This is a genomic window from Autumnicola tepida, assembly GCF_031846485.1.
Classification (GTDB): domain Bacteria; phylum Bacteroidota; class Bacteroidia; order Flavobacteriales; family Flavobacteriaceae; genus Autumnicola; species Autumnicola tepida.
In genome coordinates this window covers 57,672-115,342 of the sequence record NZ_JAVRHQ010000013.1, presented here as the reverse complement: position 1 = coordinate 115,342, position 57,671 = coordinate 57,672, and the positions used below count along the sequence as shown (strand labels likewise).

The following is a 57,671-nucleotide window of genomic DNA, read 5'->3' as shown; positions in this document are numbered from 1 at the left end:
AGAAATCCCCAACTCCTTCGCCTCTTCCACCGCCATTAAAACTCCGCTGTAAAAATCAAGGGAAATGCGCAGCACCCTGTCATTTAAAATCGCGTTTTTATAGGTATTCGTAGAATCTGTTTCTATTCTGTTTAAATTATACGGCAACATGAGCACCAGTTCCTTTGTTTCAAAATTGGAAATGTTACTTTTAAGGTCTACACTTTTTTCTGAAGCCTCTGCAAAATCATCTATATTTAAATCGCTGGTATTGGTATCTGGGTCTGCAGGAATTTTCAAGACCATACCCGATTTTACACCATCTTCAAGGGCAGGATTTAAGGCGATGAGGGAATCTTTATCTATACCAAATTTTTGTGTAAGCCTGAAAAAATTTTCCTTTGGCTTTACCTCGTAAAATTCAAAAGTCTTATCGGTAATAATTACCGAATCATCAAGAACATTTGTTCCCACTTTAAGCATGATACCAGGCTGAAGCACGCCCACTTTCGGGTTCATTTCTTCCAGTTCCTGTACCGTAAGGCCATATTTACGGGCTATTCCATATTTGGTCTCCTTGGGAAGCACCACATGTTCCCTGGTGTTGCGGGTATCTTGCGGATTTATTCCGCTTGTACCTGATGATGACGCGTTAGTACTTTTGGTGGTGCTGCTGACCACTGCTGAATTTTTTCCAGCAGCTGGCGTGGCTTTTACCGGAATACGAATTTCTTCCCCGGTTTGAAGCTCTTCAGAATATAGGTGCTTGTTGTAGCGCTTTATCTCATCAATTTCCACATTGTACTGCTGGGAAAGGCCAAAAAGAGTTTCTTTCCTCGCCACTTTATGCGTCACAAAAGTTACAGGTTCTTCTTCTGATGCGGTCTCGCCCGAAGATGTAAGAGGAATAACGAGTTTTGCCGAAGCATCTATCCCGCTTTTAGCATCGGGGTTATATTTATAAATATCTTCTTTGGTAATGTTATAGGTACGGGCAATACTGCTAACCGTTTCACCCGGTGCCACGGTATGATATTTAAATTGCTGGGCCACAGCTTCAGAAGTAAAAATCTGAAACATTAAACACAACGCCAAAAGGTATTTCATCTTCAATATTTTTTAGAGTTCAAACAACAGCATCTATTCCCATTCTATGGTGGCAGGCGGTTTTGAACTTATATCATAAACTACTCTGTTAACGCCTTTCACCCGGTTAATTATTGTGTTGGAAGTTTTTTGCAGAAATTCATAAGGCAAATTAACCCAATCTGCCGTCATACCATCGGTAGATTCTACTGCCCTTAAAGCCACTACCTGCTCGTAGGTGCGCTCATCTCCCATTACTCCCACAGACTGCACGGGAAGGAGGATTGCTCCTGCCTGCCAAACCTTATCGTACAACATCCAGTCCCTGAGTCCCTGAACAAAGATATGGTCTACTTCCTGCAAAATTCTCACCTTTTCTGCAGTAATATCTCCCAGGATTCTAATCGCAAGCCCCGGTCCGGGAAAGGGATGCCTGCCAAGCAACTCCGGGTCTATACCCAATTCTTTTCCCACACGCCTCACCTCATCTTTAAAAAGCATCCTTAGCGGCTCCACCACCTTAAGCTTCATGAAATCCGGCAATCCCCCAACATTGTGATGGGATTTAATAGTTACCGAAGGGCCATTTACCGAAACAGATTCAATCACATCAGGATAAATAGTACCCTGGGCGAGATAAGTAACCTCAGTAATTTCATGCGCTTCATCATCAAAAACCTCAATGAAGGTATTTCCTATCGCTTTCCGCTTTAATTCCGGATCGCTTATTCCTGCAAGGGCATCCAGAAAGCGTACCGAAGCATCTACTCCCTTTACATTTAGCCCCATGTCTTTGTACTGATGAAGAACACTTTCGAATTCACCCTTACGCAGCAAGCCATTATTTACAAATATGCAATAAAGATTTTTCCCAATCGCCTGATTTAACAAAACGGCAGCAACTGTAGAATCCACTCCTCCGCTCAAGCCTAACACCACTTTGGCATCGCCTATTTTTTCCTGTAGTTCTGAAACTGTTAAATCTACAAAAGCTCCGGGCGTCCAGCTTTGCTCCACCCCGCTTATCCTAACGAGAAAATTCTCCAGAAGTTGCTTCCCGTCTGTAGAATGATAAACTTCAGGGTGAAACTGGATGGCAAAAGTTTGCTCTCCTTCAATTCTATAGGCTGCATTTAAAATATCTGTGGTACTTGCCAGGCGTACGGCATTTTCAGGCAAATCTCTAATCGTATCGCTATGGCTCATCCAAACCTGGGAATTCTCCAGGATATTTTCAAAAAGCGGCTCTTTATCTTTTATTACTGAAAGGTTGGCCCGGCCATATTCCCGGGTTTCAGAAGGCTCTACTTTTCCGCCGTGAAAATGGGCAAAATACTGTGCCCCGTAACACACTGCAAGAATTGGCAGTTTTCCCCTGATTTTGGAAAGATCGGGATGTGGTGCATCTTCTGCCCTTACTGAAAAAGGGCTACCAGAAAGAATAACCGCTTTAAAGCCGGAAAGATCATCAGGAACCTTATGGAAAGGATGAATTTCACAATAAATATTTAATTCTCTAACACGTCTCGCGATGAGTTGGGTATACTGCGAGCCGAAATCCAGGATAAGTACGTTATTTTGCATGCGCAAAAGTAAGAAATTGAGGTAAAAATAAAACAGCAATCCTATTATTTTATACCTTTAAAGCAGTCTGTTATCCCCATTATAATGAAATACATTAGCGCGATTATTTTCTCCATAGCCATTGTAGTGGCTGCGGTATTTTTAGGGAATTCCTATGTAAGCCGGGCAAATCCCGATGGCACCATTTCGGTAACCGGGTCTGGAAGTGAAAATTTCACTTCAGACCTTATTGTCTGGGAAGGGCAATTCAGCCGTATGAGCCCCAATCTCGAACAGGCTTATAAAGAGCTAAACAATGACAAAGAAACAGTAAGACAATATTTAATCAACAAAGGAATTAAGCCGGAAAATATTGTTTTTAATTCGGTCCAAACCAATGAGCAAAGGGAGAACCAGTATCAAAATGGCAATTATGTTGGCAGCATTTTTAAAGGCTATGAACTTATTCAAACCGTTAAAATTGAATCGACTGATGTGGAACTTATCGAAAATGTTTCCCGGGAAATTACCGAACTGCTAAACAAAGGGGTACAGTTTAACTCCACTCCGCCGCGGTATTACTACACCAAAATAGCCGATTTAAAGATTGAAATGATTTCCAAAGCTACTGAAGATGCGCGGCTGCGTGCCGAGAAAATAGCCGAAAACAGCGGTGGCAATCTTGGGGAACTGAAACGTGCCGACATGGGTGTTTTCCAGATCACCGGCCAAAACAGCGGGGAAGATTACAGCTGGAGCGGGGCTTATAACACTGCCGATAAGCGAAAAACCGCTTCTATTACCATGCGTCTGGAATATGAAATAGATTAACCACCCCACAAAAACAGCTCCGTCCCATTTCAGGGAAGGTGGATTTATCTTCAGCAGAAGATAAAGACGAAAGAGTAAAAAATACTCCTTCAAATTTCAAAGCCACTTACCTGTAAAAGTGCATTTCAGTTTGGCCACCCCGCCCTGCGCCATTTTGCCCAACTTTGTCATTCAGGCGTCCCCTCCCTGAAAAAAGGAGGGGAACACAAAAATATTATTCTTGCATTCGTGGTAATAAGTTGTAAAATTACAAACAATCAAAAAGCTCCTTCCCTTTTAAGGGAAGGTGGAGTTATCTTCGGGAGAAGATAAAGACGGAAGGGTACTTTAAAACCTTACACTTTTTTTACTCCATCGTATCAAGGATCAGGTCTATATCCTCTTCAGTAGTATCAGGATTAATAAAGCAAAAACGAGAGACGGTTTCCTTTTTCCATTTTGTGGGAGTCACCAGGGCAAAGCCGCCCCTGTGATTTTTATAGGTCCATTCCCGGTAATGTTCCGCAGCCCAGCCCTTTCTTCGAAATAAGACTACAGAAAGGCTTGGAGGCCTCACCAGTTCCAGGTTTCCCCTTTCTTCTATTTTTCTGGCAGCAATCTGAGCCAGCTCAATTCCCCTTTCAATGGCCTGCCGGTATTTGTTAGTTCCGTGCATAGCCAGTGAAAACCATAAGGGCATACCTCGTACCCTGCGCGTAAGCTGAATTTGATAATCTGCGGGATTAAAACCCTGTGCACCTTCATCCCTGAAAATCTCCAGATAAGAACCTTCCTGCGCATGGGCATTTTTAGCCAATTCCAGGTTTTTATAAATTACGGCGCCACAATCGTAAGGTGAAAAAAGCCATTTATGAGGGTCTATAGTTATACTGTCTGCCCTTTCTATTCCTTTAAAAAGGTGCCTAACAGAGGTGGCAGCCAATGCGCCTCCACCGTAAGCGCAGTCTACATGAAACCAGATATTTTCTTTTTCACATACCTCTGCTATGCTATGTAGCTCATCGATTATACCCGCATTTGTGGTGCCACCGGTAGCCACCACTGCAAAAAGCCTTTTCCGGTCTTTCTCTTCCAGTTCATCCATGGCATTTTGAAGTTCACGGCCGGTCAGGTATTCTTCCTCACAATCTATCATTACCACATCGGCATCTATAACCTTGGCCATTGCCTGGATAGAACTATGCGCACCATGGGAAGTGAGTAGTAGTGCCTTTACCCCCACATTTGCTGAATTTCTTGCCCGCCATTCTTCCCTTGCAGCCACCATTGCAGAAAGATTGGCTGCTGTACCGCCACTGGTAAAAACACCAAAAGCACCATCTGGCAATCCCGTAAGGGAAACCAGCCATCTCATAGCCTGATTCTCGCAAAAGATCCCGCCGGCACCTTCCATCCAGTAAGCCCCGTGAATACTTGAGGCCGAAGTAACCAAATCAAACATTATTGCCGCCCTTGTTGGAGCCGCCGGCACAAAAGCTAAATGCCGCGGATGATCTATTGGCACGGTGGCTTTTACCAGCACATCCCGGAAAAGCTTAAAAGCATTTTCACCACCAATACCTTCGGGAGTGATGGTTTGTCCCACAATTTTTAGTAAATCATCTTCTTTTTTAGGTGCCCCCATTTCGGGAGTCACATTGGAGATACGGTCTATGGTGTATTTCATGACATCCAGGGTCATTTCCACCAGGTCCATATCTATGGTGTGCATCTTATTTTTATTCTTGTCCAAAAGTCAAAATTTTAAAGTTTTCGTCTAGCGGATTTAAATTTTCAATTAAAGTATGGATGAACTTCTCCCCGAATTCAGCATAAAATTCTGAAAAATTTGCCTGGCGTTCCTGCAGGCTGCCATTTGGAAAGAGTTCATTTTGAAGTTTTGCAATCCTGGTTACCTCATCTTTCAGCTTGCGCTTCTGCGCCTTTAAAAGACGTTTTTCCAGATGCTCCAAACCTTTTATTTGCTTCACTTCCTGGGCTTTTACAGCACCAAGAAAAGATTTATCGGTCTTTTCAGCCAATTCATACATTTGCTGAAACTGCTGCTTCAAATGTTCTTTCTGCGGACTGAAATCAATATCTATATCTGATATTTTCCTCACTTTTCTATTGATAAGCTCATGCTGCTTCAGAAAAAGCTCTTTATTTGAAATATTGAGGTTCTCCCTTTTTTTTCTTTGCTTACCCGACTGGACCAAAGCAGAATTCCGCAGAAGTAAAATTGGAAAAGGCACCTTTTCAGCTTCAAAATAACTTTTCAGCTCAAACCAGTATGCAAGTTCCCCGCCTCCACCTATATAGCAAAGGTTTGGAAGAACAATTTCCTGGTATAACGGCCGCATCACTACATTTGGACTAAAGCGTTCGGGAAATTCTTCCAGTTCTGCAAAAAGTTCTTCCCTGCTCCACTGGATATCTTCCCTTTCATGAACATAGAAAATATTTTCCCGCTCTATAATTCTTTCCCTGAATTCTTCGGTTAGATAAAACAAGTTTATCTCCCGGGGGTTTACCTGTACGTTATATCCAAGGCCTGCCAAAGCTTCGGCTGTTTTTGAGGTTTTTTCATGGGAAATTTGCTTAAAAAGCTCATTTTCAGCATATGGAATAAACAACTTTTTTAGCTTTTTTTCCTGGGCATCCAGAATCACCAGTCCGTGCTCTTTAAATAACTCATTCGCTAAAAAACGGGTGGCATCGGTAAGATTATCATGTTGCAGGTAAGCTTTTTCAAATAAATTCTTCAGAAAATCTGCATCTTTTCCCACTCCTATTTCCGCGGAAAAAAGCTTGAAAACTTCCTGCAGGCCTTCCGTAGAAAGATAACCCACCGCAGTTTTCCCTGCTTTTTCCTGAGTACTGTTCCATTTAAATTTCTTGCCTTTTAAGTTGAAAAAATTGATTTCCTCAAAATCATGATCTTCCGTGGCCATCCAGTAAACTGGCACAAAATGATTTTCTGGATACTTTTCTTTGAGCAACCGTGTAAGATTTATGGTAGAAATAATTTTGTAAACGAAGTACAGCGGACCGCTAAAAAGATTGAGCTGGTGACCCGTGGTCACCGTAAAGGTATTTTCATCGCCGAGCGATTTAATATTCGCTGCCGTTGCCGCGGAAATTTCAAGATTTTGATACTGCTCTTCCAATACCTCAACCAGCGCCTGCCGATTCTCTATTGGAAATGAATTTTTCTTTTCCTTAATCTGATCTCCAAAATTATCAATTTCAGGATAGCGGTTGTAGAAATTCTTTAATTCTTCTTTCCGGTCCAGGTAATCAAGAATTAATCTGGAAAAATAATTAGTTTCGGAATAAGGAATACATTCTGAGGGCATGCGCTTTAAACAATTTTCGGGTAAAGATAAGGCCTTTTGAACAGTATTATAAAATCTCTTTGGATTTAAGATTTATTAACAGAAAGAAAAAAATTAAAAATTCATTTAAAAAAAACAGGCAGAATTCCGCTATCTGTAATTTTAATCCATTTCTCAAAATATAGGAGTCCATTTAACGCACGCTGCATTATATTTACGGCAGTCAATAATCATTTTTACTTTACATGAAGAAATTTTTACCTGTTTTCGCATTACTTTTTATTTTTCAAATTTTACAAGCACAACAATCTCCTGAAGAATTTTTAGGCTATGAACTGGGTACAAATTTTACCCGTCATGCCGATGTGGTAAACTATTTTGAACATGTTGCAACATCTTCGCCCCTGGTACAATATCAGCAATATGGAAAAACCAACGAAGGAAGGCCGCTCACTTATGCCGTTATTTCTTCGGAAGAAAACCTGGGAAATCTTGAAAATATCAGGAAAAACCACCTGCAAAGCGCCGGCCTGGCCGAAAATTCTTCTTCCGCAGAGCCAGATAAAGCCATTGTTTGGCTGAGTTACAACGTTCACGGGAACGAAGCTTCCAGTACAGAAGCTGCCATGGCCACTCTTTATAATTTAATAACAGAACACAGGGATTGGCTGCAAAATACGGTGGTAATTATAGACCCGTGCGTGAATCCCGATGGGCGCGACAGGTATGTAAACTGGTACAACCAGGTTAAAGCCGACCCATATAATCCGGCCCAATCTGCCACCGAACATCATGAGCCATGGCCCGGGGGCAGGCCAAACCATTATTTATTCGACTTAAACCGCGACTGGGCCTGGGCCACACAGGTGGAAACCCGTGAACGGCTGAAAGTTTACAACCAATGGATGCCGCACATACATGTGGATTTTCATGAGCAGGGCATTAACGAACCTTATTATTTTGCGCCTGCGGCAGAACCTTTTCACGAAATTATAACTCCTTTTCAGAAAGAATTTCAGACGAAAATCGGGAAAAACAATGCCCGGTATTTTGATGAAGAAGGCTGGCTGTTTTTTACAAAAGAACGTTTTGATTTACTGTATCCCAGCTACGGCGACACCTATCCTACTTACATGGGCGCAATAGGAATGACCTTTGAACAAGCCGGACATGGGCGTGCGGGATTGGGAATAATTACTGATGAAGGATATGTGCTTACCTTAAAAGACAGGCTTGCCCACCATTTTACTACCGGAATTTCCACAGTGGAAGTTGCTTCGCAAAACGTAAAGGAACTAAGCGACAACTTTGGCGAATATTTTGCAAATACTGGTAACAATACATTTAGATATAAAAGCTATGTCCTTAGCGGAAGTGAGGACCAACTTGCCGCTGTAAAAGAACTGCTGGACCGTCATGATATAAGATATGGCTACACCGGGCAGCAACGCATAAAAGGCTACAGTTATGATACCGGTAAAAATGGAAGCATGGATGCTTCAGAAAATGCGCTGGTGGTGAGCACCAGCCAGCCAAAAGGAAAAATGGCGAAGGTTCTGCTGGAACCGGCAACCAAATTAAATGACTCCCTTACTTATGATATCACCGCGTGGAGCCTGCCGTATGCTTATGGAATGGATGCCATTGCCAGTAACCGCAGCGTTTCCACAACTTCGAAAACAGTTTCAAATCCCGTCAGCAATACCGCTAATCCTTCAGGAGCGGGTTATATTTCAAAATGGGGCAGTATGCAGGATGCACGTTTTCTGGCAGATTTAATTAAGGCGGAAGTTAAAGTGCGTTTTTCCGAAGTGCCCTTCAGCAGTGAAGGAAAAGAATTTGAGCGTGGAAGTTTGATCATCACGAAAAGCGATAACCGCAGCCTCGAAAATTTTGACCGGAAAGTGGTGGAAATTGCCAACAAACATAGCCGCCAGCTCATTACCGCCAGCACAAGTTTTGCCGGCAGCGGACCAGATTTTGGTTCTCCCGAAGTAAAGCTCATAAATAAACAAAGAATTGCCGTTTTAAAAGGTGAAGGTACCTCCTCCCTTAATGTTGGCGAAGTATGGCATTTTTTTGAACAGGACTTAAATTATCCTGTTACCCGCATAGATACAGATTATTTTGAAAATGTGGATCTTTCTCCATTCGATGTGCTCGTTGTGCCTGAAGGTTACTATGGCCGCATTTTTGATGATCCTGTCCTGGATAAAATTACAGGCTGGGTAAGAAATGGCGGAAAACTGATCGCCATAGGAAGTGCAACGGGATATTTTAGCGACAGGGATGGATTTTCCCTTAAAAGCAAAAAAACCCGGCCTGTTGAGGATACGGCAACTACAGGAAACCTGGTTCCTTACAGCCAGCGCGAAAGAGAACGTATAAAAAAAACCATTACAGGTAGTATCATAAAAACCAAGGTAGATAATACACATCCTATGGCTTTTGGCTATAAAGACGTATATTTTAGTCTGAAGCTGGACAGCGACAGCTATCAATTGCTTAATGATGGCTACAATGTGGCTTATATCCAGGAGCTGGATGTGGTAGCTGGCTTTACCGGAAGTGAAGCCACAAAAAACCTGGAAAATTCGGTAATTTTTGGAGAAGAGAGATTAGGAAGCGGTAGTGTTATTTACCTTGTGGATAATCCGCTTTTCAGGAATTTCTGGGAAAACGGCAAACTGTTTTTTGTAAATTCTATCTTCTTTGTAAACAACAATAAGTTCAGACTTTAATTCTTATAATCCTTATTTAATCAATGACTATATCAAGATTTTTATACCTTTTTGTTTTCATCTCTGGCATTACGCTATCCGCTCAGGAAAACCCGGAAAAATTTAATGTGGATTTTGAATCATTCACCCTAAAGAACGGTTTGAATGTTATTCTTCATGTAGATAAATCTGACCCCGTGGTTGCCGTGGCCCTGACCGCCCATGTAGGTTCTGCCCGTGAAAAAGAAGGACGCACCGGGTTTGCGCATTTATTTGAACATTTGCTGTTCCTGGAATCTGAAAACCTGGGGAAAGGCGGGCTGGACAAAATGAGTGCAAGGATTGGTGGCTCTGGCGCCAATGGTTCTACCAGCAGAGACCGCACCAATTATTTCCAGACGGTGCCCAACGATGCCCTGGAAAAGATGATCTGGGCAGAAGCTGACAAACTGGGATACTTTATAAATACCGTAACCGAACCTGTGCTTGCCAAGGAAAAAGAGGTGGTAAAGAACGAAAAAAGGCAACGGGTAGATAATGCCCCATACGGGCATACCATGTATGTGATAGACAAAAACCTTTATCCCGAAGGCCATCCCTACAACTGGGAAGTGATAGGCTCCCTGGAAGACCTTCAAAATGCCACTTTACAGGATGTAAAAGATTTTTACAATAGATGGTATGTGCCAAATAATGTCACGCTAACTATCGCAGGAGATTTTGACAAAGCCCAGGCAAAGGAATGGGTTCATAAGTATTTTGACGAAATCCCTTCCGGAGAGGAGATAAAGCGCCAGGAGAAGCAACCTGTGAGCCTGGAGGAAACAAAGAAACTTTATTACGAAGACAATTTTGCCAATTTAGCAGAGCTTACCATGGCATGGCCTACGGTTTATTCTTATGCTGAAGATTCCTATGCGCTCGATTTGTTGACCACATATCTTTCAGAAGGAAAAAATGCGCCGCTTTATCAAAGCCTTGTTGAAGACAAACAACTTACCGGCAGGGTGAGTATGTACAATTACACCTCTGAACTTGCCGGGCAGCTAATGCTTCAGGTTACTGCCTATGATGGTAAAGATTTAGATTCAGTTAAAGCAGCCATTGAAGAAACCTTCGCGGAATTTGAAAAGGAAGGCATTCCGCAGAAGGATTTAAAAAGAATTAAAGCCGGCCAGGAAACCAACTTCTACAACAGTATTTCCAGTGTACTGGGAAAAGGTTTTCAGCTTGCACAATATAAGATTTTTGCCAATGACCCTAATTATATCAATAAAGAAGTAGACAAAATACTTGCCGTTACCGCGGAAGATGTGATGCGGGTATATGAAAAATACATAAAGGACAAGCCTTTTGTAGCGACCAGTTTTGTGCCAAAAGGCCAGGTGGAACTGGCTTTGGAAAATTCAGAAGAAGCCGAAGTTGTTGAAGAAAAAATTGTGGAAGGCGCTGAAGGAAACTTCGACCTTAATGCCGATGTGGCTTATGAGAAAACCCCTTCTTCGTTTGACCGGAGCGTAGAACCGCCATACGGGGAAAAACCGGAGCTAATTGAACCCGAAATCTGGAAAACCAACCTTCCTTCAGGCTTAAAAATCCTGGGAATAAGCAATACTGAGGTGCCTCTTGTAAAATTTTCACTGGAAATGCCGGGCGGACTTCTTCTGGAAAATGAAAATAAAGTCGGGGTTTCCAACCTGCTCGCAGAGATCATGACTAAAGGAACGGCGAATAAAACGCCCCGGGAACTTGAGGAAGCCATAGAACTTTTAGGCTCTGATATCCGGGTGAATGCCGGGGATGAAAAAATTACTTTAAGCGGGAGTACCCTGGCAAAAAACTACGACCAAACCATAGCCCTGGTAAAAGAAATCCTGCTGGAGCCAAGATGGGACGAAGAAGAATTTAAACTGGCAAAACAGCAGGTGTTAAGCAGGATCCAACAAATGAAAGCAGATCCCAACAGCATTGCCAGCAATGAATTTAGAAAAGTTATCTATGGGAAGGACAATATTCTTTCGCACAACAACCTGGGCACAAAAACTTCAGTAGAAAATATTAGGCTACAGGACCTTAAAGATTACTATAGCAATAATCTTTCCCCTTTAAGCGCTTCCTTTCTAGTGGTGGGAGCGCTGGATCAGGAGGAAGCTGTAGCGCCTATAAAAGGCCTGGCCGCCAACTGGCAGGTTAAAAACGTGGAAATTCCTGATCTGCCACAGCCGGAAATGCCGGAGCAATCCCAGGTATATTTTTACGATGTGCCTGGTGCAAAACAATCCATCTTCCGCTTTGGAACACCTGCCCTGGCTGCAAATGATGAAGATTTTTATCCTGCTGAAGTAATGAACTACAGGCTTGGCGGTGGTAGTTTTGCTTCACAACTCACCCAGGAACTAAGGGAAGGAAAAGGCTATACCTATGGAATACGTTCCGGGTTTTACGGAGATAAAAATACGGGGCCGTTTATGATTTCTACCGGCGTTCGTTCCAATATTACCGGGGATGCCGCCAAACTTATACAGGACATTCTGCAAAAATATCCTGAAAGTTTTAACCGGAACGATCTGGAGGTTACCAAAGGCTATATGATTAAAAGTAACGCCAGGAAGTTTGAAACGCTAAATTCCAAACTCGATATGCTTAGCGATATAAGCAATTATGGACTTGATAATGATTTTATTAAGCAACGGGAGGAAATGGTGGAAAATATGACCTTGCAGCAGATTAAAGAACTCGCCGAAAAATATGTGGATCCGGACAGGATGTATTATGTAATAGTGGGCGATGCTGAAACACAGCTGGAAAAACTTAAAGATCTTGGCTATGGAGAACCCATTCTGCTGAATCCTGAAGAAGAATAGATCCAGAAGAATTTTAAGATTGAAAAAGCAGTGCAGAAATTTGTCCCGCTTTTTTTATGCGGAAATTCTATGTTTGTGCATTCAAAGGCAAGTTTAAATTTTCTTTATAGGTACGCAAAGCAAGTTTTTAGTAGCTTTAATAGAAAATCTACGAACAGCTTTGAAGAAGCACACTTTGCCCAAATATCTATCATTCATCCTTTCCGGCACCATTATTCTCGGGCTTGTTTTTTCCTATTTTATTTTTCCTTCTTTTGAAGCCTTTATAGATGAGACGATAGGCGTAATCCTGAATGGAAATACTCAAGAAACCCATCAATATTTTCAGCAGTTTGGAATCTGGGGACCAATTGCCATTATCATCTTTATCATTCTTCAAATGTTCCTGATCTTTTTTCCTTCCTGGCTTCCTATTATTATTGCGGTTATGGCCTACGGTTTTTGGTGGGGCATCCTTATAGGTATGACCGGCGTGATGCTGGCTTCTGCAATTGGTTATTATATAGGCACCAAACTTGAAAATGTTGTCCGGAAGATAATAGGTGAGGAAAAACTTCAAAAAATGGATTTCTGGATTACCAATTATTCTTTCGTTTCCGTTATCCTTTTCCGTATTTCTCCTTTTCTTTCTAACGATTCTATAAGTTTTATAGCGGGCATCCTGGAGATGAAATTTAAAAAATTTATGCTGGCAACTTTTACTGGTATGCTTCCCCTGTCTATTGCTATCGCTTATTTTTCTGAAGATATTGATACCCTGGAAGACGGGATGTACTGGATTGGCGGTGCGGGGCTGGTTGCTTATGCCATTTACATTTTTATAGATGTGAGAAAAAGAAGAAATAAAACCGCTTCCGGCTCTTAGCCTTTATTTTTATGGTTTTTTTATAAGTCCGGTATTCGGCTTCCTTTTCCAAATTCCTTAACTTCAGGATAAACCAAAAACCCGGGAAGATGATATCTGTGAAGACTGAAAAAAAGGATTTGGAAAAATACTACCACCCCTTAAACAATTCCGAAGACCTGGACCCGTTACTGGAGAGAATTGGGGATTCCAGGTATATATTATTGGGCGAGGCCAGCCATGGCACGCATGAATATTATACCTGGCGGGCCAAAATTTCCAAACGCCTTATTGAAGAAAAAGGATTTTCTTTTATAGCTGTTGAAGGAGATTGGCCCGATTGTTATAAAATCAACAAATGGATAAAGGATTATCCAGATTCCGGAGAAAACATACAGGACGTTCTTAAGGAATTTGACCGCTGGCCAACCTGGATGTGGGCCAATTGGGAAATTGCCGCTTTTGCCAGCTGGCTTAAACAATACAACCGCGGCAGGGAAGACAAAAACAAAGCAGGATTTTATGGGCTGGATGTTTATAGCCTGTGGGATTCTATGGAAATTATCGTGGATTACCTGGAAAAGGAAGATCCCGAAACGGCTAAACTGGCAAAAAATGCCTTCCAGTGTTTTGAACCTTATAAAGCACGGGATTCGTATGCTTCCGTTTTTAGATCGGCTAAAGAAGGTTGCAAAGATGAAGTTATAAAGCTGCTGAAAGAGGTTCGGCAAAATTCCCATAAATATGATACAGAAAAGGAAGCCGATCTCAATGCTGAAATTAATGCCCTGGTGATGGCCAATGCTGAAAAGTATTATGAAGCCATGGCAGGTTTTGGCGATGATTCCTGGAATGTGCGTGACCGGCATATGGTGGAAACTTTAAACACGCTAATGGATTATCATGATGACAATGCTAAAGTAATTGTTTGGGAACACAACACCCATATTGGGGATGCCCGTGCCACGGGAATGGCTTCCAACGGCCTGCTGAATGTGGGGCAACTGGTAAGGGAGCAGCATAAGAAAGATGGCGTGGTGCTGGCAGGCTTCGGTTCTTATAAAGGCTCTGTGATGGCCGGAAACAGCTGGGGCGCTCCTATGAAGAAAATGCGTGTACCGGAGGGAATTGAAAACAGTCTTGAAAACTTCCTGCACCAATATGATCCTAAGGATAAACTCATCATTTTTGATGAAAACAAGGAATTAGCTGAAACCTTTTCAGAAAGAATAGGCCATCGGGCCATAGGAGTAGTTTACGATCCTGACTGGGAAAGGGGGAATTATGTGCCCTCAAAAGTTTCAGAACGTTATGACGCTTTTCTTTTTATAGATGAAACAAAAGCTTTACATCCTCTTAAACTAAAACCAAATGGTGAACTTATCCCGGAAACTTATCCTTTCGGGATATAAATAAATACAATAAATCAGATAAGATTATGAGTACTACAGATAAAATAGCAGAAATATTAGGCAAAGACGCAGATTATTACCTGAACTATAAAAGCGAAAAAATCAAAAAAGAGCGGCTCGAAATTCCGGGGCCAAACAGCGTGGATAATTTTAGGGAAAGCGATCGCAACCCGCAGGTGTTAAGAAGCCTTAACCATCTTTATAGTCATGGCGCTTTGGGCGGAACAGGCTATATAAACATCCTGCCAATTGACCAGGGCATAGAACATTCTGCAGCATTCTCTTTCTATAAAAACCAGGATTATTTTGATCCTGAAAACATTGTAAAACTAGCTATAGAAGCCGGTTGCAATGGTGTGGCTTCCACTTTTGGAGCTTTGGCATTACATTCCAGAAAGTATGCCCACAAAATTCCTTTTATCGTGAAGATAAATCATAACGAACTTCTTACCTACCCTAATAAATACGACCAGATTCCCTACGGAACAGTAAAAGAAGCCTGGAATATGGGCGCCACGGCAATAGGCGCCACCATATATTTTGGATCGCCAGAGAGTAACCGACAGATCCAGGAAATAGCCGCTGCTTTTGAAGAAGCCCACCAATTAGGAATGGCCACTATACTGTGGTGCTACACCCGAAACAATGATTTTAAAACCGATGAAGAAGATTTTCATACCGCGGCCGATCTTACCGGCCAGGCAAACCATATTGGGGTAACTATAAAAGCTGATATTATAAAGCAGAAACTACCAACTACCAACTATGGCTTTAAAAAGATAAAATTTGCCAAATATGAAGACGAAATGTACGAAAGTCTGGCAACAGACCATCCCATCGACCTCTGCCGGTTACAGGTAGCTAATTGTTACATGGGAAAAATCGGGTTGATTAATTCCGGGGGTGGATCTAAAGGAGAATCAGATCATAAAGAAGCGGTGAGAACTGCTGTTATTAATAAACGTGCCGGAGGCTGCGGACTTATAATGGGAAGAAAAGCATTTCAGCGGCCATTAAAAGAAGGTGTCGATATTTTACAAAGTGTACAGGAAGTTTATCTTCAGAAAGATATTACAATAGCTTAAGCCGGTTAAAATCGCTAAATTCCAGTTGCAATTTCTGAAGTTCCTCTTCAGAATACCCCTTAAGGGACATCATAGTGCCGGTAGCTTTCGGTGCCTTGATGATAAGATCGTTGTTTGCAACCGTGAGATTCTTTAAATCAGAAAGTTTATATTCTATTGGTTTTTCTCCTTGCTTTTTCACGATTAGCCTTTCCTCGTTCCATTCAATGTATTCTGAGTTCTTGCCTTTAATCTGGAGAGCACTTATAAAATAAAGAATTGAGGGAATTAAATAAAGGCATGGAAGAAGAAATCTTCTAAACCATGGAGCGTTTTCCTCAAGGCTCGAAGTAATAAACATAGCTATGGCCAACAGGAACCAAAAGATTGCGAAAATCAAAAATTGATTATTCTTAAAAAAGCCGGTCTTTCGGGTGATGCGGGTCATGATGTACCAGGTTGAATCAGAGTAAAATTTGATAAATCTGCGCGGAGTTTCTCCACATCTTCCCGCCTATATTCCTTCAACTCCAGCATAATCCCATTAGCCTCACCAGATTTAATGGTTAAATGGCCTTCTGAAAAAATAAGGCGATCTACTTCTGTCCATTTATAAACAACTTCACCGTTTATAAGATCTTTTGATTTTATCTGGTAACCATTCCATTTAATATATTCTTCGCGAGAGTTCCTGGTAAAATAACCAATCGCCAAACCTCCCAATCCAATAATCATATAGGCTTCGTAAGGCATTTCAGTTTTGAGAAAATAACAAAGCGTTCCGAAGAAAAACCAAAAGCCACCCATGAGATAGGTAGCGTTCTGTTTTAAAAAATGTTGTGGCTTGGTAATTTTCGTCATTAGAAATTCTGCTAAGAATTTCTAAAATAACAAAATAAATTAAATGCTTCTAACTTTAATTTCCTTCCTTGTTGGTTTTTCAGCTTTAACACCAACCGGCTCCCCGTACAAATCAAAGTCGGCGGCATCGGTAATTTTCACCTCGTAAAAGTCTCCCGTCTTCAGGTAAACGGAAGTTGCATCAATTAAGACTTCATTATCCACATCGGGAGAATCGGCTTCTGTCCTGCCAATAAAATAATTGCCTTCTTTCCGGTCAATAATAACTTTGAATGTTTTACCGATTTTCTGCTGATTAAGTTCCCAGGAAATTTGCGACTGTATTTCCATAATTTCGTTCGCCCTTTCCTGCTTTACTTCCTGCGGCACGTTGTCTTCCAGGTTGTAGGCATGGGTATTTTCCTCATGGGAATAGGTAAAACAGCCCAGGCGTTCAAAGCGCATTTCCTGCACCCATTCTTTTAATTCCTGGAAATGTGCTTCTGTCTCCCCAGGATAACCAACAATAAGAGTAGTCCTGATTGCCATTTCCGGAACCCTGGCTCGGAATTTCTTCAGCAAATCTGTAGTTTTTTTATGGGTGGTGCCACGACGCATAGACTTCAGTAAATCGTCTGAAATATGTTGAAGGGGAATATCAAGATAATTACAAATTTTGGGCTCACGCTTCATCACCTCCAGTACATCCATAGGGAAGCCAGTGGGAAAAGCGTAGTGCAGGCGAATCCATTCAATCCCCTCCACCTTTACAAGGTTTTCAAGAAGTTCAGCTAAATTTCTTTTCTTATATAGATCAAGGCCGTAATAAGTTAAATCCTGCGCAATAAGTATAAGTTCTTTTACGCCGTTAGCCGCAAGTTTTTCAGCTTCAGTCACAAGATTTTCGATAGGCGTTGATTTATGCCCGCCGCGCATGAGCGGAATGGCGCAGAAAGAGCAAGGACGGTCACAACCTTCAGCAATTTTTAAATAAGCGTAGTTCTTTGGAGTAGTGGTTAACCGCTCTCCAATAAGTTCATGTTTGTAATCTGCTTCCAGGGCTTTAAGAAGTCCGGGTAATTCTGTAGTTCCAAAATACTGGTCCACATTGGGAATTTCCTTTTGTAAATCGGGCTTATAGCGTTCACTTAAACAGCCGGTAACAAAAACCTTGTCCACCTCGCCCTGCTCTTTCTTTTCAACAAATTCCAGAATAGTATTTACCGACTGTTCCTTGGCATTATCTATAAAACCGCAGGTATTTATTACTACAATATTTCCTTCTTCCTCGTGCACCACGTCCTTTTTATTGGCGCGTAGCTGCCCCATTAACACCTCGCTGTCGTAAACATTCTTACTACAGCCAAGGGTAACTACATTTATCCTGTTCTTCTTAATCGACTTCGTCCGCATGCATCCTTAATTTGGAGTGCAAAAGTAATGAAGATGAATGAAATACCCGCGCATCCACCAATTTTTAAGCAGAAAAACCCTGAAGTGATCCGATAGAACAAAACTTATTTTGGGAGAATTACCATAAATTTGAAGATCTGAAATTATAATCCTTTTAAACATGTATTTGAATATGTATGACGCATCACGTTTAAGAATTTTTGCGATCACGTTTTTCTGCATCTCAGTTTTTTCCTGTAAACCCGGGCAGGAAACAGCAGCAACTCCCGTGAATATTGATCCTGGCTATAATCAACTTTCTGAACAGCTTGTAATGAGTACGCTATGGTTTCAGAATTCTCTGGAAGCCAGGCAGCTTTATATACAAACTTATGAACTGGCAAAGATCAAGTTACTGGCAAATAATGATAAATCTGTGGGCGGAAAACCAAATGCTGTGGTGCTGGACATAGATGAAACTGTGCTTGACAACAGCGCTTATGAAGCACGGCTGATTGAAAAAGGTGAAAATTATGCTTCTGAAAGTTGGGCAAATTGGGTAAATGAAGAAAACGCGCCCGCTCTTCCCGGGGCAGTGGATTTTATAAATTTCGCACAGGAAAATAACGTGTCAGTTTTTCTTGTATCCAATCGAAACGTAGAAACCCTCGATGCCACCTTCAACAATCTTGAAAAAGTTGGTATACAAGTGGAAGAAGACCATGTTCTTCTTAAAAAAGATACTTCTAATAAAGACGCAAGAAGGGAAAAAATAAGCGAAAATTATGAGGTGATCCTGTATGTGGGAGATCAACTGACGGATTTTGCCAGTATTTTTGATACTCCTTCGGAAGCTGAAAAACTTCTGAACAGGGAAAACGACAGTCTTCAAAAAGTACTTAACCAAAAATTCATTATTCTTCCAAACCCCATGTACGGCACTTTTGAACAGGCTGTATATCCGGAAGGGGATTTAAATAACCAACAAAAAAGTGAGGCCAGAAAAAAAGCCCTGAATACTGCAGGACTTTAAATTTTCTAAAAATATCCCGTTGCCAAAGCTTTAGCTACGGGATATTTATTTTGTAGAATTTCTAGAATTGATTGTGTAGAAAAATCATCAGGTCTTTTTCAAAATACCGGATAGAACCTATTAAAATTGCTCCGGCAATAGCATAAACCCACGTGAATTTATTTCTTTTTAAACAGAAACCACCCCAGGTAGCCAATGCTGCAAAAGGCAAACAAAGAATTAAATTGGCATCGGCCCATGCCCCTTGAAAGATGGCGATCAACTTCATAATAATATAGAAGATACTATAGAAGAAGATCACTTTGGAAATTATTATCAAATTTCTTCGGGACATTAATCCTGGTAATTTTCAGGAGAAACCCGGCGATGAGAAGCTTCTTCGTAGGCCTTGGCCCAGTTAAGAAGCGCCTGTTCCTCAAAAGGTTTTGCAAAGAACGTTAAACCCTTAGGGGCACCATTTTCTGCATATCCCATAGGCACAGTGATAGCGGGATATTGTGCGACTGCAGCAAAACCGGCATGATAATTATTTATTGAAATTACGCCGTCAAGATTATGCTCCTGCATGGGCACATCAAAAAACTGCCTCCCGTTGGTCTTCAGCGTATCTTTAATGGCGGTAAATTCTTCAGGAGTGGCAGAATCTTTCATTATTCCTTCAAATAAGGATTGCCCATACGGCGCCCTGGCAGTAGGCACCTGCGAGTTGTAATGATATACATCCCCTACATTGCTTACTTCAAGTTCACCACCGTAATTCCGGAAATAATCTGGCAAATCTTTTTTCATATCAAGATTTAGAAGGCGTGTAAAATTAGGCAAATCCAGGTCTTCTGCCTCAAATTCCACTACCTCAGCCCCGGCTTGCTTTAAATCCTTTATGGCCTGCACATAAAGTGAATCTTCCATTAAAGCCTTGATGGCTCCAAAACGTTTTCCCTGTAAAGAAGCATTTTCCAGGGGTTCTGAATAGTCTGCAATCACTTCAATGTTCTTTGTTGCAGGATCCTTAGTATCCTTCCCCGACATTGCTGAAAGAAGAATAGCATTATCCACAACATTTTTGGTAATAGGCCCCGGAGTGTCCAAAGTGCTGGAAATTGGAACAATTCCACCGCGGCTTAATACTCCAATGGTAGGTTTTAAACCAACCAGGGAATTTTGGCTTGAAGGAGACAAAATAGAGCCTGAAGTTTCGGAGCCAACAGCTACCGGGGCGAGATTTGCCGCCACAGCCACCGCACTTCCCGAACTGGAACCGCCGGTATCCAGGATTTTTCTTCCATATGGATTAAGGGTTTGCCCTCCTACTGCAGAATAGCCGCTAGGACAATCTCCGCAGAAGAAATACGCCCATTCGCTCAGGTTTGCTTTCCCCAAAATAAGGGCACCGTGTTCTTTTAACTTTTCAACGATAAAAGCATCATCGGTTTCATTATTCTGAAGCGCCACCGCTCCAGCTGTGGTCGGCATATTTTCAGTATTGATATTGTCCTTCAGCAGCACAGGTATTCCATAAATTGGATGTTTACCACCCGCTTTTTTCTGTTCATCCTTCTGGCGTGCTTCTTCCAGTAAATTTGGATTTAAAGATATTACCGAGTTAAGGGAAAGCTCATTATTACGATCAAATTTTTGAATACGCTTCAGGTAAAATAATGCCAGTTCTTCATAGCTAAGCTTACCTGAGGAAATTGCATCCTGGATTTCGGGAATACTTTTATCGTAAACAAGAGGTTTGATTTCGGCATAACGCCCATCGGCAAATTCTGAGATCGCTTCAGCAAAAGGAGCCATTAAAGAATCCTTCTCAATAAATTCTGAATCCAAAACCTTAAACTCCATTTCTTCCTGTTCTGCCACTGTATCCTGAACCGCGGATTCATCCGACTCATTATCTTTTTTTTCACCGCAGGAGAATATGGAAACAAGAAGAATTGATAGTAAAAGCTTTTTCATCTAAAATTGGTTTAATAAATATTGATGTTTGATATTGCGGAATTTTAGGAAGTTGTTCCTACTTAAAGAAAGAGTCTACGAATTCATACTTATTGAAAACCTGCAAATCTTCCACGCCCTCGCCTACTCCAATGTATTTTACCGGGATCTGGAACTGGTCGCTAATTCCAATTACCACCCCGCCTTTGGCAGTTCCATCGAGTTTGGTTACAGCCAGGGAAGTTACCTCGGTGGCCGCGGTAAATTGTTTTGCCTGTTCAAACGCATTCTGGCCGGTAGATCCATCCAGTACCAGTAAAACCTCATGTGGGGCATCTGGAATAACTTTTTGCATCACCCGTTTTACCTTTGTAAGCTCCTTCATTAGGTTAATTTTATTGTGCAATCTTCCGGCGGTATCTATAAGCACCACGTCAGCTTTTTGTTTAACCGCGCTCTGGACGGTATCAAAAGCCACAGAAGCGGGATCGCTGCCCATACTTTGTTTTACAATGGGAACATCTGTTCTTTCCGCCCAGATTTGCAACTGGTCTATAGCCGCGGCCCTAAACGTATCGGCAGCCCCAAGAATCACATTTTTTCCTGAATTCTTAAATTGATGGGCTAGTTTCCCTATAGTGGTGGTTTTTCCCACACCATTCACTCCTACAACCATTATCACATGAGGCGTGGCAGTATTGGGAATCTGGATTTCTGCAGCTTCCCCGCTGTTGGTTTCTGAAAGCAGACCAGCAATTTCTTCCCTTAAAATTTTATTTAATTCATCTGTGCCCATATATTTATCACGGGCCACCCGGTCTTCAATCCGGTTTATTATCTTAATGGTAGTGGCAACACCTACATCACTGCTTACCAATACATCCTCCAGGTCGTCCAGCACCTCATCATCAACCCTGGATTTTCCGGCAACCGCCTTACTCATTTTGGAAAAAAAGCTGCTCTTGGATTTTTCCAGGCCCTTATCCAGGGTTTCCTTTTTTTCTTTCGAAAAGATCTTTTTAAATAAACTCATCTTTGGTAGGTTTAAAAATCGCAAAATTCCGGAACCATACATCCAGAATTTGAAGTGTAAATATACACAAAAACAAAAAGCCGTCCAGATTACACAGGACGGCTTTTAATATCATTTATCGGGAAGTCGCCGATTAATTTTTCTTTAAAAAATCGTTTACATCCTCGGGAGCCATAATCGCTTCAACAAACGTATAGGCACCTGTCTTTGGAGATTTCACCATTTTTATCGCTTTGGTCAATCTTTTAGACCCTGTCTGTAATGCTGCTACTGATTTCTTTGCCATGACTCAATTATTTTATTTCTTTATGAACAGTCATCTTCTTAAGGATTGGGTTGAATTTCTTCAGCTCCAACCTGTCCGGAGTGTTCTTTTTGTTCTTGGTTGTGATATATCTTGAGGTTCCAGGTTTTCCTGTTGCCTTATGCTCTGTACATTCTAATATAACCTGTACTCTGTTGCCTTTCTTTGCCATTTCGTTCTGTTTTTTTACTTAGGACTTATTTCTTCATGAATCCTTTTTCTCTCGCCTCTTTAATTACAGCAGAGATGCCTTTCTTATTGATATTTTTAAGCGCTGAGGTAGATACCCTTAAAGTTACCCATCTATCCTCTTCAGGAATAAAAAAACGTTTTTTAACCAAATTGGCATTAAATTTACGCTTGGTCTTATTCATTGCGTGAGAAACGTTATTCCCGACCATCGCTTTTTTACCCGTAAGTTCACAAACTCTTGACATTGCTCTATTCTTTAAACTCGTTATTTAAAACAGGCTGCAAATTAACGATTTTTTTCTCAATCCACCAACTGAAAATAAAATTATTTAAAGCTACAGCTTACTGTATATCTTTCCAGTAAAAACAACAAGTTCCAGGCTTTTACAGCTTTAAACTCTGGTTAATTCCCTCAAAATCATTTCAAAAGCTTTATTTACAGTCTTTTTTACCACCTGCTCCCTGCTGTTTCCAAAAACAAAACGCCTGGAAAAAACCTTTTCAGGAGTGGCTACCGCGATGTAAACAGTCCCCACATCGGCATCGCTGTCTCCTTTGGTTGGGCCAGCATTACCTGTTGTGCCTATTCCATAATCTGATTTAAACATTTCCCTGGCTCTCTCAGCCATTTTTTCGGCCACCTCTGCACTTACCACGCTATGCTTCTCTATTAATGCTGAAGGGATTTTTAAAACTTCTTCTTTAGCCTGGGTGGCGTAGGAAACAATCCCGCCTTTAAAGCAGCTTGATGCTCCGGGGTTTAGGGTGAATTCAGCCGCAAGTTCACCTCCTGTACAACTTTCGGCAGCCGAAAGGAACTGCCCGCGGGAAGTTAGCAGTTTACTGATGGTTACCGCTATATCATCATCGGCAGCAACAGAATCGGCAACAATATCTTCTATTAAGGGGTAAAGTTTTTCAAATTCCTTTTCTATGGCAAGTTTAAGCTCATCCTCCTTCTCCCCTTTTCCGGAAAGCCGAAGCCTTACATTTCCCAGATCGGGAAGATAGGCCAGTTTAATAAATTCCGGCAGGTTGCTTTCCCAGTCTTCAATTCTTTCAGCAATAGCACTTTCCCCCATTCCATAAGTGCGAATGGTTTTATGATAAATAAACGGCCGCTTAAATTCTTTTTTTAAGCGGGGGACGATCTCCGTCTCCATTAGTTTCTTCATTTCAAATGGAACCCCGGGAACCGCAATATAAACTGTATTGTCTTTCTTTAACCACAAACCGGGAGCAGTGCCAAATTTGTTAAAAAGCACTGTAGCCTTGGAAGGCACCATTGCCTGCTCCCTATTAAGGTCAGACATTACGGCATTTTCTATTTTCTTGAACAGCTCCTCAATATGTTCCAGGACCTTTTCATCAAGCTGAAGCGTATCTTCAAAAAATTCACACAAGGAATATTTGGTCACGTCATCCTTTGTTGGTCCCAGTCCACCGGTAATAATAACCACATTGGCGCGGCTTCCCGTATCCTTAAGAGTTTGAAGAATATGCTCTTTTTCATCTTCAATAGAAATAATCTGGTGCACAGCAATCCCAATCTGGTTAAGTTCCTGTGCAATATGTGCGGAATTGGTATCTACGATCTGCCCTATCAGAATCTCATCCCCAATCGTAATAATTTCAGCAGTCATTATAAATTAAAATCACGCTTTAGGGCAATACTTGCCACATTTACTTTCTTGGTTATTTTGGCGGCTGCTTCCGGCACCTGGTCCTTTAATTTCCCCTGCTTGGACCATGCCTCAATAACCTTTATCTGTTCCATTAGATTAAGCCCGAAAAGCTGCAGGTTAGGTTTCATTTTATGCGCGAACTGATATGCAAGCCCGGCATTATCATTTTCTATAGCCTCATTCATTGCCTCCACGTCTGGGGGGATTTCTTCTAAAAAAGTTTGCACCACCACCATCATAAAATCTTCATCCCCGCCTGCCATTTCTTTAACTTCGTCCAGGTTATAGTTGTTCATAGGTTATTTGATTTGGATTGAAAAAATTTTTTCCTGCCCGATAAAACCTGTTAATCTGTCATTTATTTCCACTTTTCCCACCCCGGAAGGAGTACCTGTAAAGATCACATCCCCTATTTTAAGAGTAAAAAAGGTCGAAATGTAAGAGATCAACTCGTCAATCTTCCATAACATAAGGGAAGTATTGCCGTTTTGAACGGCCTTATCGTTCTTCAAAAGACTAAAGTTAAGATTATTTATGTCTTTTATCTCATTTTTATTAAGCCATTTTTCTCCTATTACAGCCGCACCGTCAAAAGCTTTTGCCTTTTCCCATGGCAGGCCTTTTTCCTTTAATTTCTGCTGAAGGTCCCTGGCGGTGAAGTCTATTCCCAGTCCTACCTGATCGTAATATTTATGGGCGAACTTTTGCTGAATATGCTTTCCAACCTTTTTGATTTTTACCAGTACCTCCACTTCATAATGAACATCATTAGAAAAATCAGGAATAAAAAAGGGCTGTTTTTTAAGCAAAATTGCGGTATCAGGCTTTTGAAATATTACCGGCTCTTCCGGCCTTTCATTTTTTAATTCTGAAATATGTTCGGTATAATTTCTTCCAATGCAGATAATCTTCATGCTTCAGCAATTAATCGGTTAAGGTTATTTTAAAGGCGGGCGCGGGAACTTCCCCTTTTAACGCCGGATTGGAATTATCTAAAATATTCATTTTTTTCCAACCATTGGTATCTTTAAAATAGGATTTAAAATTACCAGATCCCTTCTCCAAAGTTCCTTTAAAGACAGGTAAATATTTTACAATTTTAACATCTTTGTACAGCAGCGTATCTTTGGAGCGGTATACGCGATAATCTTTTTCTTCAACATATTTGTTTTCTTCAATAAACAGATGTTCTACTGCTACAAAAAAACCTTCTTCCGGAATAAAAATCCGATATTTAAGAAGCGGCATTTTCACTTTAAAGCGATTAGGGTCTCTCTCTACTATCAAATCTGATCTCAATAGATCTTCCCCGGGCAGTCCATCTTCTCCCACCGCCATTATCCTCAACCTGAATTTTGATCTCCTGCCGGAATTTAGACCGGTAGAGAAAAAGCGCACCTCCACCTGTTCCAGGAAACAACCTCCTTCAAAATTTTCCGGTCTCTCATAATATCTCGCGACAATACTGGGAAATTGCCCGCCGCTAAAATTGCCCAGACCTATCGGGTCTTTCCCCCTGAAATCGTTTATTTTTTCAGAATGTTCCCGGGTGATGTTATACAGCCGTACTTCAGACAGATTGCTTACCTCCGGCTGCATCCTTACAACCTTCCCTTCAAGTGCCGCAAGGTTTATTCTTTTGGTTTTGAAGCCTACATAACTAAATTTAAGCACAGTTGATGCAGCCGCATTTTTTAGCAAAAAGGAAAATCTCCCCTGCCCGTCAGTTGATGTGCCGCGATGTTTTTCCTCAAGAACGATGTTAACATACGGCAAAGGCTCTAGAGTTTCAGCATTTACCACCTGACCCACAACATGTTTTTCCTGTGCAGTAGTGAGATAAAAACACAGCAAAAACAATGCGGAAAAAAGCTGTTTCATTTTGCTCAGGAAAGCTTGTTGTTGAGCTTTCTTAATTTAATGGCGGTAAGTACTTTTTTGGTGTACAAAGGGAATTCCGCATTCTGTATCCAGCCGAAATAACCCGGCTCTTCCTCCAGCACCTTTTCTACAAGTTTACCTTTGTATTTCCCAAAAGAAAATATTTCCTGGCCTTTTTTGTCGTAGCAAATAAAACCGGCAAAATCGGCAAACCTTCTTCTGGCAGTAAAGCCGGAAAGCCATTTTATATCGTTGGTAAGATCATCATATTTGTCCAGTTGGGATTTCAGCACCTCATAGGTGGCATTGGTATCGGCTTCAGCGGTATGGGCATCTTCGAGATTTTTTCCGCAGTAAAACTGGTATGCTGCAGAAAGGGTGCGCTGTTCTTTTTTGTGAAAAATCGTCTGCACGTCTACAGCGTACATGTTTTTCATTTCAAAATCCACACCGGCGCGAAGCATTTCTTCAGCCAGCATAGGAATATCAAAACGGTTAGAATTGTAGCCACCAAGATCGCAGCCTTTAATCATTTCATATACCTGTGGCGCCAGCTCCTTAAAAGTTGGTTCATTAGCTATTTTTTCATTAGAAATGCCATGAATGGCAACCACCTCATCTGGTATGTTCATTTCCGGATTTACCAGCCAGCTCCTGCTTTCTTTGTTTCCGTTAGGATGTACTTTTAAAACCGCAATTTCCACAATCCTGTCTTTCACGAGGTTTGTTCCTGTGGTCTCTAAATCAAAAAAACAGATAGGTTTGGTAAGTTTTAATTCCATGAAAATATTTTTTTCAAAGATAATATAAAATGACCGCCCGAAAGATTTTAGCGGAAGCCTAATTCATAAATTCCCGTAAAAATGAAGAAAGCCATGGATTTCTCCACGGCTTCCCCGGTTTAATTTTGGTTGGTTATACCTGTATTAATCGGTAAAAACATCCCGTGTGGGTTCCACTACGGAACTTACAATATGAATAATCCCGTTTTTAGCATCAATGTCAGATTTTACCACTTCTGCCCCACCCACATAAATCACGTTTCCGCTCATTTCGGTATCGATGGTAATTTCTTCTTCTGAAGAAGTTTCTATAGCCTGGGAGCTGTTAAAATCTATAGCAGAAACTTTTCCCGGTAAAATGTGCCTCTGAATAAATCTTGACAATTGTGCTTTATTATTAGGATCTTTAAGCATATTGAATTTCTCCAGCGGCATATCCTCAAAAGCTTCATTTGTAGGGGCAAATACAGTAACTGGCCCGGTATAATTAAGTTTGGTGCCTGTATTGGCCATTTTTGCAAGTGCTGCAAAGGTAGAGAGGTTCTTATCCCTTCCTATCAAATCCAATATGTCATAATCTTTGGTATCTACGCCCCCAAACATATTATCATAATCCATATCTGAACTTGGGTAAGGAAGCTCTGCATTACTTGTAGTCATGTTGTTTTGATCAGTTTCATTTCCCGTCATAGTATTTCCATCAATCGTACTGCCTGCACTATTACTTTGGTCATAAGTATTATTGGAGTTTTCTGAATTACTGGAAGCTCCCCCGCATCCATATATAGATGCACCTACTACGGTTAAAAAGGCTACTAAAACAGATTTTAAATAAGGAGTTTTCATATTTTATTTTTTTGAGTTAACTATTTTGATTTCTTTCTAAACACGTTGCTTAAAAGTTGAATCTTCACTTTAAGTTACAAATTGCTTCGCACCATAACCCACTTAAAAACAGAATTTTAACACCAAAAATAAAAGTTTATCATTTTTTAAGAATCCTGGCAGTTTTATTGTTGGAAAATTGACAAAATCAAAAAAGCCGCAGAGAATTTCTGCGGCTTTAGATAACTTTAAAAGTATTTTTTAAATTTCCCGGTCTTTATCGAAACCTTCAAGATATTGTGCCACGCGCTGTACAAACTGGCCGCCTAAAGCCCCGTTTACCACGCGATGGTCATAACTATGGGAAAGGAACATTTTGTGACGGATTCCTATAAAATCTCCATCAGGAGTTTCTATAACTGCGGGGACTTTTCTAATAGCACCCAGCGCAAGGATTCCCACCTGCGGCTGATTAATAATAGGAGTTCCCATTACGCTGCCAAAAGTACCTACGTTGGTAACGGTATAAGTACCTCCCTGGATTTCATCTGGCTTAAGTTTATTCTGGCGGGCTCGTGCGGCAAGATCGTTTACAGCCTTAGCCATACCAACAATATTCAACCTGTCTGCATTTCTGATGACCGGAACAATAAGGTTCCCATCAGGAAGGGCCGCAGCCATCCCCAGGTTTATATTTTTCTTTTTAATGACTTTATCTCCATCTACAGAAATATTGATCATAGGGAAATCCCTGATCGCTTTGGCCACAGCTTCCATAAAAATTGGAGTAAAGGTTAATTTCTCACCTTCTCTTTTCAGGAAATCAGCTTTATGTTTATTCCTCCAATTCCAGATGTTGGTAATGTCTACTTCTATAAAAGACTGTACATGTGCCGATTTCTGTACACTTTCTACCATATGATGGGCTATCATTTTCCCCATACGGCTCATTTCAATAATTTCATCTTCTCCAGACCTAACAGGAGTGTCTTGTTGCGCAACCGCCGGTTCTAAACGGGATGTTTCGATCTTTTTGCCTTTAGAGGCCTGTTGCGGCTTTTCTGCAGCAGAATTCGTTGAAGGTCGCTGCCTGCCATTCTCCACGTAAGCCAGAATATCGTGCTTGGTAACCCGGCCATCCTTCCCGGTGCCGTCTATTTTTTCTAATTCCTCCAGGCTAATATTCTCTTCTTTTGCAATATTTTTTACCAGCGGAGAATAAAAACGGGAAGAATCTGAAAAATCCTCTCCCGACGCTGCTTGCTGTGCATTTTCGACCCTCGCTTCCAATTCATCTACAAGATCCTCTTCCTCCTCTGTATCTTCTTCCAGATCAAAAGAATCGTCACTATCTATTTCTGCTTCAGTTTCAATTATCGCAATAGTCTGCCCCACCTGTACCACATCATCTGCTTCAAAAAGTTTTTCCACAAGTTTACCATCAACTTCACTTGGCACTTCACTGTCAACTTTGTCTGTGGCAATTTCAAGCACCGGCTCATCTGCTTCTATGGTATCTCCCACTTCTTTTAACCAGCTTGTGATAGTTGCTTCAGCAACACTTTCTCCCATTTTAGGTAGTTTCAGTTCGAATTTTGCCATATTTATAATTGAAAGATGTTTTTGATTAAATCGTTTGCGAATTTACTCAATTTAAGGGACTGGTAGTATTAAAAAAATCAATAAAAATGGTTTTTACTGAATTTTTTATTTTCAAAATCCCCTTCCTGAATTCGGGTAAAATTACAATTTCAACTGCTGAATTTAAAAAGAATAACATGTTTTTAAGTTCTCGCAGCATGAAGAACCTTATTGATTTTTCCAGGTGAAGCTAATTTTTCATTGAATTTTCAAAAGGTACACGGTTGGTAATACTCCTGCCCAACGTAACTTCATCTGCATACTCCAGCTCATCCCCTACTGAAATTCCGCGGGCAATTGTAGATGTTTTTATTCCCGTTCCTTCCAGTTGCTTAAAAATGTAAAAATTAGTGGTATCACCTTCCAGCGTGCTGCTAAGCGCAAAGATTATTTCCTCCACTTTGCCAGCTTTAACTTTCTCCACCAGGGGTTTAATGCTAAGCTGGGAAGGGCCAATCCCGTCCATAGGGCTAATTTTCCCTCCCAAAACATGGTAATGCCCGCGGTATTGCCCCGTATTTTCAATCGCCATCACATCGCGAATATCTTCTACCACGCACACTATTTCGCTAATCCGGTTTGGATTTGAACAAATTTCACAGAGCTCGGTATCGCTTATGTTGAAACAGTTGCTGCACAGCTTGATTTCTGTTCGTAGTTTTGTGAGGGCAGCTGCAAGTTGTTCGGTTTGTGCTTCAGGCTGTTTTAAAAGATGAAGCACCAGCCGCAGGGCTGTTCTTTTTCCAATGCCGGGAAGCTGAGACATTTCATCTACCGCCTGTTCCAGTAATTTTGAAGAAAAATCCATGCGCGAATTTAATCAATTTTCATCGATTTTCTTAACCCTTACAAGTAGAGTTAGAAACATCTCACACCTTCGATTCTCCAGTTTTTCTCCCGCGGATTACGCAGAACACCGCAGATAAATTTCGCTCTCCATTATCCACCCAATTTTTCCACTTTTCACTTTTTTTCTCTTTAACTCCTACTTCTTCACTTGTTTTCTCCCGCGGATCACGCAGACTACCGCAGATATAACTCCTCTCCAATATCCATCCAATTTTTCCACTTTTCACTTTTTTCCTCCTTAACTCCTTTACTTCTTCACTTGTTTTCTCCAACGGATCAAATAATACCTTACATATAATTTTTCTCTCTATTGTTCATTCTCCATTGTTAATTGCCAATTGTGCATCAAATTTTCCACTCTCCACTCCCCACTCCTTTTCTCTTTTACTTTTTTACTTTCCTTAACCCGCACCAAATTTGTAATTTCGCACGCATAATTCATATTTTCATGCAGCCGTACCAGATTTTGCTCCTTATAGCCGGATATTTTGGCGTACTTATCCTAATTTCATATTTAACCAGCCGAGGTGGCAGCAACGCAGAATTTTTTAAAGCCAACAGGCAGGCCCCGTGGTACCTTGTGGCTTTCGGGATGATTGGCGCCTCCCTTAGCGGGGTCACCTTTATATCCATTCCGGGTACGGTAGAAACTCAGGGGTTTAGTTATTTCCAGGTGGTACTGGGGTACACTCTGGGATATGCCGTAATTGGCCTGGTGCTGCTCCCGCTTTATTACCGGCTTAACCTCACTTCAATATACAGTTACCTGGAGAGCAGGTTTGGGAAATATTCCTATAAAACAGGAGCTTCATTTTTCCTGCTTTCAAGGGTAGTGGGCTCCAGTTTCCGCCTTTTTCTTGTGGCAAATGTATTGCAACTGGTAGTTTTCGATGCTATGGGCGTACCGTTTTACGCAACGGTTTCCATCACTATCCTGCTAATCTGGCTGTACACTTTTAAAAGCGGGATTAATACTATCGTTTGGACAGATACCCTGCAAACTTTGTTCATGCTCCTGGCACTGGGAATAACCATTATCTTTATTTCTGAAGATCTGGGCTTTTCCGCAGGAAACATTATGAACTATCTTTCTGAAAGCGATATGTCCAAAATGTTTTATTTTGAAGACTGGAAGAGCAGGGACTATTTCTTTAAACAATTTATATCGGGTGCTTTTATCGCAATTGTAATGACGGGGCTGGACCAGGATATGATGCAGAAAAACCTTACCTGCAGGACGCTGAAGGACGCCCAAAAGAACATGTTCTGGTTTACCCTGGTGCTTACCATTGTGAATTTCTTCTTTCTTGCCCTGGGAGTATTGCTTACCAATTATGCCGATTTAAATGGCATCACCGAAACCCGGGACGACCTTTTCCCGGCGATCGCCACCAGCGGCGAATTAGGGATGGGTGTGGCAATTTTCTTTATTTTGGGGCTCATTGCCGCGGCTTATTCCAGTGCAGACAGTGCTTTAACCGCTCTCACCACTTCCTTCAGCATTGATATCCTGGATATTGAAAAGAAATATTCTGAAGAAAAACAGGTGAAAATAAGGAAGGCAATTCATATTGGGATTTCCCTGCTGCTCATCCTGGTTATGCTGATTTTTAAATATGCCATCGCCGATAAAAGCGTGATCAATAAATTATTTGAATTTGCAGGATATACCTACGGCCCCTTGCTGGGACTTTATTCCTTTGGCCTTTTTACCAACTGGCAGGTTAAAGACAGGTTTGTACCGGCCATTGCCTTACTCTCACCTTTGCTGTCCTATATAATTAGTGTGAACAGTCTGGCATGGTTCGGGTTTGAATTTGGATTTTTTATCCTTATCCTTAACGGGCTGCTTACCTTCCTGGGCTTAGTACTGGTTCGTACTCAGCATAATTAAGGTACAGGCTACCTCTACTTCTATATGTTCCTGTTGTAACAATTTATAAAGCTCAGGATTTTCGGTACCGGGATTAAAAATCACCCTGTTTGGGTTTAGAGATAAGATATAATCATAATACTCCGGCTGCCTCCTGGGATTAATGTACAGGGTTATGGTATCTATCCCTTCAAAAGGCCGCATCTCCTTAACGATATTTACGCCGGCCACTTCACCTTCTCTCAAACCTATCGCTACTGTTGGTTGTCCTCTGGAAACCAGACGGTTTATGGCCATAAACGAATATCTTGCAGGATTGGTTGAGGCTCCTATTACTAAAGTTTTCTTCTTCATAACACTAATTTAGAGTTTCTCCATTAGTGTAACAAGTTTCAAATTATAAAGTCTTTATAATAGAACCGGTTCTGCAGGCTTTCCGGTTAAACTCTTGTGATGGTTAGTGTTAAAGCCGGATAAGCCTGTTAGGCCTGCTTTCTTTTTTAGAAATGCGGGCCTTTTTTGTAAAAATGCTGTAACAATTTGTTTTTTGGCTCGTCTTTATAGTAGACAAGGTTCTTTTTTGCGTATCATCACATTAATCTATTATGCATTACAAAGTATCTTTTTAAACAAATAACCATCAAAATCAATCAGAAAATGAAACAGTTATTTTTTATCATCACGCTATTTGCCGCTAGTCTCACCCACGCCTTCAATGAACCCTTTGGAAAAATCTCCGGCTCTGTTATAGATGCTGAACTACAGGAACCTATTCCCTACGCCACTATAATAATTAATGATGAAGAAGGAAAACTGGTCACGGGAATAACCACCGGAGACGATGGCAGCTTCAGTATTAATAAAGTAGAGGACGGTAATTACGAGCTGAAAGTCCAGTTTATTGGCTACAAAACTTTTACGAAAGAGCTGAGTATCTCTTCTGAAAACCGAAGCTTGGATCTTGGGACTATCGCCCTTCAGCCTGAAGTGGCGCAGTTAAACGATGTTATGGTAGTTGCTGAACGTACTACTATAGAACAGCGGGTAGACAGAAAAGTGATTAACGTGGGTAAGGATTTAACCATAACCGGCGCGAGCGCTTCAGAAATAATGAACAATATCCCTTCAGTTAATGTAGATCAGGACGGGAATATCGCACTGCGCGGCAATTCCAACGTAAGGGTTTTGATAGACGGCAAACCCACCAATATGGACCCCGCCCAGCTCCTGAAGCAAATTCCTTCCACTTCTATTAAAAGCATCGAGTTAATTACCAACCCTTCTGCTAAATATAACCCCGAAGGCATGAGCGGGATCATTAATATTGTGCTTCACAAAAACGCCAACGATGGTTTTAACGGCAACCTGAACACCGGGCTTACCGTTGGAGAACACGCCAGGTTTAACGGTTCCCTGGACATGAATTACAGGAAAGGCAAACTTAATTTCTACGGAAATTTTGGAACCGATCTTGGCCCCAGGTTTAATCAGGGCCGTATCTGGCTGCCGGAACAGGACCTGCTGCAGGCCTTTGATATTGATAATAAACGCGAATCGTATTTGTATAAAGTTGGAGTGGATTTTTATTTGAACGATAAAAACACCTTTTCCTTCTACACCAATCAGAATTATTATAACGGGGGGCCGGAAGGGGCACTAAGGGTGATTTATGAAAACAATCCTGCCCAAAACCTTACCCAGTTCCTGGATATGAATTTCGATAATATCAATTCCACTTACAATTTTGTGTACGACCGCAAATTAGAAAAGGAAGGACATACCATACAGGCTGAAGTGAACTACAACAATTTTGATGAAGAAGAAAACTCCTTTTTCAATTTTGAAGGCGCCACAGATGGGCTGGCTCCATACGAAGACCTTGTGTATGAAAGAAGGGAGAACATTATCACCAATGTAGATTATGTGAATCCGCTAAGCGAAAAAACAAAGCTGGAAATGGGCCTTGAAGCCCGTCTTCTGGATACCGATAATCATTATAATACCACGAATGCCAGTTTTCAGGATTCCGATTATCAGTACAACCGGGATATTTATTCCTTTTATACCACCTATGGCCAGAATTTTGAAAAATGGTCTTACCAGGTAGGGGCTCGCCTTGAAAATTTCCAGGTGGATGCGATCTATAACGGCGAGAAAGTATTTGAAGACAATTATTTAACCATTTACCCTTCGGGATTTTTAAGCCATACGCCAGATGAAAAAAATACTTATCAATTAAGCTACAGCAGGCGGGTAGACCGTCCCGGTTTTGGACAGGTAAATCCCATCAGGGAAGTTAGCAGCCCAAGGCTTACCGTTACCGGAAATCCGGAATTAAAACCGCAGTTTACCAATTCCGTAGAATTTAATTACACCCGTAATTTTATAAATAAAGGCAGTATTACCGGTGGTGTTTTCTTCAGAAATATAAATGACGAAATTAACCAGGTGATCGTGGAAGACCAGGAAGAATCTGGATCATTACTGCTAGGCTATGATAATTTTGAAGATAACAATTCCTACGGACTTGAACTTTCGGCAAACTATAAATTCACCGACTGGTGGAGCACAAACACCAGTTTTGAAGCCTACAGCCAGGAGCTGAAAGGGGTGGTAGGCACCGAATACCTGGAGACCAATAATACCACCTTTAATTTTAGAACAAGCCATTCTTTTAAAGCCACAGATGACCTTACTTTCCAGTTATTCGGATTTTACCGCGGCTGGGATGAAGGCCTGCAAATGAGGATGAAGCCCATTTACTTTATGAACCTTGGCGGGCGCTATTCTTTTCTTGAAGACAAGGCCACAATTAGCCTGAACTTTAATGACATCTTCAACACCCAGGAGTACCGTTTTGTAGACGGAAGGCCTTTCCCTCAGCGCGGCAGGTTTAAAGGTGAAACTCAAACCGTTTACCTTGGATTTTCCTATCGCTTTGGAGGAGGAAAAAACAAGGCCCTTAAGCGTAAAAACCGCGATGATAATGAAGCCGGAGGCGGCGGAATGTTTTAACGATTTTGAGTTTCCTCCGAAAACTCAAGAAAAAAAGAAAAAGAGTTAAAAAGGTAAAAATTATGGCTCAAAGCATTATTTAAATACCTGTTAATCAGAGAGCAAAGGATTTATAAATTTATCAGTTTAATTTATTTGAATTAGCCAAAGTAAAAAGCCTGAATCAAAGTTGATCCAGGCTTTTTCAATTTTATCAGTTAAAATACTTTATACTTCTACTCCGTACATTTTCTCACGCTGCTCTTTTATTTTTTTGTCACTCATATATTCATCAAAAGAAAGATAACGATCTATGGCGCCATTAGGAGTTAATTCTATTACTCTGTTGGCCACGGTTTGGGCAAATTCATGGTCATGAGTAGTGAACAAAACAGTTCCCTTAAAATTCTTCAGCGAATTGTTGAAGGCCGTGATAGATTCCAGGTCCAGGTGGTTTGTAGGTTCATCCAGCATCAACACGTTTGCCCTTAACATCATCATTCGGCTTAACATGCACCTTACTTTTTCCCCTCCCGAAAGAACACGACAGGTTTTTAAAGCTTCTTCCCCACTGAATAACATTTTCCCAAGGAACCCGCGAATATATACCTCTTCCCTTTCTTCTTCGGTTTTTGCCCATTGGCGCAACCAGTCTACAAGTGTAAGGTCGTTATCAAAATATTCGGCATTGTCCACAGGAAGATAAGATTGCGTGGTGGTTACTCCCCAGGAATATTTTCCGGCAACTGCTTCCTGCCTGCCATTAATAATTTCGTAAAAAGTTGTCGTAGCCCTGGAATCCCTTGAGAAAACCACAACCTTATCGCCCTTGGCCAGGTTTACATTTACATTTTTAAATAGTGTCTCCCCTTCAATAGATGCTTCCAAACCTTCAATATTAAGGATCTGGTCTCCCGCTTCACGCTCACGTTCAAAAATAATGGCAGGATACCTTCTGCTGGAAGGCTTTATTTCTTCAATGTTTAACTTCTCGATCATCTTTTTACGGGAAGTCGCCTGCTTGGATTTTGCAACGTTCGCGCTGAAACGTTGGATAAACTCCTGCAGCTCTTTCTTCTTCTCTTCAGCTTTTTTGTTCTGCTGCGCCCGTTGCCTCGCGGCAAGTTGTGAAGATTCGTACCAGAAAGTATAATTCCCGCTGAAGTGGTTTATTTTCCCAAAGTCAATATCCGAAATATGGGTACAAACGGAATCCAGGAAGTGACGGTCGTGAGAAACCACGATTACCGTGTTATCGTAATTCGCAAGGAAATTTTCCAGCCAGGTGATCGCTTCATAATCCAGGTCGTTGGTAGGCTCATCCATAATAAGCACATCAGGATTTCCAAAAAGCGCCTGCGCCAAAAGCACTCTCACTTTTTGCTGCCCGTCCAGGTCCTGCATTAACATATAATGTAAATCTTCTTTTATGCCAAGACTGGAAAGCAGGGAAGCGGCACTACTCTCGGCATTCCAGCCGTCCATTTCTTCAAATTCTGCCTGCAGAAGCCCTACTTTTTCGCCATCAGCCTCACTGAAATCCTCTTTGGCATAAATTTCTTCCATCTCCATCTTGATCTTAAAAAGTGGCTTATTCCCTCTAATCACCGTTTCAAGAACAGGATATTCATCATACAGATTGTGGTTTTGTTCCAGGACAGACATCCTTTTTCCCGGTTCCAGGTGAACGTGGCCGGAAGTGGGATCTGATTTGCCTGCCAGGATCTTGAGAAAAGTCGATTTTCCGGCACCATTGGCACCAATTATTCCGTAGCAGTTCCCCTGGGTAAAGGTGGTGTTCACTTCATCAAAAAGAACACGTTTCCCAAACTGGACTGAAAGATTTGAAACTGAGAGCATAAGCTAAATTTTAGATCTAAATTTTTGCAAAAATAGCTAAATATGCAGTCTTTTCTAACAATTAACGTTTTGAAAATTCCTTTTAACGCCCGATTAACACTACCCGCCCCCTGCAGCTTATATATTTGATAAACCTTTAATACCGAAAATCCAAGTCTTCTCCTTAGATGAGACACTATCTAATCTCAATTCTCTCAGTAATTTTACTGGGTACTGCCTGTAACAGGTCAACTTCATCCAATAAAACTACTTATATAGGGGGGCAAATCGTAAATCCGAATGTGGACTATGTGATTTTGACCCAAAATAGTAATGACCTGGATACCCTTCCGCTTAATGAAGAAAACCAGTTTGGGAAACATCTGGAAGATCTGGAAGCCGGAATCTACACTTTAAAACACCCCCCTGAAAATCAGATTTTATACGTAGAACCCGGGGATAGCCTGCTTATCTGGCTGAACACCCTTCAATTTGACCGTTCTTTAAACTTTAGCGGAAGAGGTGGTGAAAAAAGCAATTTTCTCCTGGATATGTTCCTGAACAATCAGAGGGACAACGACCTTATTCTTTCTTATTATAAAATTAAACCTGAAAGATTCGCGAAAATCACAGATTCCATCAGGAAGGAAAGGCTTCAAAAACTAGAAAAACTGGAAAAAAGAGAGGAGTTTTCGTCAGATTTCAAAAACATTGCCCGTACGGTAATTGATTATGAATATTACGATTTAAGAGAACGCTACACCTTTTTAATCGAAAAATATTATCACGGCCTTACTTCTGAAGTTCCAGAGGACTTTTACGACTACCGAAAAAAAATCGATTTTAGCAACAAAGAGCTACAGAGTTACTATGTTTATACCAATTTAATAGACGATTATTTACGTTCAAAATCTATAGAAGGCTGCGACACCATCGCTAAGCCTTCACAAGATTGTTACGACCTGGCCAGCTACCATAATATAAAGCGCCGTATTATTCTCATAGATTCCCTTACCTCCCTGAGTAATATGAAAAATGAATTCCTGGACCGTCTTGCCACCCGTGGAATCACCATGGCAGATACAGAGGGAAGGGTAGATTCCATTCTGGAGGTATTGAAAGAGGTTAATTATGAGAACATGGAGCAGGCACAGGATTTAGCAGCCATTCATAGAAATTATTTCGTAGGAACTTCTGTTAATAATAATAAACTATTGAACACTTCTAAAGAAGTGATTGATTACCGTGGAATCCTTGAAAAGCCAACAATCGCCTTTGTGTGGTCTATACATTCGCCCAGCCATCATGTGTGGCAACATAAACACGTACGGGAACTCCGGAAAAAATATCCCGGCATAGATTTTCTCGGCATAAATATAGACGAAGGGGAAACCGAAGAATGGCTGAGCACCGTAGCAGCTAATAATTATAATAAAAAATTCGAGTACCAAATTACCAGCCGCAATATAGATAAGGAAGTATTCAGAAAATATATTTATAAGATTTTCTTTATAGATCCTTCAGGAATAATTGTAGATGGTGATGCTAAATTTCAAAGCCCCAATTTTGAAACCGAGATTCTGGAGTTCCTGAACCGCTGATCTTTTTACAGCAGAAAATTAAACATAAGGCTTTTAATACTCCCAAGCCCGGGAAAATTCCATTTTCAGGTATAAAGCTTTACTGAAGCTCACTATCTTCTTTCCTTTAATAATATTGGCTTTTTATCCCTTACACCACTTTTCTTTCTCCGTTCTTTTATGAAAGTTTTAAAAGGGCCACATCCATAAGTTGTTTATCTTATTAGGACTTGTTTATTAACCGTAAAAATTAAAAAATGGCAAATGAAAGTAAAAAAACAGTACTCCTTACCGGAGCTACCAGTGGCATAGGAAAAGCTCTTGCCCATGAATTTGGTAAAAATGGCTACGATATTATTGCGGTAGCCAGGAATGAGAAAGAACTTGAAAACATTACTTCCGAAATCCAGAATCAGCATGGAGTGGAAGTTTTCACTATTGTAAAGGACCTTGCCCACGACGGCGCAGGGCAGGAAGTATTTAATGAAGCACAAAAGGTAGACAGGACCGTAAATATTCTTGTTAACGATGCCGGGGTAGGCCAGCGTGGAAATTTTGTGGATATTCCTTTTGAAAAAGACCAGGAAATTATCCATTTGAACATACTTGCCCTCACCCAGCTTACAAAGCTTTATATGAAAGAAATGGTACAAAGAAACGAGGGAAAAATTCTGCAGTTAGGTTCTGTAGCAGGTTTCCAACCCGGGCCTTTAGTAGCCGTTTACCATGCCACAAAAGCTTATGTGGTTTCCTTCTCTGAAGCTCTGGCAACAGAACTGGAAGATATGGGAAGCGACGTGAGCATTACCTGCCTTTGTCCCGGCCCTACAGATACAAATTTCTTTTCCCGTGCAGACATGGAAAATACTGAAGTGGTGGCACATAAGGATAAATTAATGCAAACCCCTGAAGAAGTAGCCAAGGGAGCTTACAAAGCCCTGATGAACGGAGAAAGGATCTATATTCCCGGCGCTCCCAACAAGGTAATGACCTTTATAAGAAGGGCTATCCCGAAGAGCCTTCAGTCAAAAATGCAAAAGCAATTTTATGAAACTCATGAAGAATAACAGATAAACGTTTTATTTGGAAAACCAAAGCCCGGCTGGTGCCGGGCTTTTTAGTGTTTATGACATTAAAGTTTTGCCTGTTTACTTTTTAAAAGCAGATTTAATAAAAGATTCATTTTCTTTCATTTGCTCCTTTTGCGCAAACCCTGCAGGATTTGCCCCTCCTAAATCAGGCTTGCGGCCCTGAGGTGCTGCTTTTTCAAAAGTGAATTCTCCCTTGCCATCTATAGATTTTCCTTCACTCCACCTGCCGTGGGCATTGGAATCTCCACTAATGTGGGTAGAAAGGAAATTATAGTTGAAATTCGGATTTTCCTTCTCTTGCGGGAAACTATTTGGAATAGGATGAACATTTTCCGGCCCTCCAAGTTCTTCAAGAACGGCTAACCATTGGTTTTGGTGCATGGTATCCCTTGCGATAAGAAAAGACAGCATATCTTTCATTCCTTTGTCGTCGGTAGATTTCCACAGCCTTGTAGCCAGGAGTCTCCCGCTGGATTCTGCCATTACATTCGCATGCATATCGGCGGCAATATTACCAGTTCCAACTACCCAGGAACCATTAAAAGGAACGCCATTACTATCTGTAGCCATTGCAGCCATCCCGGTAGAAAGAATATGGCGTGGATCTGCACCACCCATTATTTGCTCCATAAAAGGATCTTTGGCAACTTCATCTTTAAGATCGTTGTCTGCCCCTTCCAGGTTTAAAGCTACCGCGGTAGCCAGCATTTCTATGTGGGCAATTTCTTCTGTACCGGTCTCAAGAAGCATATCTTTATATTTTACAGGGCCTCTTGCTCCCCAGGCCTGGAAGAGATATTGGAGGCAAACCCTTATCTCTCCTTCAATTCCGCCAATTGCCTGCTGTAGCATTCTGGCAAATTGCGGATTCGGTTTGTCGACTTTTACGTCGTACTGTAATTTTCCGTCGTGATAAAACATAATTTAATTGATTTTAGTGGTTAATAAATAAAAAAGCTTGTAGTATTTTTCGCTGCACCTCATTCCCTTTCTCCTAAAGAAAATCTTCTGGTACAGATCTGGCAAAGCATTTATCGCTTTTCCAACTCTGGGGTAAGCGGTTTTTTAGCCGTCATTAAGCCCGCTAAAACTTCAATTGCCCCAAGAATTACGAATGGCAGATAAACCCTGTCAGAAAAACCAAAAATCCAGGGAGCTGCAATTAAAAGTACCCCCGCCAGTATATCTATAGTAAGATGAACAGGCATTGGGATTAGGCCATAGGCTCCAAGTTCGTACACCGTAAGGAGACTGTATAATATTGTCCCTGCTCCCAGGACGATTGGTAAAATGGTAGCAGCCCCCTCTGGTAAATTAAAGATCCATGGAGATATAATTAGTAATACCCCCATCATGTAGTCCAGAATACCATGAATTTTTGTATTGATCATCTTTCAATATTTAAGTTGGTTTATAATTTATTCCTGGTACAGGAAGAAAATACACGGGGAGTAGTTGATTTTCTTCTTTTTTTTAAAAGCACTATAGTGTTCGAAGAATGTACCCGAAAAAGATAAGCGTGATGACTTCTTTTCGTTCTTCTGAAATCGAAATTAATAAAGAAAACAGGTAGTGGCTGTTAAATAATTGATAAACATAAGTTATTATAATATTTGATTGTAATAACTAATCTCTATGAAAAATAGACGGAATTTATGATTCATAGAACCACCAAAAAGGGAGAATGAATAAATGAGGATGGGTTAATAATTTACTCCCTTTCTATTGAATGTTCATACGAAACCTGCTCCCGGGAATGGCAGGAATACGGGACATCTTAATTTGTAAATCCTGTTTTGGCACTTCATAATCCATCTCTTTCACCAAAAGATTTATCGCAGCGCGGGTTATATTAATTGTTATCCATTCCCCCGCGCAACGGTGATTATGGTTATGATCTCCCCCGCCCTGCGGAATAAAATTAAAAGCGCTTCCATCCCAGTCTGCAAAACGTTCAGGATAAAAAATACCGGCATTGGTCCAGTTTCTCTCATCGTGGTTGGTGGCATACAAATCCAGCAGCACCCTTCTTCCCTTTTTAAAGCTAACGCCATTCCATGAAAATTTCTCCTTTACCATAGCAGCCACAAACGGAAAAAAAGGATAAAACCTCCTTACCTCCTGCACAAAATACAGGTCGAGATTTTCATGTTTTCCCCTCAGCCTTTTATAATATTGCGGGTGCTCATGCAGTGCCATAGCCGAAAAAACAATATATCGCGCGATTGCCACAATGGGACGTATCAGGTTCAAAATTTCTACCGCTACAATCTTTTTGTCCAGTAGCTTCCCATTCAAATCCCTGTGAAGGCTGAATTTGCCAAGAATAGAAGCTTCTTCCGGATTTTGTTTATTCTCTTTTCTTATTTTATCTACCAGTGCTTCAATCCATTTCTCCGCTTTCTTCCGGGCACGTCTTCCTTTGTAGTGACGTAAACCCACTCCTCCCGAAGAATCAATTAATTCAGAAAGCTGATTTGTACGTAACCTGATATCCTTTTCCGGCAAAGGCACCCCCACCCATTGGCAGCCAGCCTGGGTAAGGATTTTTTCGACTTCATCAAAGAGCACAATTTCTTCCTTAGTACGCCATTCAGGAATCTGCATCCTCCACAGTACCTCAAAATGATGCTGAAGCGAGCTGATAGAATCCCTGCTCATGCATTGCATAAACAGCTTTTTGCGCACCACATGCTCTTTGCCATCTAAACCCTGCACCCCTTTTTTCCCAAAAAGGGTCTTTTTAAAGCGGGAAGGAGTGGCGCCTTCTCTTTTGAATTTCTGCTGATCATAAAAAATTTCAGCTCCCTCCTCTCCCCTTACCACCAGTGTTTTTCTTAAAAGCAACCTCGTTTTTAGAACATCGGTATTTTGCTTCTCAAACTTCTTCTGAAAAAAAGGATAGCCTTCCCTCAATATTCCTAGTGTACTGTCCATGAAAATTTCTTTGCTACATTAATTTCAGCTGGAAACAACCAGCCGAATTTCCATTTAATTTAACTGAAAAAGATGAGCAGCTGCAGATATGTCTGGAGCTTAGCAAATGTTTAACTAAGCATATATGGACTGAAAAATTTTAACGGCGGAAGAAAAATGCTTTCTATTCAGGATTTTCATTCCTTAGCAGACTTTACATTTTTTCACTTTCGGTATTCATCCACCTGTCCCAAAATGTAAAATACAGGCCATAATTGGTTTTAAATTCTGTATGGTGATAGTGATGATGGGTGGCGCCAATAAATTGTTTGCCGATTTTGCTTTGCTGGAAGCGCTTCGGATAAATTTCAATATCTAAATGGTTTACTACACTGCTAAGCGTCATGAGCAAAAGATAAAATCCCAGCACATAAATATTTACAGGAATAAACAGAAGGATTAACGGAAGGATTATGGCTTCCAAAACCGATTCCCAGGGATGAAAAGAAAAAGAAGTCCACGGAGTCGGCGTAAAACTGTCGTGATGTACTTTATGGACTTTTCTGAAAACCCTGGGATGGTGCATCCAGCGATGTACCCAGTAATAATAGGTTTCATGAAGAAAAAGAATGATGGCAAGGCTAACGGGCATGTACCACAAACCGTAAGCAGAAATGTCAAGATATATGGCAGTAAAACCATTTTGCCAAAGCCAGTATAATATTGCCCCGGAAAAGGCAAAAATAGCCGAAGACCATACACTCCAGTAAATTTCCTTTTTCAACTGGCCTTTCCTGAGCTTTCTGCTGCTCAGGCGGTCATATTTAGCAGAATGCTTCACGTAGTAATAGTAGTAGAACAAGCCTGCGGCCATTAAATACCTGGAAAGCACAGCAACAAAAAAAATCAAAATCGAAATGAAGAAAAGTTCGGGCCGGTTTACGTCCAACAGCATAACATCTTTTAGGCATCAAATTACAAATAAAATTTTCTTCAACTGAACTCTGTCTTACAGAAAAATCATAAGCAAGAAAAGCTGATTGAACATCAGAAAAAAATATTATTAAACAAACGTTTAATTTAAACAATCGTTTAACTTTGCACCGTAATTAAAAAATGAAATGGAGTTAAACGAGAAACAAATTCAAATCCTGATGGTGGCAGAAAAGCTTTTTGCTGAAAACGGTTTTGATGGAACTTCCGTGAGGGCTATTGCAAAGGAAGCAGGCGTTAACCTCGCCATGATCTCATACTACTTTGGCTCTAAGGAAAAGCTGCTAAGTACCCTGCTGCTGTACAGGACGGCCGATTTTAAGATCCAGATCGCTTCTGTTTTAAGTGAAGACAGAGGGTTTATTGAAAAAGCCGAAACCATTGTAGGCCTTTTCATAAAACGCATTCACCGCAACCGGCGCATGTATAAAATCGTGCATTTTGAGTATTCCAACCTTAGCCGGAATGTGAATTTTAACCATTACGTAGAAAAAAAGAAGGAAAATTTTAAAGTTATCGAGGCTTTTATTAAAGAAGGCCAGGAAGCAGGGGTGTTTTCGAAAAAAATAAATATCCCGCTTATGTTTTCTACCATTACCGGCACCTATTTTAATTTTTACTATAACAAAAGGTTCTTTCAGGATATGCATAACCTGGAAGGAGAAGCATCTATAGACGATTATATTTTCAACATTTTAACCCCACATGTCCAAAAAACAATAAAAGCACTTTTAACTTATGAGGAGTAAACTCTTATTGCTTTCTGCCCTTTTTATTTTTGCTGCGGAAGGCATTAAAGCCCAGGAAAAACAGTTAGATCTGGAAGAAGCTGTAAATCTCGCCCTTAGCAATAGCGACGAGGCTAAAGCAGCAGAAGCAAACATCAATACCGCGAGCAATGAATTACAAAGCATTAAAAACAACCAATATCCGGATTTTGAACTTTCCGGCCAGTACATGTACCTTACAAATGCCGATGTAAACCTTCAGCTTTCTACAGGAAACGGAAATTCACAAGATCCTGAAACTCCTGAAGGTGAACCTACAGAAGCCACCACTCCGGAAATAAATCAGTTAATGTTAGGCCAGGCCAATCTTTCTTTACCTGTTTTTTCAGGCTTCAAATTGAAGAATTCTATTAAAGCGGGGAAAAATCAGCTAAATGCCGCGCAATCCAATGCTGAAAATGATAAGGAACAACTGGCGCTGCAAACCATCCAGAATTACCTTAACCTTTACAAGGCCAGGAAAACCGTGGAATTAATTGAAGAAAGTCTTAAAACCGCGCAACAGCGGGTAAAAGACTTTACCGCCATGGAACAAAACGGGCTATTGGCGAGAAATGACCTTTTAAAGGCACAACTTCAGGAATCCAACGTGCGCCTTAGTTTGCAGGAAGCCAGAAAGAATGCCGAAATCCTTAATTACAGGCTGGCCCTTAACCTAAAACTTCCTGAAGACACCAACATTGGGATTAATGAAGAGGAAGTTGGCGCAGCCGCCCTTCAGCAAACTTCAGAAGCATTGAGCAGGAGTGACCTGGAAGCCCTGGAATTTCAAAAAGAAGCGGCCAGGGATAATATAAAAATCGCGCAGGGCAACTACTATCCTTCCATTGGTTTGGTAGGCGGTTACATCGCGCTGGACCTGGAAAACGCCCTTAGCGTTTCCAACGCCATGAATATAGGAGTTGGCGTTTCTTATAACCTGGCTGATATTTTCAAAAATAAGAGCGAGGTTAAAGTTGCCAAAAGCCGTGCGCAGGAACTGGAATACCATCTGAACATGATGAAGGACCAGGTGAAACTTCAGGTGAAAAACGCTCAAAAAGATTATGAACTGGCAATGGAGAAACTTTCAGTTTATACAAAATCGGAAGAGCAGGCCATGGAAAATTACAGGATCGTAAAAGACAAATATGATAATGGCCTTCAGGATACCAACGACCTTTTAGAAGCCGATATACAGCAATTGCAGTCTAAAATAAACCTTGCCGTGGCCCGTGCAGAGATTTCAGAAAGATATTATGAACTGCTCAGGGCAAAAGGAACACTAATCAACAAATTCAGCAAATAATAAATCATTTTGACAAAAATGGAACAGAAGAAAAAAACAAACAAGAAATTCATCAGCATTATTGCCGTATTAATTGTAATTGGACTGGCATATGGTGGTTATAAATTTATCCATTCTCTTTCACATGAGAAGACAGACGATGCCCAAGTAGAGGCAAATATGACTGCCATAATCCCTCATGTGGGCGGATATGTTGAGAAAGTTTATGTTGAAGATAACGAGCAGGTAAAAGCGGGCGATACTTTGTTTGTTATAGATAACCGGGATTATCTTGTAAAACTTGAGCAGGCAGAGGCAAACCTTGCTGCAGCAAACAGCCAGCGTGGTGTGGCTGAAGCCAGTATTGGATCTTACCGGGCAAACGCTGCCGCTTCCACGGCGCAGGTTGGGTCTGCTTCAGAAAATATAGAAGCCGCAAAGATCCGCTTGTGGAGAGCACAAAATGATTTTAAGCGTTATGAGAATCTATATGAAAACCATTCTATTACCGAGCAGCAGTACGAGCAGGCTTTAGCCGAAAAACAGCAGGCAGAGCGGCAGCTGGAAGTTCTTAAAAATCAGCAGCAGGCAACTGCAAGCCAGCGAAACGCCGCGGTTTCCCAAACCGAAATTTCTGAAAAACAGGTTTCTGTTGCCGAAGCCAATATTAAAAGCGCGCAGGCTGCCCTGGATGCTGCAAAACTTAATATGGATTACACCGTAGTTACCGCTCCAATTGATGGCCAGTTATCTGAAGTTGATTTACAGGAAGGACAATTTGTACAACCCGGGCAGGCACTGTTTTACCTGGTGAATACAGATAAAAAATGGGTTGTTGCCAATTTTAAGGAAACCCAGCTGGAAAAAATGGAGCTTGGCCAGACAGTGGGAATTGAAGTAGACGCTTATCCAGATATGGAATTTGAAGGGAAAGTAAGTGCCTTCTCTCCGGCTACGGGTGCCAGGTTCTCCCTTTTACCTCCGGATAATGCCACAGGAAATTTTGTAAAAACCGTACAACGTCTTCCGGTAAAGATAGATTTTACCAATGCCAATGATGCTCAAAAATTGCAAAAACTGCGTTCAGGAATGAACGTGGAGGTAGACGTTCATTTAAACTAAACCATGCAGGAAGAAGAAAACAGCCTGGTAGAATATGGTTTCAGAAGGGTGATTATAACCATCACCGCAATTTTGTGCGCCCTTCTTGAAATTATAGATACTACCATTGTAAACGTAGCGCTTAATGAAATGCGCGGTAGCCTTGGCGCCACCCTTACAGACATTGCCTGGGTAATTACCGCATACGCCATTGCCAACGTAATTATAATTCCAATGACCAGCTGGCTCTCCAAGCAGTTTGGCCGCAGGAATTATTTTGCGGCTTCCATTATTATTTTTACCGTCGCCTCTTTCCTCTGCGGAAACGCGACCAATATCTGGGAGCTGGTAGCCTTCAGGTTCATCCAGGGTATGGGTGGTGGTGCCCTGCTGGTAACGGCACAAACGATTATAACTGAAAGCTATCCGCTGAAAAAACGGGGGATGGCACAGGCAATTTACGGAATGGGAGTTATCGTTGGCCCTACCCTTGGGCCTCCTTTGGGAGGATACCTGGTAGACCACTTCTCCTGGCCCTATATTTTCTATATCAATATTCCTATTGGTATCATGGCGACCTTTCTTACCATCTTATATGTAAGAAGTCCTAAATATGGGGAAAAACTAAAGGCCAACCAGGTGGACTGGTGGGGAATAGCTTTACTTGCAACCTTTATTGGCTCCCTACAATTTGTACTGGAACACGGGCAACAGGACGATTGGTTTGACGATTCACTAATTGTAAGCCTTAGTATTGCTTCGGTTTTTGGACTAATCCTGTTTATATGGCGGGAACTGGTGTACGAGCATCCCGTGGTAAACCTACGGGTGCTGCGGGACAGCAACCTGGCCATGGGAACCGTAATGACATTTATCCTTGGATTTGGCTTATTTGGTTCCACCTTTATAATTCCCATTTACACCCAGTCCATTTTAGGATGGACAGCCACCGATGCCGGATTGTTGCTAATCCCCAGCTCGATAACCACGGGACTAATGATGCCAATAATTGGTAAATTACTGGAACGCGGAGTGCAGCAAAAATTTCTGGCAGCCGCAGGTTTTACCATTTTCTTTGTCTACAGTTATTGGATGTACAACCTTATGACGCCAGATACGGGATCAGAATTAATGTTCTGGCCTTTGGTGGTAAGAGGAGTTGGATTGGGATTACTGTTTGTGCCCATTACCACGCTTTCGCTCTCTACCCTGCAGGGTAAGGATATAGGTGAGGGAGCCGCTTTTACCGGAATGATGCGGCAGCTGGGAGGATCTTTTGGAATTGCCATTATCACCACCTTTATTTCCAGGCTTAATCAGCAACACCGGGTGGACCTTATTCCTAATATTTCAAGCATCAACTTCCAGGTGCAGGAAAGGATTGAGGGCTTAAAGCAAATGTTTATTAGCAAAGGTTACAGTGCAAACGAGGCTTTAAGCCGGGCATACGAAATTTTGAACGGAAGTATTATGAAGCAAAGTACTGTTCTTTCCTACATGGATGTTTTTCTCTACCTGGGCATCTTGTTTTTAATCTGTGTACCCTTTGTGCTTCTTATTAAAAAAGGGGCGGGAAAAGTAGATACGTCATCTGTGCATTAATCTCTCCCCAAAGTTTAATGTTGGATTAAGCGGATTTTCTTTTGAAAGAAAATCCGCTTTTTTTTCCGCAGAAAGTATTTCCGCAGAAAGCTCATTATAATAAACTCCTCTTAAACAGTTGCTTTAGCGTGAGTATATAATTACCTTTAGCAGAAATAACACATGAAAAGGCTTTTCCTACTACTCCTACTCTTCGCTATTGCGGGCTGCAATTCGGCCAAAATTGTCAATACCGAAAAACCAGGGGAAATGAGTGAGCGGCGTATAGAAGACGTTGTTATTATAGGAGTTACTTCCAATGCCCCGGCAGGAAGCTTCTTTGAAAACCGGTTGAAAAAAGCCTTACAAAAAGAAGGAGTACATGCTGTTCCGGCTTACGATTCTTTAGATTTCTCTTTTCCGAATATTAAAAAAGCTGAAGAAGAACTGGAAATTTCGGGAGAAGAACTTTGGAATAGAGGTTTTAAGACCATCCTGATTAGCAAAATTGAGAACGTGGAGGAACGGCCAAATTTTTTCCAGTTTTTAGGCAGCATATGGGGAAGTAATCCTGAAGTCCGGGAAGATGCTAAAATTGAGAAAAAATCGGCCCCGGTTGAAGAAGGCTTTAACAACAGCAAAATTTACCATTCCAATACTGAAGTTTATGCCTTAACCGAAAATGGAATGGTACTCATCTGGAGTTGTTCCCTCGAGCTTAAAAATCCCCGAAAATTTAAAAGCAGCGTTAAGAAATACATCAGGACACTTATAGAAGCCATGGAGCAGGATAATATTCTTCCAGGCAACTAAATTTTTTAACATCAATCGCTGTTATTTTTCCAAAAGATGCTCCAGGCCTTCTTCTTGAAGTATCCTTTCAGTAAAAGACAGAACTTTCCTGCGGTTTTCACCAAACCTTCTTATAAACGAAGCTACGCGTTCTTCTAAAAATTCATGCCGCTTATATACAAGTTCAAAATCCTGAATTCCGGGATTCTCAATAAACCTTTGCAACATAACGGCATGGGTTTTTACTTCAGCAATAAGTTGATTAAGCTTTTCAGCAGATTTTACAAGATCGTTTTCAATTTTCCTAATGGACTTCAGGTTATCATTATCCTCAATCCAAATAGCATATTTACCCATTAAGCGCTTCAGAAAGAAAAGGTCCTCCCTGTAAAATTCCAGGCTGTTTTTGCAGCGGCCGGTAAGGCAGTAAAGTTGCGTCCACCTGTTTCCTGAAGAACATTGCCTGTCCTGGAAATACATTGAAGTAGTCATAATACCTTTTTTTAATATTTGTTGCTAAAGTATTGGAATACTACTTCTTAAAATATGACAAAAATCATCTGAAGGATTTTTTCGCTAATTTTAAGCAAAGGAATCAAGATGCGAAAACTGAAAACCATTGAGGATGTTTTAGCAGAACTGGATGAGATTATCAAAATTTCAGAAGAAAAGAACGATCCCCTCGGCTATTTTGCGGTGCTTTACCGGCGCGTTACCTGGAAGGTAAAAGAAGGTATTTCCCTAAACCAATTTGACGACGGGGTACGAATGGAGCAACTGGATATTATTTTTGCTAAAAGATATCTTGATGCCTACTACAACAGAAGCTCCGGCAACATAAGCCAATCCTGGGAGAAAGCTTTTGCACTTTCCCGCAATTACTGGCCGGTAATTTTGCAGCATCTCCTAATTGGCATTAATGCCCATATAAATCTCGATTTGGGGATTGCCGCGGCACAAGTTTCCAGGCAAAGGCAGATGCTGCATCTTGAGCATGATTTTAACAGGATAAATGCGATCCTGGCTTCCCTGGTGGAAGAAGTACAGCAAAATATGTCGTCCATCTGGCCCCCGCTTAAAAGGATCCTCTTAAAAACAGGAGAATATGACAACCTGCTTGTAGATTTCAGCATGAGAATAGCCAGGGACGGGGCGTGGCGGTTTGCAAACACCCTTGCTGCAACACCAGAAAAAGGCTGGAAGGAATGTATTGCCATTAGGGAAAGCCGTGGCGGCAAAATCTGGTTTAATTAGCAATCATAAATTTTCTGTAAAAATATTGCTCGGGATTATAAGGCTTGGAGAGATTGGTTCTGTTGCTGAAAAAATTAAGAAGCTGAAATATATAGACCTGAATGAGAACAATTCCAAGATTTTAATTTGAACTCTTGTGTTACATAAAAATTAAGCAACATGAAAAAAATACGCATTCTTTCCATTGACGGGGGCGGGATTAGAGGCATTCTGCCCGGTACGATCATTACTTATTTTGAAGAACAAATCAGGGAAAAGACGGGCAATGCCACGGCTTACATTGGAGAATATTTCGATTTTATCTCCGGAACCAGCACCGGCGGAATTTTATCACTCATCTATCTTTGTCCCGATAAAGAGGGAAATTACAAGTTCAGCGCAAAAGAAGCTTTAGATCTCTACCTGAAACTGGGAGGTGAAATTTTTAATGTAAGCCTGAAGAAAAAAATTGAAAGTATGGGCGGCATCTGTGATGAGAAATATGAGGCAAAAGACCTGGAGTATGCCCTGGACCAGTATTTTGGAGAAAAAGTGCTGAGTGAACTCCTAAAACCCTGCCTGGTTTCCAGTTATGATATACGAAACAGGAAAGCACATTTTTTTACCAGCCTGGATGCCAAAAGCGAACTTTACAATTATCGGCTAAAAGATGTGGCCAGGGCAACCTCTGCCGCGCCAACTTATTTTGAACCGGTAAGGATAAATTCCCTCTACGGCACCCCTCATGCCCTGGTAGATGGAGGGGTATTTGCTAATAATCCCGCTTTATGCGCTTATGCCGAAGCACGCACCATCCGCTTTTCTGAAGTCCTGAATACTGCTGAAAAACCCGATAAACCATCGGCAAAGGACATGTTGATTGTTTCTGTTGGAACGGGATCTGTAAAGCAGCCTTATCCTTACGAAGATTATAAAGATGCCGGGGTTTTAAAATGGATCAACCCGCTAATTGACATTATGATGAGCGGTAATTCTGAAACAGTAGATTATCAGTTAAAAAAAATATATGATACGCTTCCGGTTGAAGATTGTGAAGATTATTACCGCATCCAGCCGGAGTTAATACACGCAGATAGCGCTATGGACAATGCCAAACCCGAAAATTTAAAAGCTTTACATGAAGATGGACTGGCAGCCGTAGAAAAAAACAAAGAACAGCTGGATGAAATTGTGAAAAAGCTGATTGAGAATCATTAAAGGAGTTGTCCCTGATATTTCTGTAGAACTTTTTATCTTAGAAATAAATTACAGGAAGTGGCAGCTATCATTTCACTATTAATCATTATTTCCTTTTCCCTGCTTACCACCCGTATCGGCAGCCTGGCATTAATCCACACCGGCCTGTCTAAGGAAACTGCAAATTTCCAGGCACGTTCGGCTTATTTGGGAGTTGGTTTTACCACAAAAGAATCTGAAATGGTGGTAAACCACCCGGTAAGGAGAAAAATACTTACCGTACTTATTTTTCTTGGAAATGCGGGAGTTATCACCACTATATCTTCAGCTATTTTTAGTTTCATTTCCCTGGAAGATTCCGGATTCTTCTCCTGGGAGGTGCTGGTATTATTTCTAGGGCTTGGCTCCCTTATATTTTTGTCGCAAAGCAGGTGGGTGGATAAAAAGCTATCGGTTATCATCAATAAAGCATTAAAAAAATACACCAGCCTAAATGTAAAAGATTATTATAGTTTGCTCCATTTATCTGAAGATTACCGCGTAACCGAGATCAAGGCACGGGAGCACGACTGGATTACCGGAGCCCCGCTTAGCCAACTCGAATTACATACTGAAGGTTTACTTGTACTGGGAATTAAGCGTTCAAACGGGGAATATACAGGTGCGCCAACAGGAAAAACGAAAATCAACAAAGATGATGTGGCGATTATTTACGGGTCCTCTTCCCGTCTCCAGTCTTTAGACGAAAGAAAACAAGGACCCCTGGGGGATGAGGAGCATAGTAAAGCCAAGCAAGAAAACTCTGAAGTCCTTCATGAGCCTGGAGAAAGGGACTAGAAAAATTTCAGGAATTCTCTTCCCGGAGCAACTTTATTTATCTGAAAAATGATGTTTTAAGAGTACAGGATTAATGATAAGCTGTATCCATGCCCAGTTATTGGTATTATCAGTGCTCCTCCCTGCCTTGATAAGGCTCATACTTTCTGAAGCAAACATATGGGAATATCCAATATTCATTTGCACATCCTGCATGATCTTTTGGGTATACACCGCATCCAATTCAGTTCCCAGGTATCGGTCTGCATTTTCAATTAATTCAGCATTTGAAGAAAAATAATGGCCTTTAAGAAGCAAAGAAGATTTTTCACCGGTTCTAAAAACAATCTTTCCATAAAAATCATTTAAACCAACGCTATTTGCATGATTTCCTACGTAGAAATAATCCATAAATCCATTAAACTTATGATTGGTCCCATACAAGGGGAAAAAAGAATGGTTTTCTCCTGTAGCGTTTTGGCCTGTTCCACTTAAAATTTCCATTCCCATACCAAAAAGCGTCTTTTGAGGTTTATAAGAAGCATCTAAGGCAAACTGGTAGGCGCTTAAATCCCGGGAAGGAGAGGCTTTGCCAAATTGATAATATGCGCTTCCTGAAAATTTTAAATCCTTTAGTGGAAATTCAAAATAGGTTCCCGCCGTCTGCCGGTTGTAAACCCCGTCTGCCAGTTCATTATTCTCATCCAGAAATTGCTGAAAGCCATTATTGAGGAACAATAAACTTAAAGCCGAATTTTGCCAGTTTTTGCTGAAGTGTACATATTGCATGGTTTTATAGCTAAAAAACCCTGAAATTGTATAAAGTGTGCCCAATTGCCGTTGGTTTTCCTGGCTGTAAGCAAATCCAAGATCTATTTGAAGCCCTTCCCTGCGATATTTAAGCAAAGCGGCATCATGGAATCTCCCCTGCATTGCCCAATCCAGCCCGCCAAAAATCCGCTGATCGTCATAAGATATTACTTGCCTGCCCAATTTGGCAAACCAGTGTTCACTTAATTGCACTTTGGCCCATGCCTGGAACAAAGAAAAGGAATCATTGGCATCATAATCCAGGATTTGCCGTGTATCTCCCCAGGTACTTACGTCCTGCAGACTTAGAAAAACCTGCAGCCTTTCTGCTGAATATCCCAAATTAAGGCGTGATCGCTGTACTACAAAGGCTGCAGGATCTGCATCATCAGGAAAAAGGTTTCCAAACCCATGCCGGTATTCAAAACGGGGCCTTAGATCTACATCTATAGAAAAGTTCTGGGAATTTGCTGTTGTTACAAGAAAAAACAGGAATAGGAAATAATAGTTATTTTTCATGGTTGGAAGTTTAGATGAAGGTCAAAAATATCAAAATCCCTCAAAACTAAGTATAATTACTTAATTTTATTTTTATATTTAAGTACTAATACGGTATATTTGAAAAACAGAAGACGGTATATATGATTCCTGTAAAAGAAGCCTTGGCATTGATAGCACAATGGACACCCCGCCTAAAGATCATTGAAACCGATCTTATGGACGGAATAGATATGGTACTGGCTAAGGATGTTTATTCCCCCCTTAATATGCCTCCATTCCGGCAATCTGCCATGGATGGTTATGCAATTAAATGGAGCAACAAAGAGAATTATAAAATTATTGGAGAGTCAAAAGCCGGAGATAATAGGCAATTTCAACTTAATGAAGGAGAAGCGGTACGCATATTCACCGGGGCCATGGTTCCAAAAAATGCCGATACTGTTGTTATCCAGGAACACGTAGAAGAAGCTTCTGAAAGAATACGTATTAAAAAAATGCCTGCCAAAGGAGCCAATATTCGGGAAGAAGGAGAGCAGATACTTAAGGGGGTAAAGGTTTTAGAGAAAGGAAGCCAGGTAAATGAGGCTTCTATAGGCCTGCTTGCCGGCCTTGGTCTTAAACAAATAAAGATTTTTAAACCTCCTGAAATTGGGCTAATGGTAACAGGAAATGAACTACAACAACTGGATGAGCCACTTGCGCCTGGAAAAATATATGAAAGTAATTCCCTTATGCTAAAGGTAGCTTTAAAAAGGAACAATTTCCCGAAGGTAAAATTTTACCAGGCAAAAGATAATGCCAAAGAAACTGCCAGACTTATAAAAGAAGCTTTAGCAAATAACGATGTATTATTGATTTCAGGAGGTATTTCTGTTGGGAAATATGATTTTGTACAACAGGCACTTCTGTCTAACGGAGTAAAGGAAATTTTTTATAAAGTTAATCAGAAACCGGGAAAACCATTATGGTTTGGAACCAAAGGTGAAAAGAGGATTTTTGCCCTGCCAGGCAATCCTGCCTCCAGCCTTATATGTTTTTACCTATATGTTCTACCTGAACTTATGAGACAGAAAGGTTGGACACCCGGCCTTAACACAGGCAGGGGAAAACTTGATAAAAGCCTTAAGAACAATACTGGTAAAAGCTTATTCCTGGTTGCTCAGGTTGCTGGGGGCGCAGTTCACATTTTAGACGAGCAAAATTCGGCTAATTTGTTAGGTTTTACACGAGCTAATGCGCTGGTTCATATTCCGGAAAACATGAGTCGTGTTAAAGAAAATGAAACCATTGAATATCTGGATCTTGATTATAATTAGAAAGATCATTCTCTTTTTCAACAGTAATAATATTGGATTATGATCAATAAAAATACCATCAGCGCCTTCGTGCTTTGTGGCGGTAAAAGCAGCAGGATGGGGACAGAGAAAGGCTTTGTTAATTATAAAGGAAACAGTTTTATAGAATGGAGCATAAAGGCTATTGAACCATTTACCAGCAATATTAAACTGGTTACAGGAAATAAGGATTATGAGCAATTCCCATATCCTTTACTGAAAGATGACATTGAGGAAAAAGGCCCTGCCGGCGCAATTTTTACCGCGTTAAAAACAAATACCTCTGATTGGAATCTTTTCCTGAGCTGCGATATGCCAGGAATTTTGCCCTGGATTATAGAATATCTAATCACAAATGCAGATCCACAGGCATCAGTATCGTTTTTAAATGAAGCCGGAAGAGATTATCCTCTTGCCGGACTATATCATCAAAAATGCCTTCCGGTTTTTTCTGAAGCAATTAAAAAAGGAAACCTGCGCTTAATGAAGATATTGGAAAAAGTTGATTTTAAGCGGGTTGAGATGCCTGCTTCTCAAAAGAGATTTTTGAATAATGTGAATACAAAAGAAGAATTAGAACATTTAATAAATACACAACATGAAGATTCCCTCTAACATAAATCCAAAAGTGACACTTGTAGGCGCAGGTCCCGGCGATCCTGAATTATTAACTTTAAAAGCAGTCAAAGCTCTAAATAATGCCAAAGCCGTTCTTTATGATGCGCTGGTAAATGAAGAAATTCTTGAACATGCGCCGCATGCGGTAAAATTGTTTGTAGGAAAGCGCAAAGGCTGCCATGCTTATATGCAGGAGCAAATAAATGAACTTTTAGTGGCTTATGCCCAGCGTTATGGAAATGTGGTAAGGCTAAAAGGCGGCGATCCTTTTGTTTTTGGCCGTGGCCGCGAAGAAATGAATTACCTTTCTAAAGCGGGCATTCCTTCTGAAGTGATGCCGGGGATATCCTCGGCACTTTCTGTCCCTGCAAGTCTTGGAATTCCCGTGACTCATCGTAAGGTTGCGGAAAGTTTTTGGGTAATTACAGGAACTACTTCAAATCATCAGTTATCTGAAGATGTAAAACTTGCCGCCAAATCCAATGCCACGGTAATCATTTTAATGGGAATTAAAAAACTTGCTGAAATAGCTGAAGTTTTCCGCAGAAATGGAAAAGGCAATACTGCAGTGGCCATTATTCAGAATGGTACAAGAAAAGATCAGCGTAGCATTACAGGCAATATTTCGAATATTGCGGAAAAGCTGGCACAACAAAAAATATCCTCACCCGCTATTATTGTTATTGGTGAAGTTGTAAATACGGTGGCAGGAAATCCGGCAACATTTTTGGAAGATGAATTTATTTATCAGAACTTGGATATTGCCACGATTTCTGCGTAAATTAAAACCTGAAAAAGAAAAAGAATGATTTCAATCAAATATTTTGGCGCTGTTGCTGAAGCTACCAAGCGGCCATCAGAAAACCTGGAGCTTAAAAGTTCCAGCCTGGAAGATGTACTTAAAGAGCTTCACCTTAAGTATAACCTTAAAAACATTCCCGTTAAACTTGCCCTTAACCAGGAAATAATTAATTCTACTGAAGGAGTCCAGGTAAAGAAAAATGATGAACTGGCGGTTTTACCGCCATTTGCAGGAGGTTAATATGGAAAGATATTCCAAACAGACAAACCTGAAAGAAATAGGACTTACAGGACAGCAAAAATTAAAAGATGCCAAAGTACTGGTAGTGGGCGCGGGCGGACTTGGTTGTGCTGTACTCCCCTATCTTGCTTCCGGCGGAATTGGAACAATCGGGGTTATTGACGGGGACAAAGTTGAAGAGAGTAACCTTCCCAGGCAGGTGCTTTATTCCGAAGAAGCTGTAGGAAATTATAAAGTAAAAGAAGCCGCCGCACGAATACATCAGTCAAATTCAGCAGTGAAAATTGCAGTTTTCGATGAATTTCTTACTGCAAAAAATGCCTTGGAAATTATAGCTGACTACGATCTTATAGTTGACGCTACGGATGCTTTACCGGTGCGGTACCTTATTAATGATGCCTGCGTACTTAAAGAAAAACCTTTTGTTTACGCATCGGTTTATAAGTTTGAAGGCCAGGTTTCGGTTTTTAATTATAAGGGCGGCCCCACCTATCGTTGTCTATTTGACGATGAAAACCAGAATGTGCAGAATTGTGAAGAAGCAGGAGTTTTGGGAACAACAGTTGGCCTTATTGGAATGCTTCAGGCGAATGAAGTGATGAAAATCATTTTAGGTGCTGGCGAAGTACTTTCAGGAAAGTTGTTGATTTATGACATGCTGAATAACAGTCAGCATAATTTCAGATTTAAAAAGAACGAAAATATTAAGATTGATGCGGAATTTTTTCAGCGGAAACATTTAAGCAGGTTTCAGCAGGAAACCGGTTTTCGGGAAGCTGTTTCTGAAGCAAAAATTTTACTGGATGTGAGGGAAGCCCATGAACAACCCCAGCTGGACTTGCCTAACCTGGTGCAGCTGCCGCTTTCGAAATTAGCAGAAAATGCGCACCGGCTAAATAAAGATGATGAAATAAGAATTTTCTGCCAGAGCGGGATTAGAAGTTTAAAAGCGCTGGAAATCCTAAAAAATAAAGGCTTCAGCAACCTTAAAAGCATTAAAGGAGGCGTAAATGCCTTCTACAAAGAAATAAAGAATGAAGAAAAAGAAGAACGTGTTTATTGACGGGGCAATTTCCGCAGATTTTATTGCGGAATCCATTGCCAAACATCAGACTAAAACCAATATAGGCGCACATAATATTTTCCTGGGCCAGGTACGGGCAGATGAAGTGGAAGGAAATAAAGTTACCGCTATAGAATATACCACTTACCACGAAATGGCCGAGAAAA

The 57,671-nt window shown here is 41.0% G+C and carries 55 protein-coding genes (2 of these 55 cut by a window edge); 25 read left to right on the top strand and 30 right to left on the bottom strand.

Annotation, left to right across the window (positions count from 1 at the left end):
- Both RM553_RS11890 and guaA read right to left on the bottom strand, forming a co-directional pair.
- Nucleotides 1-1,086, bottom strand: the 5' portion of a protein-coding gene (locus RM553_RS11890) for an amino acid ABC transporter substrate-binding protein (protein WP_311535153.1). It extends 912 nt beyond the left edge of the window; only the first 1,086 of its 1,998 coding nucleotides appear in the window; it begins with the start codon at nt 1,084-1,086; its stop codon lies beyond the left edge, outside the window.
- A gap of 33 nt (nt 1,087-1,119) precedes the next feature.
- A complete protein-coding gene (guaA, locus tag RM553_RS11885; protein ID WP_311535152.1) occupies nt 1,120-2,649 on the bottom strand; it encodes a glutamine-hydrolyzing GMP synthase in 1,530 nt (509 codons plus the stop codon).
- 84 nt (nt 2,650-2,733) lie between these two features.
- Between guaA and RM553_RS11880 the strand changes: the two genes are divergently transcribed.
- Nucleotides 2,734-3,459 (top strand): SIMPL domain-containing protein, encoded by a 726-nt coding sequence (locus RM553_RS11880; RefSeq protein WP_311535151.1) that lies wholly within the window; start codon nt 2,734-2,736, stop codon nt 3,457-3,459.
- A gap of 346 nt (nt 3,460-3,805) precedes the next feature.
- Here RM553_RS11880 and RM553_RS11875 read toward each other — a convergent pair whose 3' ends face one another.
- Together RM553_RS11875 and bshC are read right to left on the bottom strand one after the other, a co-directional pair.
- Nucleotides 3,806-5,170, bottom strand: a complete 1,365-nt coding sequence (locus RM553_RS11875) for a pyridoxal phosphate-dependent decarboxylase family protein (protein ID WP_311535161.1) — start codon at nt 5,168-5,170, stop codon at nt 3,806-3,808.
- Nucleotides 5,171-5,177: 7 nt separating this feature from the next.
- Nucleotides 5,178-6,797 carry a bacillithiol biosynthesis cysteine-adding enzyme BshC gene (gene bshC / locus RM553_RS11870; protein WP_311535150.1) on the bottom strand — a complete coding sequence of 540 codons (1,620 nt, stop codon included), beginning with the start codon at nt 6,795-6,797 and terminating at the stop codon, nt 5,178-5,180.
- Nucleotides 6,798-7,021: 224 nt separating this feature from the next.
- On the opposite strand from bshC, the gene RM553_RS11865 reads away from it, so the two are divergent.
- From RM553_RS11865 to RM553_RS11845, 5 genes are all read left to right on the top strand, one after another.
- Nucleotides 7,022-9,517 (top strand): M14 family metallopeptidase, encoded by a 2,496-nt coding sequence (locus RM553_RS11865; RefSeq protein ID WP_311535149.1) that lies wholly within the window; start codon nt 7,022-7,024, stop codon nt 9,515-9,517.
- Nucleotides 9,518-9,540: 23 nt separating this feature from the next.
- Nucleotides 9,541-12,360 (top strand): M16 family metallopeptidase, encoded by a 2,820-nt coding sequence (locus tag RM553_RS11860; RefSeq protein ID WP_311535148.1) that lies wholly within the window; start codon nt 9,541-9,543, stop codon nt 12,358-12,360.
- A gap of 160 nt (nt 12,361-12,520) precedes the next feature.
- Entirely contained in the window at nt 12,521-13,225 is a 705-nt protein-coding gene (locus RM553_RS11855; protein WP_311535147.1) for a TVP38/TMEM64 family protein, read from the top strand.
- Nucleotides 13,226-13,314: 89 nt separating this feature from the next.
- Nucleotides 13,315-14,616, top strand: coding sequence for an erythromycin esterase family protein (locus RM553_RS11850; protein WP_311535146.1), 1,302 nt, complete (start codon nt 13,315-13,317; stop codon nt 14,614-14,616).
- Between the two features lie 26 nt (nt 14,617-14,642).
- Complete coding sequence (locus tag RM553_RS11845; protein ID WP_311535145.1) at nt 14,643-15,701, top strand: class I fructose-bisphosphate aldolase; 1,059 nt, start codon at nt 14,643-14,645, stop codon at nt 15,699-15,701.
- On the opposite strand, the gene RM553_RS11840 is transcribed toward RM553_RS11845, so the two are convergent.
- The 3 genes from RM553_RS11840 to rimO are packed head-to-tail and all read right to left on the bottom strand — an operon-like array spanning nt 15,688 to nt 17,933.
- Complete coding sequence (locus tag RM553_RS11840; RefSeq protein ID WP_311535144.1) at nt 15,688-16,128, bottom strand: hypothetical protein; 441 nt, start codon at nt 16,126-16,128, stop codon at nt 15,688-15,690. The two genes, RM553_RS11845 and RM553_RS11840, sit on opposite strands and share 14 nt — an antisense overlap.
- Nucleotides 16,125-16,541, bottom strand: a complete 417-nt coding sequence (locus RM553_RS11835) for a hypothetical protein (RefSeq protein WP_311535143.1) — start codon at nt 16,539-16,541, stop codon at nt 16,125-16,127. Before RM553_RS11835 ends, RM553_RS11840 begins: the two co-directional genes overlap by 4 nt.
- 39 nt (nt 16,542-16,580) lie before the next feature.
- The gene (gene rimO / locus RM553_RS11830; RefSeq protein ID WP_311535142.1) at nt 16,581-17,933 is read right to left on the bottom strand and encodes a 30S ribosomal protein S12 methylthiotransferase RimO; all 1,353 of its coding nucleotides are present in this window, start codon (nt 17,931-17,933) and stop codon (nt 16,581-16,583) included.
- A 172-nt stretch (nt 17,934-18,105) separates the two neighbouring features.
- Between rimO and RM553_RS11825 the strand changes: the two genes are divergently transcribed.
- Complete coding sequence (locus tag RM553_RS11825) at nt 18,106-18,945, top strand: 5'-nucleotidase, lipoprotein e(P4) family (RefSeq protein ID WP_311535141.1); 840 nt, start codon at nt 18,106-18,108, stop codon at nt 18,943-18,945.
- A gap of 61 nt (nt 18,946-19,006) precedes the next feature.
- On the opposite strand, the gene RM553_RS11820 is transcribed toward RM553_RS11825, so the two are convergent.
- The 15 genes from RM553_RS11820 to RM553_RS11750 all read right to left on the bottom strand — a co-directional run bounded on the left by RM553_RS11820 (nt 19,007) and on the right by RM553_RS11750 (nt 30,347).
- Complete coding sequence (locus tag RM553_RS11820; RefSeq protein WP_311535140.1) at nt 19,007-19,279, bottom strand: hypothetical protein; 273 nt, start codon at nt 19,277-19,279, stop codon at nt 19,007-19,009.
- A complete protein-coding gene (locus RM553_RS11815) occupies nt 19,279-20,904 on the bottom strand; it encodes an amidase family protein (protein ID WP_311535139.1) in 1,626 nt (541 codons plus the stop codon). Before RM553_RS11815 ends, RM553_RS11820 begins: the two co-directional genes overlap by 1 nt.
- Before the next feature lie 58 nt (nt 20,905-20,962).
- Nucleotides 20,963-21,916, bottom strand: coding sequence for a signal recognition particle-docking protein FtsY (gene ftsY / locus RM553_RS11810; protein ID WP_311535138.1), 954 nt, complete (start codon nt 21,914-21,916; stop codon nt 20,963-20,965).
- A 133-nt stretch (nt 21,917-22,049) separates the two neighbouring features.
- Nucleotides 22,050-22,202, bottom strand: a complete 153-nt coding sequence (locus tag RM553_RS11805; protein WP_311535137.1) for a DUF4295 domain-containing protein — start codon at nt 22,200-22,202, stop codon at nt 22,050-22,052.
- A 7-nt stretch (nt 22,203-22,209) separates the two neighbouring features.
- Nucleotides 22,210-22,392, bottom strand: a complete 183-nt coding sequence (rpmG, locus tag RM553_RS11800; RefSeq protein ID WP_311535136.1) for a 50S ribosomal protein L33 — start codon at nt 22,390-22,392, stop codon at nt 22,210-22,212.
- A gap of 25 nt (nt 22,393-22,417) precedes the next feature.
- On the bottom strand, nt 22,418-22,657 hold the full coding sequence (gene rpmB / locus RM553_RS11795; RefSeq protein ID WP_311502418.1) for a 50S ribosomal protein L28: 240 nt from the start codon (nt 22,655-22,657) through the stop codon (nt 22,418-22,420).
- Between the two features lie 147 nt (nt 22,658-22,804).
- Nucleotides 22,805-24,055 carry a competence/damage-inducible protein A gene (locus tag RM553_RS11790; protein WP_311535135.1) on the bottom strand — a complete coding sequence of 417 codons (1,251 nt, stop codon included), beginning with the start codon at nt 24,053-24,055 and terminating at the stop codon, nt 22,805-22,807.
- Nucleotides 24,055-24,393: an Hpt domain-containing protein gene (locus RM553_RS11785; RefSeq protein ID WP_311535134.1), complete on the bottom strand. Its 339-nt coding sequence runs from the start codon at nt 24,391-24,393 to the stop codon at nt 24,055-24,057. The genes RM553_RS11790 and RM553_RS11785 overlap by 1 nt, the downstream gene beginning before the upstream one ends.
- Before the next feature lie 3 nt (nt 24,394-24,396).
- Nucleotides 24,397-25,011, bottom strand: coding sequence for a fumarylacetoacetate hydrolase family protein (locus tag RM553_RS11780; protein WP_311535133.1), 615 nt, complete (start codon nt 25,009-25,011; stop codon nt 24,397-24,399).
- A 10-nt stretch (nt 25,012-25,021) separates the two neighbouring features.
- On the bottom strand, nt 25,022-25,978 hold the full coding sequence (locus RM553_RS11775) for a carboxypeptidase-like regulatory domain-containing protein (RefSeq protein ID WP_311535132.1): 957 nt from the start codon (nt 25,976-25,978) through the stop codon (nt 25,022-25,024).
- Between the two features lie 5 nt (nt 25,979-25,983).
- A complete protein-coding gene (locus RM553_RS11770) occupies nt 25,984-26,760 on the bottom strand; it encodes an exonuclease domain-containing protein (RefSeq protein WP_311535131.1) in 777 nt (258 codons plus the stop codon).
- A gap of 144 nt (nt 26,761-26,904) precedes the next feature.
- Nucleotides 26,905-27,606: a fasciclin domain-containing protein gene (locus tag RM553_RS11765; protein WP_311535130.1), complete on the bottom strand. Its 702-nt coding sequence runs from the start codon at nt 27,604-27,606 to the stop codon at nt 26,905-26,907.
- Nucleotides 27,607-27,846: 240 nt separating this feature from the next.
- Nucleotides 27,847-29,187: a dihydrolipoamide acetyltransferase family protein gene (locus RM553_RS11760; protein WP_311535129.1), complete on the bottom strand. Its 1,341-nt coding sequence runs from the start codon at nt 29,185-29,187 to the stop codon at nt 27,847-27,849.
- 229 nt (nt 29,188-29,416) lie between these two features.
- Nucleotides 29,417-30,034 carry a recombination mediator RecR gene (gene recR, locus RM553_RS11755; protein ID WP_311535128.1) on the bottom strand — a complete coding sequence of 206 codons (618 nt, stop codon included), beginning with the start codon at nt 30,032-30,034 and terminating at the stop codon, nt 29,417-29,419.
- A 61-nt stretch (nt 30,035-30,095) separates the two neighbouring features.
- Nucleotides 30,096-30,347, bottom strand: a complete 252-nt coding sequence (locus tag RM553_RS11750) for a hypothetical protein (RefSeq protein ID WP_311535127.1) — start codon at nt 30,345-30,347, stop codon at nt 30,096-30,098.
- 176 nt (nt 30,348-30,523) lie between these two features.
- On the opposite strand from RM553_RS11750, the gene RM553_RS11745 reads away from it, so the two are divergent.
- Nucleotides 30,524-31,969 (top strand): sodium:solute symporter, encoded by a 1,446-nt coding sequence (locus RM553_RS11745; protein WP_311535126.1) that lies wholly within the window; start codon nt 30,524-30,526, stop codon nt 31,967-31,969.
- On the opposite strand, the gene RM553_RS11740 is transcribed toward RM553_RS11745, so the two are convergent.
- A complete protein-coding gene (locus tag RM553_RS11740) occupies nt 31,940-32,302 on the bottom strand; it encodes a CoA-binding protein (protein ID WP_311535125.1) in 363 nt (120 codons plus the stop codon). The genes RM553_RS11745 and RM553_RS11740 overlap by 30 nt on opposite strands.
- A 303-nt stretch (nt 32,303-32,605) precedes the next feature.
- Here RM553_RS11740 and RM553_RS11735 point away from each other — a divergent pair, with 303 nt between their 5' ends.
- Nucleotides 32,606-34,963, top strand: a complete 2,358-nt coding sequence (locus RM553_RS11735; RefSeq protein ID WP_311535124.1) for a TonB-dependent receptor — start codon at nt 32,606-32,608, stop codon at nt 34,961-34,963.
- Between the two features lie 207 nt (nt 34,964-35,170).
- Here RM553_RS11735 and RM553_RS11730 read toward each other — a convergent pair whose 3' ends face one another.
- Complete coding sequence (locus RM553_RS11730) at nt 35,171-36,802, bottom strand: ABC-F family ATP-binding cassette domain-containing protein (protein ID WP_311535123.1); 1,632 nt, start codon at nt 36,800-36,802, stop codon at nt 35,171-35,173.
- Between the two features lie 167 nt (nt 36,803-36,969).
- On the opposite strand from RM553_RS11730, the gene RM553_RS11725 reads away from it, so the two are divergent.
- Nucleotides 36,970-38,382, top strand: a complete 1,413-nt coding sequence (locus RM553_RS11725) for a TlpA family protein disulfide reductase (protein WP_311535122.1) — start codon at nt 36,970-36,972, stop codon at nt 38,380-38,382.
- Nucleotides 38,383-38,618: 236 nt separating this feature from the next.
- Nucleotides 38,619-39,428, top strand: coding sequence for an SDR family NAD(P)-dependent oxidoreductase (locus RM553_RS11720; protein ID WP_311535121.1), 810 nt, complete (start codon nt 38,619-38,621; stop codon nt 39,426-39,428).
- Between the two features lie 81 nt (nt 39,429-39,509).
- Here the strand turns inward: RM553_RS11720 and RM553_RS11715 are convergent, their stop codons facing one another.
- The 4 genes from RM553_RS11715 to RM553_RS11700 all read right to left on the bottom strand — a co-directional run bounded on the left by RM553_RS11715 (nt 39,510) and on the right by RM553_RS11700 (nt 43,323).
- Entirely contained in the window at nt 39,510-40,373 is an 864-nt protein-coding gene (locus RM553_RS11715; RefSeq protein WP_311535120.1) for a manganese catalase family protein, read from the bottom strand.
- A gap of 110 nt (nt 40,374-40,483) precedes the next feature.
- Complete coding sequence (locus tag RM553_RS11710) at nt 40,484-40,843, bottom strand: SPW repeat domain-containing protein (RefSeq protein ID WP_311535119.1); 360 nt, start codon at nt 40,841-40,843, stop codon at nt 40,484-40,486.
- A gap of 331 nt (nt 40,844-41,174) precedes the next feature.
- On the bottom strand, nt 41,175-42,389 hold the full coding sequence (locus RM553_RS11705) for a cytochrome P450 (RefSeq protein WP_311535118.1): 1,215 nt from the start codon (nt 42,387-42,389) through the stop codon (nt 41,175-41,177).
- A gap of 193 nt (nt 42,390-42,582) precedes the next feature.
- The gene (locus tag RM553_RS11700) at nt 42,583-43,323 is read right to left on the bottom strand and encodes a sterol desaturase family protein (protein WP_311535117.1); all 741 of its coding nucleotides are present in this window, start codon (nt 43,321-43,323) and stop codon (nt 42,583-42,585) included.
- A 166-nt stretch (nt 43,324-43,489) separates the two neighbouring features.
- Here RM553_RS11700 and RM553_RS11695 point away from each other — a divergent pair, with 166 nt between their 5' ends.
- The 5 genes from RM553_RS11695 to RM553_RS11675 all read left to right on the top strand — a co-directional run bounded on the left by RM553_RS11695 (nt 43,490) and on the right by RM553_RS11675 (nt 48,911).
- Nucleotides 43,490-44,110 (top strand): TetR/AcrR family transcriptional regulator, encoded by a 621-nt coding sequence (locus RM553_RS11695; protein ID WP_311535116.1) that lies wholly within the window; start codon nt 43,490-43,492, stop codon nt 44,108-44,110.
- Nucleotides 44,100-45,437 (top strand): TolC family protein, encoded by a 1,338-nt coding sequence (locus RM553_RS11690; protein WP_311535115.1) that lies wholly within the window; start codon nt 44,100-44,102, stop codon nt 45,435-45,437. The genes RM553_RS11695 and RM553_RS11690 overlap by 11 nt, the downstream gene beginning before the upstream one ends.
- Nucleotides 45,438-45,455: 18 nt before the next feature.
- Nucleotides 45,456-46,538 carry an HlyD family secretion protein gene (locus RM553_RS11685; RefSeq protein ID WP_311535114.1) on the top strand — a complete coding sequence of 361 codons (1,083 nt, stop codon included), beginning with the start codon at nt 45,456-45,458 and terminating at the stop codon, nt 46,536-46,538.
- Nucleotides 46,539-46,541: 3 nt separating this feature from the next.
- Nucleotides 46,542-48,119: an MDR family MFS transporter gene (locus RM553_RS11680; RefSeq protein ID WP_311535113.1), complete on the top strand. Its 1,578-nt coding sequence runs from the start codon at nt 46,542-46,544 to the stop codon at nt 48,117-48,119.
- Nucleotides 48,120-48,281: 162 nt separating this feature from the next.
- Nucleotides 48,282-48,911 (top strand): hypothetical protein, encoded by a 630-nt coding sequence (locus RM553_RS11675; protein ID WP_311535112.1) that lies wholly within the window; start codon nt 48,282-48,284, stop codon nt 48,909-48,911.
- Nucleotides 48,912-48,932: 21 nt separating this feature from the next.
- Here RM553_RS11675 and RM553_RS11670 read toward each other — a convergent pair whose 3' ends face one another.
- Nucleotides 48,933-49,382 carry a hypothetical protein gene (locus tag RM553_RS11670; RefSeq protein WP_311535111.1) on the bottom strand — a complete coding sequence of 150 codons (450 nt, stop codon included), beginning with the start codon at nt 49,380-49,382 and terminating at the stop codon, nt 48,933-48,935.
- Between the two features lie 108 nt (nt 49,383-49,490).
- On the opposite strand from RM553_RS11670, the gene RM553_RS11665 reads away from it, so the two are divergent.
- From RM553_RS11665 to RM553_RS11655, 3 genes are all read left to right on the top strand, one after another.
- Nucleotides 49,491-50,144 carry a DUF5995 family protein gene (locus tag RM553_RS11665; protein ID WP_311535110.1) on the top strand — a complete coding sequence of 218 codons (654 nt, stop codon included), beginning with the start codon at nt 49,491-49,493 and terminating at the stop codon, nt 50,142-50,144.
- A 159-nt stretch (nt 50,145-50,303) separates the two neighbouring features.
- Nucleotides 50,304-51,341 carry a patatin-like phospholipase family protein gene (locus RM553_RS11660; RefSeq protein ID WP_311535109.1) on the top strand — a complete coding sequence of 346 codons (1,038 nt, stop codon included), beginning with the start codon at nt 50,304-50,306 and terminating at the stop codon, nt 51,339-51,341.
- Nucleotides 51,342-51,398: 57 nt separating this feature from the next.
- Nucleotides 51,399-52,157 carry a TrkA C-terminal domain-containing protein gene (locus tag RM553_RS11655; RefSeq protein WP_311535108.1) on the top strand — a complete coding sequence of 253 codons (759 nt, stop codon included), beginning with the start codon at nt 51,399-51,401 and terminating at the stop codon, nt 52,155-52,157.
- A 33-nt stretch (nt 52,158-52,190) separates the two neighbouring features.
- On the opposite strand, the gene RM553_RS11650 is transcribed toward RM553_RS11655, so the two are convergent.
- Nucleotides 52,191-53,465, bottom strand: coding sequence for an alginate export family protein (locus RM553_RS11650; RefSeq protein WP_311535107.1), 1,275 nt, complete (start codon nt 53,463-53,465; stop codon nt 52,191-52,193).
- A 122-nt stretch (nt 53,466-53,587) separates the two neighbouring features.
- Between RM553_RS11650 and RM553_RS11645 the strand changes: the two genes are divergently transcribed.
- The 6 genes in view from RM553_RS11645 to RM553_RS11620 are tightly spaced (at most 39 nt apart) and all read left to right on the top strand, a layout consistent with a single transcriptional unit that may run on beyond the window.
- Nucleotides 53,588-54,763, top strand: coding sequence for a molybdopterin molybdotransferase MoeA (locus tag RM553_RS11645; RefSeq protein ID WP_311535106.1), 1,176 nt, complete (start codon nt 53,588-53,590; stop codon nt 54,761-54,763).
- Nucleotides 54,764-54,802: 39 nt separating this feature from the next.
- A complete protein-coding gene (mobA, locus tag RM553_RS11640; RefSeq protein WP_311535105.1) occupies nt 54,803-55,396 on the top strand; it encodes a molybdenum cofactor guanylyltransferase in 594 nt (197 codons plus the stop codon).
- A complete protein-coding gene (gene cobA, locus RM553_RS11635) occupies nt 55,380-56,180 on the top strand; it encodes a uroporphyrinogen-III C-methyltransferase (protein WP_311535104.1) in 801 nt (266 codons plus the stop codon). The genes mobA and cobA overlap by 17 nt, the downstream gene beginning before the upstream one ends.
- Before the next feature lie 24 nt (nt 56,181-56,204).
- Nucleotides 56,205-56,441, top strand: coding sequence for a MoaD/ThiS family protein (locus tag RM553_RS11630; protein WP_311535103.1), 237 nt, complete (start codon nt 56,205-56,207; stop codon nt 56,439-56,441).
- Nucleotides 56,401-57,504 (top strand): ThiF family adenylyltransferase, encoded by a 1,104-nt coding sequence (locus RM553_RS11625; protein ID WP_311535102.1) that lies wholly within the window; start codon nt 56,401-56,403, stop codon nt 57,502-57,504. The genes RM553_RS11630 and RM553_RS11625 overlap by 41 nt, the downstream gene beginning before the upstream one ends.
- A protein-coding gene (locus tag RM553_RS11620) for a molybdenum cofactor biosynthesis protein MoaE (protein WP_311535101.1) crosses the window boundary here: on the top strand, nt 57,476-57,671 show its start. 245 nt of this gene lie beyond the right edge of the window; the window shows 196 of its 441 coding nt (coding positions 1-196); its start codon is at nt 57,476-57,478; the stop codon falls past the right edge of the window. Before RM553_RS11625 ends, RM553_RS11620 begins: the two co-directional genes overlap by 29 nt.

Excerpts from the sequence above, each read along its gene's own strand:
- guaA (WP_311535152.1), bottom strand. The coding sequence starts at position 2,649 with ATGCAAAATAACGTACTTATCCTGGATTTCGGCTCGCAGTATACCCAA.
- RM553_RS11880 (WP_311535151.1), top strand. The coding sequence starts at position 2,734 with ATGAAATACATTAGCGCGATTATTTTCTCCATAGCCATTGTAGTGGCT.
- RM553_RS11875 (WP_311535161.1), bottom strand. The coding sequence starts at position 5,170 with ATGCACACCATAGATATGGACCTGGTGGAAATGACCCTGGATGTCATG.
- bshC (WP_311535150.1), bottom strand. The coding sequence starts at position 6,797 with ATGCCCTCAGAATGTATTCCTTATTCCGAAACTAATTATTTTTCCAGA.
- RM553_RS11865 (WP_311535149.1), top strand. The coding sequence starts at position 7,022 with ATGAAGAAATTTTTACCTGTTTTCGCATTACTTTTTATTTTTCAAATT.
- RM553_RS11860 (WP_311535148.1), top strand. The coding sequence starts at position 9,541 with ATGACTATATCAAGATTTTTATACCTTTTTGTTTTCATCTCTGGCATT.
- RM553_RS11850 (WP_311535146.1), top strand. The coding sequence starts at position 13,315 with ATGATATCTGTGAAGACTGAAAAAAAGGATTTGGAAAAATACTACCAC.
- RM553_RS11845 (WP_311535145.1), top strand. The coding sequence starts at position 14,643 with ATGAGTACTACAGATAAAATAGCAGAAATATTAGGCAAAGACGCAGAT.
- RM553_RS11840 (WP_311535144.1), bottom strand. The coding sequence starts at position 16,128 with ATGACCCGCATCACCCGAAAGACCGGCTTTTTTAAGAATAATCAATTT.
- RM553_RS11835 (WP_311535143.1), bottom strand. The coding sequence starts at position 16,541 with ATGACGAAAATTACCAAGCCACAACATTTTTTAAAACAGAACGCTACC.
- rimO (WP_311535142.1), bottom strand. The coding sequence starts at position 17,933 with ATGCGGACGAAGTCGATTAAGAAGAACAGGATAAATGTAGTTACCCTT.
- RM553_RS11825 (WP_311535141.1), top strand. The coding sequence starts at position 18,106 with ATGTATGACGCATCACGTTTAAGAATTTTTGCGATCACGTTTTTCTGC.
- RM553_RS11820 (WP_311535140.1), bottom strand. The coding sequence starts at position 19,279 with ATGTCCCGAAGAAATTTGATAATAATTTCCAAAGTGATCTTCTTCTAT.
- RM553_RS11815 (WP_311535139.1), bottom strand. The coding sequence starts at position 20,904 with ATGAAAAAGCTTTTACTATCAATTCTTCTTGTTTCCATATTCTCCTGC.
- ftsY (WP_311535138.1), bottom strand. The coding sequence starts at position 21,916 with ATGAGTTTATTTAAAAAGATCTTTTCGAAAGAAAAAAAGGAAACCCTG.
- RM553_RS11805 (WP_311535137.1), bottom strand. The coding sequence starts at position 22,202 with ATGGCAAAGAAATCAGTAGCAGCATTACAGACAGGGTCTAAAAGATTG.
- rpmG (WP_311535136.1), bottom strand. The coding sequence starts at position 22,392 with ATGGCAAAGAAAGGCAACAGAGTACAGGTTATATTAGAATGTACAGAG.
- rpmB (WP_311502418.1), bottom strand. The coding sequence starts at position 22,657 with ATGTCAAGAGTTTGTGAACTTACGGGTAAAAAAGCGATGGTCGGGAAT.
- RM553_RS11790 (WP_311535135.1), bottom strand. The coding sequence starts at position 24,055 with ATGACTGCTGAAATTATTACGATTGGGGATGAGATTCTGATAGGGCAG.
- RM553_RS11785 (WP_311535134.1), bottom strand. The coding sequence starts at position 24,393 with ATGAACAACTATAACCTGGACGAAGTTAAAGAAATGGCAGGCGGGGAT.
- RM553_RS11780 (WP_311535133.1), bottom strand. The coding sequence starts at position 25,011 with ATGAAGATTATCTGCATTGGAAGAAATTATACCGAACATATTTCAGAA.
- RM553_RS11775 (WP_311535132.1), bottom strand. The coding sequence starts at position 25,978 with ATGAAACAGCTTTTTTCCGCATTGTTTTTGCTGTGTTTTTATCTCACT.
- RM553_RS11770 (WP_311535131.1), bottom strand. The coding sequence starts at position 26,760 with ATGGAATTAAAACTTACCAAACCTATCTGTTTTTTTGATTTAGAGACC.
- RM553_RS11765 (WP_311535130.1), bottom strand. The coding sequence starts at position 27,606 with ATGAAAACTCCTTATTTAAAATCTGTTTTAGTAGCCTTTTTAACCGTA.
- RM553_RS11760 (WP_311535129.1), bottom strand. The coding sequence starts at position 29,187 with ATGGCAAAATTCGAACTGAAACTACCTAAAATGGGAGAAAGTGTTGCT.
- recR (WP_311535128.1), bottom strand. The coding sequence starts at position 30,034 with ATGGATTTTTCTTCAAAATTACTGGAACAGGCGGTAGATGAAATGTCT.
- RM553_RS11745 (WP_311535126.1), top strand. The coding sequence starts at position 30,524 with ATGCAGCCGTACCAGATTTTGCTCCTTATAGCCGGATATTTTGGCGTA.
- RM553_RS11740 (WP_311535125.1), bottom strand. The coding sequence starts at position 32,302 with ATGAAGAAGAAAACTTTAGTAATAGGAGCCTCAACCAATCCTGCAAGA.
- RM553_RS11735 (WP_311535124.1), top strand. The coding sequence starts at position 32,606 with ATGAAACAGTTATTTTTTATCATCACGCTATTTGCCGCTAGTCTCACC.
- RM553_RS11730 (WP_311535123.1), bottom strand. The coding sequence starts at position 36,802 with ATGCTCTCAGTTTCAAATCTTTCAGTCCAGTTTGGGAAACGTGTTCTT.
- RM553_RS11725 (WP_311535122.1), top strand. The coding sequence starts at position 36,970 with ATGAGACACTATCTAATCTCAATTCTCTCAGTAATTTTACTGGGTACT.
- RM553_RS11720 (WP_311535121.1), top strand. The coding sequence starts at position 38,619 with ATGGCAAATGAAAGTAAAAAAACAGTACTCCTTACCGGAGCTACCAGT.
- RM553_RS11715 (WP_311535120.1), bottom strand. The coding sequence starts at position 40,373 with ATGTTTTATCACGACGGAAAATTACAGTACGACGTAAAAGTCGACAAA.
- RM553_RS11710 (WP_311535119.1), bottom strand. The coding sequence starts at position 40,843 with ATGATCAATACAAAAATTCATGGTATTCTGGACTACATGATGGGGGTA.
- RM553_RS11705 (WP_311535118.1), bottom strand. The coding sequence starts at position 42,389 with ATGGACAGTACACTAGGAATATTGAGGGAAGGCTATCCTTTTTTTCAG.
- RM553_RS11700 (WP_311535117.1), bottom strand. The coding sequence starts at position 43,323 with ATGCTGTTGGACGTAAACCGGCCCGAACTTTTCTTCATTTCGATTTTG.
- RM553_RS11695 (WP_311535116.1), top strand. The coding sequence starts at position 43,490 with ATGGAGTTAAACGAGAAACAAATTCAAATCCTGATGGTGGCAGAAAAG.
- RM553_RS11690 (WP_311535115.1), top strand. The coding sequence starts at position 44,100 with ATGAGGAGTAAACTCTTATTGCTTTCTGCCCTTTTTATTTTTGCTGCG.
- RM553_RS11685 (WP_311535114.1), top strand. The coding sequence starts at position 45,456 with ATGGAACAGAAGAAAAAAACAAACAAGAAATTCATCAGCATTATTGCC.
- RM553_RS11680 (WP_311535113.1), top strand. The coding sequence starts at position 46,542 with ATGCAGGAAGAAGAAAACAGCCTGGTAGAATATGGTTTCAGAAGGGTG.
- RM553_RS11675 (WP_311535112.1), top strand. The coding sequence starts at position 48,282 with ATGAAAAGGCTTTTCCTACTACTCCTACTCTTCGCTATTGCGGGCTGC.
- RM553_RS11670 (WP_311535111.1), bottom strand. The coding sequence starts at position 49,382 with ATGACTACTTCAATGTATTTCCAGGACAGGCAATGTTCTTCAGGAAAC.
- RM553_RS11665 (WP_311535110.1), top strand. The coding sequence starts at position 49,491 with ATGCGAAAACTGAAAACCATTGAGGATGTTTTAGCAGAACTGGATGAG.
- RM553_RS11660 (WP_311535109.1), top strand. The coding sequence starts at position 50,304 with ATGAAAAAAATACGCATTCTTTCCATTGACGGGGGCGGGATTAGAGGC.
- RM553_RS11650 (WP_311535107.1), bottom strand. The coding sequence starts at position 53,465 with ATGAAAAATAACTATTATTTCCTATTCCTGTTTTTTCTTGTAACAACA.
- RM553_RS11645 (WP_311535106.1), top strand. The coding sequence starts at position 53,588 with ATGATTCCTGTAAAAGAAGCCTTGGCATTGATAGCACAATGGACACCC.
- mobA (WP_311535105.1), top strand. The coding sequence starts at position 54,803 with ATGATCAATAAAAATACCATCAGCGCCTTCGTGCTTTGTGGCGGTAAA.
- cobA (WP_311535104.1), top strand. The coding sequence starts at position 55,380 with ATGAAGATTCCCTCTAACATAAATCCAAAAGTGACACTTGTAGGCGCA.
- RM553_RS11630 (WP_311535103.1), top strand. The coding sequence starts at position 56,205 with ATGATTTCAATCAAATATTTTGGCGCTGTTGCTGAAGCTACCAAGCGG.
- RM553_RS11625 (WP_311535102.1), top strand. The coding sequence starts at position 56,401 with ATGATGAACTGGCGGTTTTACCGCCATTTGCAGGAGGTTAATATGGAA.